The sequence below is a fragment of the Tepidibacter mesophilus genome, from assembly GCF_002724055.1.
Taxonomy (GTDB): domain Bacteria; phylum Bacillota; class Clostridia; order Peptostreptococcales; family Peptostreptococcaceae; genus Tepidibacter_A; species Tepidibacter_A mesophilus.
Map to the genome: position 1 here is coordinate 57,672 of NZ_BDQY01000007.1, position 57,671 is coordinate 115,342.

The window sequence follows — 57,671 nt, forward strand, 5'->3', positions numbered from 1 at the left end:
TTTTTAGATTTTTTATATAGTCCGCGCTTAAAGGAGACACCTGTATACTTTCTCCTTCTATTTCCTTAGCTATAGTATCAGCCTGTTTACTGTCAAACTCTTCTTGATAAAATACAAACTTAATATTATTTTTTTTAGAAAAGTCTATTATTTCTTGAAGTCTTCTAGCTGTAGTTTCCTTACCATCTTCTTCTATTGCAATCATATTCAAATCATAATCATCTGCAAAGTATCCAAAAGATGGATGATATATTATAAAAGATTGTTTTGTAAGATTGTTAAGAGTACTCTTAATATCCTTATCTACTTCATCTAATTTAGATATATAAACACTAGCATTTTTCTCGTATATTTTCTTATTATTAGGATCTAATTCTATTAATTCATTTTTAATCTCATCAATCATTACTTTAACCCTCTTTGGAGATAACCATATGTGAGGATCTCGTCCTTCATGAACATGTTCATCTGAATCATGTTCATGTCCATGTTCCTCATCAAAGACTCTATCTGGATATACTTTTCTCACTTTATCATCTAGGTTAACTACTTTTATATTTTCATTTAAACCTTCTATCATCGGAACTATATTGGACTCTTCGGTTGGAACTCCTATTGAAAAATAAATTTGCGATTCGCTAAGTTTAGACATTTGCTTAGGTGTAGGTTGATAATTAGCAGGACTATATCCTGGAGGTATCATAACCTGAACATTTACTAAATCTCCGCCTACCGCTTTTACAAATGTTTCTTCTGGTACGATACCCACAGAAACTTTTATATTATCAGTTTTTAAATCGCTACCTTCATTATAATATACTTCTTTATTTGAACATCCACCTATTAAAAATAACCCTAATACAATAATTATATAAATCAAAAATTTCTTCAAAATCAACCCTCCCTAATTAATAACAATTATCATTACCATTTACTATAATAACACATTGCTTATATTTGTCAATATGCTTTATGACAAAGAATTCTCCTATATTATAATACTTTAATATATAAAAAGGTATGGTTAAATAACCATACCTTTTTATTATTCTCCTATATTCTTATCTATAAACCTAATATTTCTATTTTTTATCAATATATGAAACTGCATTAAGTGCTGCAACCTGCCCTTCTCCTGCAGCTTTTATATATTGATATGGTTTTCCTATACAATCTCCAGCTGCAAAGCATCCTTTAATATTAGTTTTCATAGTTCTATCTACATTTATATGCCCATCTTCAACTTCAAGACCTGGAACTAAGTACTTAGGAGATATGCTATTTCTTATGAAGAATATTCCATCTACATCTAACTCTGAGTTTCTAAATACAAGTTTATTAGCCTTCATATCACCTTTTACCTCAATTGGTATATCATTTATAATTTCTATATTGTCACTTAGTTCATATTCCCCTTTATACATAGGTATATAATAAACATCAGATGCCATTTCCATTAAAAAATTAGCTTCTTCTTCGGCTTCACTATTATAACCTACTATAACTACCTTCTTTCCTCTATATAAGGCTGCATCGCAAGTAGCACAATAACCTACTCCTTTACCTAAATAGTTTTCTTCTCCTTTTATAGGCTTTGCATATTCTATTCCAGTAGCAAGTATTACAGTAGTAGCTTCATAAGTTTTTTCATTAACCATTAAAGCAAAATAGTCTCCCATAGCATATACATTATTAATTCTTTCTTCTGTAATCTCAATTCCCATTTTATCTATATGCGATTTGAACATATCCTTTAAATTTTCACCATTTATACCATGAATACCTAAGTAATTATCTACCTTAGGTGCTTTTACTATCTTATCGCTTAAATTGCTATTACCAAATACTATTATATTTTTATTTCTAATCTTAGCATTTATAGCCGCTGATAATCCAGCAGGTCCACTTCCTACTATAGCTACATCATATCTCATAAAACTTCACCATCTTATAAGTGTGTTTCTATTTGAGATTTTATCATATCTTTAGGTCTAAAACCTGTTATAGTATCCACTGGTTTTCCATTTTTGAACACTATCATAGTAGGAACACTTGTTATTTGAAATTTTTCAGCCAAATTTATATCTCTATCTATATCAACTTTCATAAATTTAACCTTGTCACCAATTTCTTCATCTAAATTTTCAAATACTGGAGCTAACATTTTGCATGGTCCACACCATTCTGCAAAAAAATCTACTACAACTACTCCATTATCACTTTCTACTTCTTTATTAAAATCATTAGTATTTATAACTTTTATCATAATCAAATTCCTCCCTATTTAAATTCATTTTATATTTATTATATCCATACTATACTATTTTATTATAAATATGTCAATATCGTAATATATAGATATTGAAATCCATTTATTTTTTACTTTTATTACTTTACCCAATAAAATATGAGTTAATCAATAATTTTATTATAATAAATTTTTTTATTTTTTATATTTATATAATCATATATACAAATAAGAGAGGCTTTTGTATTTTTTAGTAATTCTCTTAAGTTAATTTTCCAATTTAATATACAATCTCATTATTCTTTACTCAAACTTTAATATATTTAATTATATTTGCAAAGAGATGATCTTTTCCATAGTAATAAAAAGTTGAATGAGTGCCCATTATATTTTTTAAATTCATTAAGCAAGTATCTTGTATGGATTTAATATATTGAAACTTAACTATTAATTCATCTAATTCTTCGCTTAACTTTATAACCTCTTGATCTAATAAGTTTTCATTTTTTTGAACTATAATATTATTTAATCTACATCTAGTTAATTCAATCTCTTCTTCTAAGTTATAACAAGTTCTTTTTTTCGCAACATCATTATCCTCATTCACTACATCATCCCCTTTCTGTTAATTATTACATTTTAATCTACATTATATCATTTTTATAATATTTTAACATATAATATTATCTAAACTTAATATTATTTTCTTATTACCCAACCTACTTTAAAGATAACTCCCATAAGTATAAAGATGCTACAGAAGCATAAGGCGAATACCTACTTTTGTATTCATTAAATTCAGTTCTAGATATATCTTCCAATTTATATAAATTCATAATACCTCTTCTTATTCCTAAATCATCATAACTTATAACATCTAGTCTATTCAAAGAAAATATAAGTATCATCTGGGCAGTCCAAACCCCAACACCACGAAGACTAGATAATTTTTTTATTATTTCTTCATCACTCAGAATATTCAAATTATCAAAATCAACTGCCTTGCTTAAAGCTGCATTTGCAATTCCCTTTATATAATCTACCTTCCGATTGCTCATACCACATTTTTTTATACTTTCATTATCTATTTTTATAATATTTAGAGGAGTTATATCATCGATTAAATCACAAAATCTAAGCCATACAGTTTCAGCAGCATTTTTAGATACCTGCTGACTTACTATGCTAGATATTAAAGCTATAAATGGATTTTTTATGATTTCTCTATTTATAAATCCTATTTTATCAATATTCTTTCCTAGGATTTTGTCCTTCTCTTTTAAATAATCTATTTCTTTTTTACCGTACTTAAAATACTCTTTATTCATAATTCGATTCCTCCAAACCATTTATCCTAAAGCTAAAAATTCAGTTGAAATAAAAAATTTATCTGAATTAAGTTTAACTTTATTATAAGTCTATCATATTATGCAAAGCTTATATTATAAATTATTTTTTCCTACATTTTAATATTAAATAATTTATTTTATTGTATTTCCCGAGAAATTTCTGCACAAAAACAAAAAAGGTGCATGTGGAAATAGATTTAATAAAAATACTATTTTCACATGCACCTTTTTATATAACTCATTTAACCTTATATAACCTAGAATTGTTATCCTCAATTTCTATAATAAGTCCTTTATTAAGCATATTTTTTATTAAGTTTTTAATAAATAGCTTGGAATCTGTTACCGTCAGTTTGTTCTTAGTCCAAAACAAAGATACCTTTGTTCCTTTAATAAGACTTTCGATATCTTTTATGGTAAGTTTTTCTTTTTTATTAAACTCATTCATTATTTTATTCTCTATTTTTCTATATAATTTAGTTATTAATTCCTCATTCTTCCTTTGCTGCTTAATATATCCCCACGCTAGTAAAAAAGTAATTGTAATCGCAAATAGTATTATCTTAAATAAAAAATTTATCATACTAATCACCACTTACCTTTTCAAGTGTTATAAAATCATTATTTCTCAAAATATTTATATAAGTGCCTAATCTTTCATAAATAGGCTCGGCTTTTTTCCCAAATTTATCTTTAAGGCTACTTCCTATATTCTCAATACTGTTTTTGCCATCTATTAATTTCCAAACACAGCTTCCCTGTTCATCTAAATCTATTTTCATCTCTTTTGGAGTTTTAAAGAAGTATCTTACAACCTTATCTAATTTTCCTTGTCTTGGTATAATTATTTGAACAAAACCCTCCTCACTTACTTTCCATCTGTACTGTCCAACCTTTTTAGGAACTAATTCTAAAAAATTATCATCTTTTTGGATTTTATTACCCATTTCGTCACCTTCTTTATTATAGATTAAAATTCGCTTTATGCTATCGCATAGCTCATGTCGCCAACGAGTCCTACGGGCTTCGTTGCTTAAAATAGTTGCTACTTTCGTTCTATTACCAATATTATCTACAAGTATTAAATTGTATATTTACCTAGAGATTAAAAGAGGATATTAAATATCCTCTTTTTATTATAGTATTAATTTTTCTTTAATACAGAATGTCTCATTAATGAATATACTAGCAATCCAAAGAATGCAAGTGAACCAATTTGACCTAAGCTAAATCCAAGCTCCAATTCAACTTTAGCTACTGCAAATACTGCAAGAAGTATTCCAATTAAACCTTCTCCAGCAATTAATCCTGATGCATATAGAATTCCTGATTCAATCTTATCTTTAAATCCTCTAGCTTCTTTACTTTCGTTAACAGCTTCTTCTCCTCCTACTTTATTTAACTTTTTATCTAATATTCCTCTTATTAATCCACCTGCCATAATAGGTGTACTTAAATGAATTGGTAAATACAAACCAATTGCTATAGGTAAAACTGGAAGTCCTAATAGCTCAATAGCTACTCCTATACCCACTCCTGTAAATACTAAAGCCCATGGTAAACTTCCACCCATAACACCTTCTATAACAAGCTTCATAAGTGTTGCTTGAGGCGCTGGTAAATCAGCAGATCCAAATCCCCATGCTTTGTTTAATAATGTTAAAACAAAACCAATTGCAAGAGCTGCAGCTAATGACCCAATTATTTCTCCATACTGTTGCTTTTTAGGAGTCGCTCCTACCAAAAATCCAGTTTTTAAATCCTGAGATGTATCCCCTGCCATAGCAGCGATAATACATATTATAGCTCCTACTGTTAATGTAGCTATCATTCCTGACTGACCATCATTTCCAGTTGATTTAAATACAATAGCTGTGATAATTAATGTAGCAATAGTCATACCAGAAACTGGATTTGATGAACTTCCTACAAGACCAACTATTCTTGATGATACAGTTGCAAAGAAGAAACCAAATACAGCAATCATCAACGCACCCATAAATCCTACAGGTATTATTGGAAGCATCATCATAGATAATATAATAACTAATATTCCTATTAAAACAATCTTCATAGACATATCTTGCTCTGTTCTCTTTAATGAAGATACACCTGCTCCTCCAGCAGAGTAATCCTTCATAGCATCTTTAAATGTTTGAACTATTAACGGTAAAGATTTTATTAAGCTGAAAACACCACCAAAAGCAACTGCTCCAGCACCAACATATCTTATATAATTATCCCATATTCCCCAGTATCCTAATTCACTAATCGGAACAGATGCTGGATACATTATAATATCTCCCATACTTCCAATGTTTGCGATTAATGGTATTAATGCAAACCATCCAATAACAGCACCAGCTAACATATAACCGGCAATAGTAGGTCCTATAATAAATCCAACCCCTAAAAGTGCTGGTAAAACGTCTGCTCCAATGGCAGCGCCCTTGTATCCTTTAATACTTGTTTCTACTTCACTTGGAAATAATTTTAATCCATCAGCTATAAACTTGTATAGTGCTCCAATTCCAAGACCTGTAAAACACGCCTTAGCCTTGTCTCCTCCTTCTTCTCCAGCAAGAAGTACCTCAGCACAAGCTGTTCCTTCAGGATAAGGTAAAACACCATGTTCTTTAACTATTAAAGCTTTTCTCAAAGGAACCATGAATAATACTCCTAAAATTCCACCACATAAAGCTATAGTTGTTATAGTTAATAAACTTGGAGTTCCCATATTCCACTCTTCTAACCAAATATAAAGAGCTGGTAATGTAAATATAGCTCCTGCTGCCAATGACTCTCCCGCAGAACCAATAGTTTGGACCATATTATTTTCTAAAATAGATTCTTTCTTTAAAACACCTCTTATAAGTCCCATAGAAATAACTGCAGCAGGAATAGATGCACTTATTGTCATTCCCACTTTTAATCCTAGATATGCATTAGCAGCTCCAAATACAACGGCTAATAAAATACCTAATAATATTGATGTCATTGTAAATTCTGGTAAAATTTTGTCTGCAGATATAAAAGGTCTGAATTCTTCTTTTATACTCTTCTCTTTTGACATATCATATAACCCCCTTATAAATATTTTTAAAATACATAACTTCACATACTATTATATATTTTCAAAATATTTATTTTATTTTTATCACTTTTTTCTCTGAATAAAATTTCTGAATAATTAAAAAAGTGCCTATTCAGACACTTTTTCTTTTATAACTCTATATTTATTTTTAGGTCTTCCAATTTGACCATATACTGGTATAAGCTCTAATTTTTCATGTTCAATAAGATATTGAATATATCTATGTATAGTTTGATAAGCTAAGTTCATACCATTTGCAATTTCTTCTATAGTTACATCCTCCTCTTGACTTAAGAGAAAATCCCAAATTATATTTAAAGTAGCAGGACTAATCCCCTTATCTACAAATACATTAGCCCTATCCTCAATATTTTTTTTAGTAATTTCATGAATTTTTAAATTAACCTTTATTCTAGATATTAAGTCAGGTGCCTTAATGGGCTTAATTGCAAAATCTGTAGCACCAACTTCAATGAATTTATCTGAAATTTCTTGTCTCTCATCTACAGTCAAAACTAAAATAGATACAGCCTTATTAATAGACCTAATTTTCTTAACAGTATTTATTCCATCCCAATCAGGCATATGATAGTCTACAATAACAAGCTGTGGCTTATATTTTTCACAAAGTTCATACCCTTTTCTTCCGCTAGTTGCCGTTAATACATCATATCCTCCAAATATACATATCTCTTTTATAGTATATAAAATATCTTCTTCATCATCTATTACTACAACTCGTATTTTTTCTTTGTTATTCACCACAATCACCCCTTTTATTTTCAATGTCATTAGCTGATGGTAAATATACTGTTACAAGAGTTCCATTCTCTGATTCACTTTCAATTTTTATGCTACCATTATGATCTTTTATAATTTGTTTTGCAAAAGGTAGTCCAAGTCCAGAAGTTTTAGCACTAGAATATCCTATTTCCCATATATTTTCAAGTTCTGAAGGCTGTATTCCTATACCATTATCTGATATAGATATACTTATACCTCCCTCTACCTTTATTACCTTAATTAGTATATATTTAAATTCATGAATGCAAGGAACTACAATTGCATTTTCAACTATATTTATAAGCGCCCTAACAACTCTTACCTTATTTACATAAAGCAATGGTAGCTGACCTTCCAAATCAATATCAACATTTAAAGTCTCATCTTCAATAGGTATTTGAGCCTGAATATATTGAATCAAATCTTCAACCTTGAGTTTTTGACGAGAGCTTGCATATAAAAAGCTCGAAATCATCTCACTCATCTTATTAATAGCTCCTTCTATACGTTCACTATATTCTGTTAATTTATCTTCACTATTACATAGTGGAATCAATGAATTGAGCCCTCTAATTGTAACTAAGGGGGTCTTCAAATCATGGGCTAAAGAATTTATTTCTTGGTATATCCTATTTTCCATTTCCTTAGATTTGATTATCTGAATGTCTCTCTCCTTTTTATAATTTTCCTCAAGAATTACTATGTTATGAGCATAACTCATAAACAAAGATGCTGTAATAGATGCTGAAAATGTAAATGGCAAAAAGAAAGAAAAACCTATAAAATTTAGTACTGATTCCGATTTAAGATATTCTCCAACTATTTTTATGCTCATAGATATATCACTTTGACCTATATGTAAAAAAGAAAAAGCGGACATTATATTTAGCCATTGAAATGCAAAAAATACTTGAATGGCTATTATAGTAGTCTGTATAAATTGAAATGTTGAATATTTTTGTTCTTTTAATAAAATCATAGTTGCAAACAAACCAAGAATCATAGTTATAGGTTCCCAAGGTACAATAAATACAATAGCAACAATCTTATTCAAAATTAAAAATACAACAGCAACAAATGCATATAATTTAATCAATGGCATTTTGTATTTTTTATTTATTATGGATAATAAACTTATCGTCCCCAAAAAAAATAATGTACTTTGAATAGAAAAAAGAATACTACTGTAAGCTGAGGACAAAATAAGATGACCACTGTCTCCTGTGTATATAGACTCTCTAATTTTCACGATAACATTAAACCAAAGAGAGCTTGTAAAAAATGAGAATAAAAATCCTATAACAATAAAAGTAAATGCTCTTATATAAATTATATTTTCTCTATTTTTCATAAGTTTGACCTCCTACCTAAACGCTGATACAAACGGCTCTGACAAACCAGTTACATCCTCAACTATTGTAAGAGGAAATTTATACTTTTTAGCAAGTTCTAGCAAAGAGCTGTTGTTGTTATTATTTTGAGTGCCTATTACATAGTCAGCATACTTACACGTTATATTTAAAAATTCATCTGTTTCTTTATTCTTATTCTCTCTATCTGCAATGAATATAGTTATTATAGTTATATTTCTATTTGCAAGTTTTTGAATTAAATTTTCTATACGTTTTTTCTCTTCTGCATATGTTAAACCATGTAATTTCTCACCAATAGCGCTATATCCTACAACGAATACCACCGTATTAACTCCTTCAAGGTCTACATCTTTTGCCTGAGGCATAAAGAAATTATGAATCATAAGTTTATTTGCGATATCCTTTATAATATAAGTATCCGTACTTTGACCAGCAGATGTTATTAAAACCTTATCCTCTGCTATGGGTCTTGGGAGAGAAGGTAGAGCATATATATCATCATTTACTTGAATTTTAGATGTATTTGAAATAAAAGATAATATTATTAATATAAATATAAATATTGCAAATTTTAATATATTAGATTTCATAATTTCCTCCAAAGTATTAATCCGATATTAAATGAACATCTTCTAATGTTTCTTCACCTGTAAGATGAGGGGTATATCCTTTTACTTTTTTAGATACTCCCATTATTGGCATAGTATGAACAAGTGGTATAGCCGGAGTATCCTCGCTAATAATTTCTTGTAAGTTCCTGTAAATATTCTTTCTAAATTCTCTATCAGTAGCTTGACGGGCTTGCTTTAGTAGTTTATCAACCTCTTCATTTTTATAAAATGAATAATTACTAGTGAGCTCAGTTTTTCTGTTATCTGATGAAAAGAAGGTATACAAGAAATTGTCTGGATCAATGTGGTCTCCAGTCCATCCTATAAGAGCTAAACTATGTTCCCCTTCCTTGATTTTTTCAATATATTCATCCCATGAATACGTAATAATTTCAACTCTAATATTTGCTTTTAAAAGACTCTCTTTTATAAACTTTGCTATACCTATTGTGTCTGGAAAATATGCTCTTGGAGACTCCATAACCCAAAGCGTTGTATCGAATCCATCTTCATAACCAGCTTCTTTAAGCAATTTTTTCGCCTTATCTACATTGTAATCTAAAGATTTAACATCTTCATTATATGCCCAAATTATAGGAGGAACAAATGAGTTTGCCGGCCTTGCTAAATTATCAAATAATTCTTTAACCATTTTATCTTTATCTATTAAACACCCTACAGCCTTTCTTACATTTTTATCATCAAAAGGTTTTTTTTGATTATTCATAGCTAGATATCCTATATTAAAAAAACTTTTTAAATATAAATCTAAATTTGGATTTTTATTTATTCTATTAACTTCATCAGGTGTTAAATTGTCTGCAATATCTACCTTACCTTCTTCAAGAAATTTCAACCTCTTCTCACTTGACTCAACCACACTAAATACTACTTTATCTATTTTTATAGTATTCCCCCAATAATTATGGTTTTTCTTTAATACAATCTCTTTTCCTTTATTCCAATATTCAAATTCAAAAGGCCCTGTTCCTACAGGATGATCTTTAAAGCTTTCATTATACTTTATTATAGAATCGGGGCTTGCAATCCCAAATGCAGGCATAGTAAGAGTACTTAAAAAAGGAGAATATGGTTCATTTAAAACTATCTCAAGTGAATAATCAGAAAGTGCGGTTACGCTCCTTATTAATCTAGGAAACTGACCAAAATTATAACTCCAGTAACTAAAAGAACCTATATGATACGGATTATCCATATTCATCCATCTTTCAAAATTAAACTGAACAGCATGAGCATTAAAATCTGTTCCATCATGAAACTTAGTACCCTTTCTCAACTTAAATACCCATTTAAGTCCATCTTCACTGGTTTCCCAACTTTCAGCAAGAGATGGGATTATCTCATCACCATTTTTTTCATATTTAACTAATGTATCATATATATTTACACAAACCTTAAAAGATTCCATATCAGTTGTTATTGCAGGGTCTAGACTAATAGAATCATTAGCCCTCGCTATAATAATACTTTTATTTTTTTGAGAATTTAAAATTTCTTCTCCTGATAATTTATTTTTAAAATCAAAGCTTACGATTAAAGATATTATGAGTACTACTCCAATAAATACAATATGACCTTTATTCCCTATCATGCTTTCCTCCCTTGTCACTATGACATATACACTAGTTTATCATATTTTTGTATTTATATTATACATTCTTTTTAGTAGACATGCATCTATAGCTGTTTAGTTTATTGAATAGAATAAAGTCTTATAACTAAAGGAGCTGTATCAAAATGATTTGATACAGCTCCTTTTCCATTAAAACTTAAGTATTTAATTTATATATATCCTTAAATTTCAATATTTAGTTATAGATCTCAAATAATTAAAGTACGTTATGACTGAAAAATCTCCAAAAGTTGCTTCGTATAATGATGTCTACTTTTATTGAATATATCTTTTCTATTAAATCGATCTACAATTATACCATCCTGCATGACCATCATTCTATGGCACATAAAATTTACTGCACTCAAATCATGAGAAATGAAAAAATAAGAGAGTTTAAACTCATCTTGAAGATCCTTTAGCAAGTTTAATACTCTAGCTTGAATAGATACATCAAGACTTGCAGTAGGTTCATCTAGGACAATAAGTTTTGGTTCAACACTTATAGCTCGAGCAATTATAACTCTTTGCTTTTGTCCTCCACTTAGTTCATGAGGATATGAATCTAAATACCTTGATGGTATTTGAACCATATCAAGAAGTGCCTTCGCTGTCTTTCTTCTATTATTTTTTATACCCTTTAAAAAAGAAGGTTCTATCCCAGGCTGATAATCCAAAGGTTCCATTAGTGAATCCATTATTTTAAGCTTAGAATTCAAGGAGGAAGATGGATTTTGGAATACGACTTGCATACTTCTCTGTTTTTGTCTAAGCATAGATTTTTTCATGTCACGAAGGGATTCTCCATCAAACCATATTTCCCCTTTATCTATTTTTTCAAGCATGAGAATACATCTGGCAAGGGTACTCTTACCACTTCCACTTTCTCCTACAAGACCCATGCATTCACCTTTTTTTATTGAAAAGGAGACTTCTTTTACAGCTAAATGTCCATTTGAATATTTTTTTACAATTCCATCAGCTACCAGTAAGTCCTTATGCATTCCATCTTCTGCTATTTCATTATGATTCATATACTAATTCTCCTTTTTCAAAATTTATATGACTGAATATTCCTTCATAATATGCAATCGATTTGGTACATTATGCATAGGAGGAATGGATGCAAAGAGATTTTTTGTATAAATATGTTCAGGATTATTTATAATTTTATTTTTGCTACCTATCTCTACTATTTTGCCCTGATACATTATAGCTATCCTTGTTGCATAATTTTTTACACATCTCAAATCATGTGTTATAAACAGTAATGCACACTGTGTTTTTTCCTTTATCTCAAATAATAACTTCAATATATTTGAGGTGGTAAGCGCATCCAATGCAGTTGTAGGCTCATCTGCTATCAAAAGTTTTGGTTTGAGAATTACAGCTTGTGCAATGGCTGCCCGTTGTAATTGACCTCCACTTAATTGAAATGGATAACTTCCAAATACTCTTTTTTCTTCCAATCCTACCTCATGTAGCCCCTTAAGAATTACCTTCTTCCGTTCTTCTTTAGGCATCTTAATATGGCATTTTATCATTTCATCAATTTGTTTCCCGATTTTTATAAATGGAGTAAATGCATTTTGATAATCTTGAAATATATACCCAACCTCTTTTCCTCTTATTCTTTTCAACTCATTCTTACTAAGTTTTCTTATATCTATTCCATTAATTTTAATTTCTCCTGAAATAAGCTTTAAGTCTTCAGGTATCAAAAGTCCTACAGAGGATGATGTCACACTCTTTCCACTTCCACTTTCTCCTATAAGTGCAAACCATTCACCTTCTTTTATTGAAAAGCTTACATTATTTACTACAGGTCTTTCATCTTCATGGATTATTAAATTATTTATATGTAGAACACACATCATTACACCCCCCTTCTTAATCTCTAATCCTGTATCGTCTGCTTATAGAATCACCAATTATATTTGCTCCAAGGACTACAGTCATTATAGCTAAACCTGGTGCAAACATTAAATGTGGAGCATTTTGAAAAAAAGTTCTTCCTTCATTTAGCATAGAACCCCATTCTGGATTGGGAGGTTGAACTCCTAATCCAATGTAAGAAAGAGAAGCAATCATTAATAATATTTTTCCCATATCCATGGTTGCTACTGCCATAACATTTCCTACTACATGAGGCATAAGATGCTTAATAAGTATGGAAGTGAATCTTAATCCATTGATTTTCGCCATAGAAATATAATCTTTCATTTTTTCAGATTGAACTATACTTCTTGCTAGCCTTGCATAGCCAACCCATTTTACTACTACTATAGCAATTATAAGGTTAACGGTCCCTGCTCCTAGAATACCGCTCACTACTATTGCCACTATATAATCAGGGAATGCCAAAAACAAATCTATAACTCTCATAATTATCCAATCAACTTTTCCACCTATATATCCTGATATTAATCCTACAGGAACTCCTATAAATAGTGCAATAACCAACACTATCATACCTGTAGTTATAGTTGTCCAAGCTCCAGCAAGTATACGTGAGAATACATCTCTGCCAAGATTATCTGTTCCGAGTAAGTGTTCAGCGCTAAGAGGTTGAAGCCTACTTCCCATATCTACTAAGTTTGGGTCATATGGCATAAACATTTTTCCAATTATCATTGTCAATATAACAATACTAAAGAAAAGCACTGTAAAATTTATCTTAAATTTCAAAATTATCCCCCTCCTTAATAGATATAGAAGGATCTATAAACCGATATGAAATATCAACAATTACATTAATCACAAAAACAATTCCTCCTATAAAAAGTATAAACCCTTGTACCATAGCATAATCTCTTTTTACTATAGAATCAATTGCTAGCTTTCCCAATCCTGGGTAGGAGAATAAAACTTCAATAACTACAGTTCCACCCATAAGACTACCCATACTAAGACCAAAAACTGTAATAACAGGAATCAAACTATTTCTCAGAATATGAAGAAAAAATATTCTTTTATCTGATACTCCTCTTGCCCTTGCAGCTCTTATGAAATCCTGCTCCATACTATCAATTAAGCTGTTCTTTAAAAGTTTAATATAAGGAGGTGCCATAGATATTCCTAAAGTTATTGCAGGCAAAATTAGGTGTTTTACTCCTCCTATACCCATGGAAGGCAATAACTTAAGCTTTATAGCGAAAATATCAACCAATATAAATCCAAGCCAAAATCCCGGTACTGAAGATCCTATGAGATTAAAAAGCTCACTAATTTTATTTATAAAACCATTTCTATAAAAAGCTGATGCTATACCTAAAGGAACAGCTATAATCGACATAACTATAAGAGAAGTCATAGCTAATATTAAAGTTGAAGGAAATGCCTCTACTATTCCACTTACAACAGATTTACCTGTCATAACTGAATTTCCAAAATCAAGTTTAATAACTTGTTTTAACCAAATAATATACTGAATCATCAATGGTCTATTTAATCCCATTGTTTCACGCAGCTGCTCTATATCTTTTTTTGAAGTAGCTATATCATCTACACGTAGCATACTCATTACAGGATCACCAGGCGCAAGTTTTACAATAATAAAACTAAAAAAAGATAGTAATAAAAAGAATAGTAATACTTTAAATAATTGACGAGTGAAGTTTTTCATCACTTCACATCCAAATCTTTTGTTATCATATAATATTCACTTATTGAGGTAGTCCAACCACTTATACGTTTATTATTGTATGCTGACGTTATATTTGGATAGACTATGAATGAATTATAATTTTCTTTATTTATTAGTTCAACAGCTTCTTTAGCAAACTCATTTCTTTCTTTTTCATCTGTACATTTATTGAATTTGTCTATTATAGTTGTTAACTTTGTATCATTTATATGTCCATGATTTTGAACCCCTTCAGGTGCAAATGCAGCATTTAGAAAATAACTTGCATCTCCTCTTGGTGCTGTAAGTAATGAATATACAGAAATATCCCAATCATTATTTGTATTTAAGTATTCATCAATATTTTCAGCTATATATATATCCATTTCTATACCTATTTTTTTAGCATTAGATTGAATTATTTGTGCAATCTGTGGTAATTCCGGTCTCGACGCATATGTAACTATTTTCATTTTTAATGGCTTACCATTTATTGATACCTTACCATTGGATACAGTTAAACCAGCCTTTTTAAAATTAGAAAGCGCCTTATCTAGTCCAAATTCGCCTTTTTCATAGTCTACAGCAAAAGGAAATTTTTCTAGAAAAGGTCCATAAGCTGGACTTGCCTGACCTGCCATTATAGTATCAACAATTTCTTTTCTATTAATCAGTGCATTTAAACCCTTTCTAAACTCATTGATATCCATATTAGATTTTTTCATATTATATATAATTTCATGAGAACGCAGACTAGCTACACTGTCAACTGTTATATCAGAATTATTTTTAAGTATGTCTATGGATTCTGAAGCAGGTTTGAAAATAATATCTGCATATCCTGACTGTAAAGCTTGAAGCCTTGCATTTGCATCTTCATTAAATTCAAAATTTACCCTGTCTAGTTTTACTTCTCCATCCCAGTATTTGTTATTTTTCACCAACTGTATAGATGCATTTGGATGGAAACTTTCAACTTTGAAAGGTCCTGTTCCTATAGGTTTTGTATCCAAGTCTGGAGCATTTACATCTATAATAGCTGTATTAGGATGTACAAATTCTGATGGAAAAGACAGATTTGGCTCTTTTATAACAATGTTGAGAATCTGTCCGTTTGCTTCCACTGATTCTATATTGAGCACATTTTTTATTCCTGCATTTTTTTCTATAACTGATTCAATATTTGACTTTACCATGTTTGCATTTAATACAGTTCCATTATGAAAAGTAACACCATCTCTCACCTTAAATTGCCAATGCTTTGCATCTTCACTTTTCCAGCTTTCAAGTAGCCATGGCTTAAGGGTCAAATCTTCATCTATTTTTACAAGGGTCTCCACAATACCCGCTCTAAGAGGTATATACGATTTCTCTATATGTGGGTTTAGGGTATTTGCTGAAAATACAAATAAGTATGTTGCCTTTTTTTCCTCTATATTTTTATCAGTCCCATTATCTCCTATATTTTTTGAACTTACACAGCCTGAAATAGCCATTGTTATTAGAAACAGCATGAGTAAAATACTTGCTATTTTTTTTGTTTTCATTTAAAAATCCTCCAATACTAAAAAAAATTTAATAAGACTTTTTATCATATTATTATAACGGTTTCTCAAATAATAATTACTATACCCCCTTACTTCGTAAAATTTGTTCTTTATCAACGAGACCATCAAGAAATTATACTTATTCTTTTTTGTTAAATTTTTATGTATTTTTAACTATAAAAAAACACACCCCTAGAGAGTGTGTTTTTTATAGTATATCAAGATATACTATAAAATGCTAAACCTCCCTCCGAAGTTTTACGTAAATTAATTTAAGGCAGGTATCCTGGCTCACATTCATCCTACTATTCACCTTCCCGTCATATTTAAACAGTGGTATATGAATTTCGTCATGCTTACAGTAGCGGGGGCTGCAAAGGCTTTACACCTCTTTCCCTATTCTCTCCTTAGAGCACCTTAAATTTTTTCTTCATTCAATTATTATCTAATTATCTATGTATTCCTACTAAAGAGATTATCAATTATGTATTATTTTGTCAATATTTTGTTAATTTTCCATAAAATTTCTTTTATTCTAATATATTCTTTTCCATATGTACAGTTTCTTCTTCATTGCTCTCTTCTATTTTTATTAAAAACCCAGTTTTTTTCCAAAAATCAAATCCACCAGGAAGATGTTTATGAGTATGTAAATAAATTATTTCATATTCACTATTTTTACAAAATTTAACTATTTCATTAAAAAGAAGAGATCCAATTCCCTTTCTTCTTAAATTTTCTTTAATGTAACACCTTCCTAATTCTGCTGTTTTATATGCATCATAAATTCCCTTTATTGCTTCAATTCTCTCTTCATATTGACGGACAGCTATAGTTCCAATTAAGTTATTGTCTTTGTCAAATGCCCCTACAAGTGTATTTCTTGCTTCATTTATGTATACTCTTTCCATATTTATAATATCATTATGATATAGTGGATTTTCATCATATCCATACAATTTTTTTATCATTTCAAATAAGAAGTTTTGAGCCATTGCTATATCTTCTATCTCTATCTTTCTAACAAAAATACAATCTCTATTTATAATACGATCACCTTCCCTATGGTTTCTACTCTTTTATTGAACTTTCTTCTATCATCTAATACTATAATTAGAAAAAAAGAATATAATAATTTTTCCAAATAAGAATGACTTATCTTTTCTATATTTTCGCAAAATAAAAAACCACAAAAATTATACAACTTATTCACAAGCTACATAACCTTCATGGTTTATATATATAATTCATATTTTATTTTGTAAAGTTTAAACTTATTATAAAATATATGATATTATTTTGTTAACTTTTTTCTAATAAAATCCAGGATAAACTTATAAATATAGAAAACAACTGTAAATTTAAGGTATAATTAAGAATTATATACTATATTTATATATATTAGTTTTTTGATAAGTTATTTTAAAAAATATATTAAAGGGGTTAATTATGATAGAACTTAAAAATATAAGTAAGAAATATGGAGATTTTAATGCTGTTAAAAATATTGATTTAAAAATAAATAAAGGAGAAGTTTTTGGTTTTCTTGGTCCTAATGGTGCTGGAAAAACTACTACATTAAAAATGATTACAGGAGTTCTCAAATCAACTAGTGGAGATATTTTAATAAACAACATAGACATAAACAAAAATTTAATAGAAGCTAAAAAACAATTTGGATTCGTTCCAGATAGTCCTGACATATTTTTAAAGCTTACTGGAATAGAATACTTAAATTTCATTGCAGACATCTATAATGTAAACAAAGCAGACAGAGAAAAAAGAATAGAAGAATTAAGTGAAAAATTTGAAATAAAATCAGCTTTAAATGATAAAATACAAAGTTACTCTCATGGTATGAGACAAAAAATAGTTATTACTGGAGTATTGCTACATAAGCCTCCACTTTGGATATTAGATGAACCTATGACAGGACTAGATCCTAAATCAGCCCATATTCTTAAAATCATGATGAGAGAACATGTTAATGAAGGAAATACAGTTCTATTTTCTACCCATGTCCTAGAAGTAGCAGAAAAAATTTGTGATAGAGTAGCAATAATTAATAAAGGTGAGATATTGTTTTGCGGCAATTTAAATGAAATGAAAATGCAATTTCAAGAAGATAGTTCCTTAGAAAAAATGTTTTTGGAGATTACTGAAAATGAATAGCTTCTTAGGTCTATTAAAAGTATTATTTAAAACCAGTACAGGTTTCTTAAATGATAGAACTAAACGCAAAAACAATAAATATCTTATTTATGTTATTTATATTGTACTTGGATTCATAATAATGTCTCCTACTATAAAGATCATTTCTGCTATCTATGATTTGTTAAAAAAACAAGGTCTTGAAATTTATTTATTGCAATTTGGATTCTCTGCTACTAGTATGGTTATTATTCTTTATAGTGTATTTTACGTTATGGGATCATTCTATTTTTCCCAAGACATAGAAAACTATTTACATCTTCCTATTAAACCTTATAAACTATTGACTGGAAAATTTATAATAGTTTTAGTCAATCAATATATAATGGAATTCTTATTTTTAATACCTATGGTTATTTTATTTGGTATTAAAGGTGATTTTGGATTTATATATTATTTATATAGTATAATTATATTTTTACTGTTTCCTATTGTTCCTCTTTGTTTTGCATCCATTATATCAATGATTATAATGAGATTTTCTAGCTTCTCAAAAAGAAAAGATTTATTTAAGCTAATAAGTGGATTACTATCACTTTTATTTGCAATAGGAATCAATATGTTAGTTAGAGAAAGCTTCAAAGTAGAAGCTGGTGCAAATTTTATATTTAACGCTATCGACGAAAAAAACTTCTTTCTTAATATAATTCTCAATATATTTACACAAACAAAGTTGTATGCTTATACTCTAACAAACAGTTCAAGCATTAATGGATTATTAGGACTAAGTGGACTAATCATATCTAGCTTGATATCAATTGCTATATTTATGATATTAGGTGAACTTTTATATTTAAAAGGCATTGTAGGTTTAAATGAGATTAATAAAACTAAAAAAAGAAAAAATGGAAATATAAGTAGAAATATAGCTACAAAGTCCCCTATTAAATCATATGTTTTAATGGAGATTAAAACAATAATTAGAACTCCTCAAATCTTAATATATGGTGCTTTAACCAGCACAATATGGTCTCTTTATATTGTTATATATCCAATAATTTCAGATGGAAACCTTTTGACTATAAGCAATTGGGTTAATAATTCTAAAAACATAGGAATAAGTTTAGTTTTTTTTATGGGTATTACTATATTTTTCTTATGTACAAATCCAATATTCTATACTCCAATATCTAGAGATGGAAGAAGATTTTATTTGAATAAATTTATACCATTTTCATATAAAAATCAAATAAAAAGTAAAATAATAGTAAGTAGTATAATAGGTTTATTCAATATATTTATTTATACTATAGTGTTGATTATATTAAAACTATCTTTTAGCTTTATAGTTTCGTATGTTTTAACCTCTATACCAGTTGCAATATTTATATCTATGCATGGATTATCTGCTGATTTAGATGGACCAAAACTTGATTGGGATAGCGAAAATGAAATATTTAAAAATAACTTTAAGGGTTTAATAATGTCTATACTAAATTTAGTTTTAGTTCTTAGTATTTACATCATCTTAAAGATCACTTCTATTTTTATATCAGTTAATTTATTCATGGGGGTTGCAGTTATTTCAATAGCTTATATTGTTATTGGAAAGATTATGATTAATAAAATATTAAAAGATAAAATTAAATTGTATGAAGAGTTACATTAAAATAAAAATCTGAACTTACAAAATAAATGACATTAAAATATTAGCGAATGATTTAAATATTTTTGTATAAAACTTGAATTACAACGTTTGAATATCCGTTAAGAAAGTTCTTTGTTTGAACGTTAGAGAGTTTAGAACTTTTAGGATATTCAATAAGATGTAATTCTTAGTTTTATTAAAAATATTTACCCCATTAGCGGTATTTTAATGTCATTTATTTTGGGATTAAACCTATATTTACTTCTGTTCATATATAAAAGCTAGGTGAATATTTTTTATAAAATCTCCATCAGCTCAGCTATATTAGATATTTCATAATCGGCACTACTAAGTTCTTCCTTACTACCATAACCAAAATTACATGCAATCGTATTTATTTTATTTCTTATACCGCACTCAATGTCCTGAATACGATCTCCTATGATAACCATTTCAGATGGATAATTTTCTTTTATTTTTTTAACGATTTCATACTTAGGTATATACTCATACTCCTCAGAACATGCCATTTCTTCAAAGTAATTATCTAAATCAAATAGCTTTCTAGCCATATCTCTATAATATATTCCACAATTGCTTACAAATACGAGTTTATACTTTTTCTCTTTTAAGTACTGTAAAACTTCTATCGCTCCATCATATAGTTCAGCTTTATCGTCAGATAATTGATTGAGCATTTCTTCACCTATAATCTTACTTGCCCTATTTCTTATATCCTCATCCAAATCTGGCATAAATTCCTTCCACATATCTTTACTACTGAATCCTAGCCAATATGATATTTCATCATCTGTCCACTTTCTCTCTTGTGTAAATTCATTATCAACTAAATATCGATATGCTTTTCTAAACGCAGGAGCATAGATTTTTATACTGTTATGCAATGTTCCATCATAATCAAAGAAAATGGTTTTTATGTTTTTAAACATATCAATGCTACCCTTCTAAATCTGATAATAAATTTGCCATTTCAATTGCAGTTACAGCAGCTTCATATCCTTTATTACCTGCCTTTGTTCCAGCTCTTTCAATTGCTTGCTCAATATTATCTGTAGTAAGAACACCAAACACTACTGGAATTTCTGTATCTAGCGAAACACTTGCAATACCTTTAGTTACTTCACTTGAAACATAGTCAAAATGTGGAGTTGCTCCTCTAATAACTGCTCCTAAGCATATAACTCCATCATATTTCTTAGAACTAGCCATCTTTTTAGCAACAAGTGGTATTTCAAAAGCACCTGGAACCCAAGCTATTTCAATATTTGATTCATCAACCCCATGTCTTTTCAATCCATCTAAAGCACCCGACAATAACTTTCCTCCAATAAATTCATTGAACCTACCCACAATTATTCCAAACTTCTGCTCTTTTGCAACTAATTTTCCTTCATAAACTCTCATATTATTTACCCTCCTTAAAATTTAACATGTGTCCCATCTTATCCTTTTTTGTTTTTAGATAAAATTCGTTTTTCTCATTGTGATTCATCTGTATTGGAACTCTTTCTACTATTTCTATACCATACCCTGAAAGACTAGATATTTTCTTAGGATTATTCGTCATAAGCTTTACTTCTTTAATTCCTAAATCACACAATATTTGAGCTCCTATTCCATAATCTCTAAGATCATCAGGGAATCCCAATGATAAATTAGCTTCTACAGTATCCATTCCTTTATCTTGCAAAGCATAAGCCTTAATTTTATTGATTAGTCCAATACCACGTCCTTCTTGACGCATGTATAATAACACTCCTCTTTCTTCTTCTTCAATTTTTTTCATAGCTTCTGCATATTGATCGCCACAATCACATCTTAAAGATCCAAAAGCATCACCAGTAAGACATTCTGAATGAACTCTAACAAGTACTGGTTTTCCATCATCAACATTTCCCTTTACTAATGCAACATGGTGCTCTCCATTCAATTTGTTAATATATCCAACCATTTCAAAGTTTCCATATTTTGTAGGTAATTTAGCTTTAGTAACTCTTTCTACTAAAAGTTCGTTTTTTCTTCTATATGCTATTAAATCTGCTATTGTTATTAACTTTAAATCATGTTTTTTCGTGTATTCAACTAATTCAGGAACCCTTGCCATCGTTCCATCTTCATTCATAATTTCACAAATTACTCCTGCTGGATATAAACCTGCAAGTTTAGCTATATCTACTGCTGCTTCAGTATGACCAGCTCTTTTAAGTACTCCACCTTCTTTAGCTACTAATGGAAAGATATGTCCCGGTCTTGTGAAATCTTTTGAACTAGATTTATTATCTACCAGTTTTTGGATTGTCATTGCTCTCTCTTTAGCAGATATTCCCGTTGTCGTACTTGTTGCATCTACCGAAACTGTAAAAGCAGTTTCTTTTGGGTCAGTATTGTTATATACCATAGAATGAATATCTAGTTCATTTAATCTTTCTTTAGACATAGGAGCGCAAATAAGTCCTCTCCCGAACTTTGCCATAAAGTTTATGGCTTGTGGTGTAGCTTTCTCCGCTGCCATTAAAAGATCGCCTTCATTCTCACGATCCTCATCATCAACAACAACAATCATCTTTCCGTTTTGAATATCTTCTATTGCTTCTTCTATAGTATTAAATTTCATTAATCATTCACCCCTATTCTAAGTTAAGTTTCATCTTATATAAATCCATTTCTGGTTAAAAAATTCAAATCTATATTACTTTCATTTTTTTTATCTTCTTTAAATAATAATAACCTTTCAATATATTTACCTATCATGTCACACTCTAGATTAACTTCATCTCCAACTGTTTTACTTAATAAAGTAGTTTCATCTTTTGTCAGTGGTATTATTGAAACTTTAAAAATGTCTACTCCAGCATAAGCTACTGTTAAGCTCGTACCATCAATTGCTATAGAACCTTTTTCAATTACATATTTCAATATATTTGATGGAGCCTGAATAGACACCCATGTAGCATTATCTTCTTCTTCTATTTTCTTTATCTTACCAACACCATCTATATGACCAGAAACAATATGTCCACCTAATCTATCCTTAACTTTCAAAGCTCGTTCTAAATTCACTAAACTACCATGTTTTAAATCTTTTAAATTACTTCTTCTAATAGTCTCAGGCATAACATCCACAGTAAACGAATTTTTTGTGAACTCGGCAACAGTCAGACAAACACCATTTGTACTAATACTATCCCCCAATTTAACATCATTCATTATTTTACTTGCACTTATTGTAATCTGAGCTGACTTTAATCCTTTTTTAATAGTATGTACAGTTCCTATTTCCTCAATTAATCCAGTAAACATACATTATTCTTCCTTTCTTAAGTAGCCTTCAATCATAATATCTTGTTCAAACATTATCACTTTAATATTTTCTAATTCTATAGCGTTCTTAATATGCTCTATTCCTATACCACCTACTGGAGTTTTTGCATTCCCTCCACCTATAATCTTTGGTGCAATAAATGTAATTGCCTTGTCTACACAGCCTTCATTTAAGATACTATAATTTAAAGTAGAACCACCTTCTATTAGAATACTATCAATATCCATTTCTCCAAGTTTTTGAATAAGATACTTCAAATCTACTTTATTGTTTTTTAGTGGAGTAATAATTATTTGTGCTCCTTTTTCTTTAATTAGTTTAAGTTTATTTTTGTCAGCTTTCTTAGTTGTAGCAATAATTGTCTTTGCTTTTGAATTAAGACTTAAAACTTTTGATTCTAAAGGTATTCTTCCTATTGTATCTACTATAATTCTTATTGGGTCTACACCTTCTTTATCTTTTAATCTAGTAGTTAATGAAGGATTATCTTGCAAAACAGTGCCTATACCAACCATTATTCCCGAAACTTGATGCCTTATTTCATGAACATATTCTCGTGATTTTTTATTAGTAATCCACTTCGAATCTCCTATACTAGTTGCTATTTTCCCATCTAGTGTCATAGCAGTTTTTAAAATACAAAATGGTAATTTTGTTGTTATGTATTTAATAAATACTTCATTCATTTTTTTTACTTCTTGTTCCAAAACACCTACAGTAACTTCTATGCCATGATCTCTTAAAAGTTTTATACCATTTCCTGCTACTATTGGATTTGGATCCATCATTCCTATAATAACTTTCTTTATTTTCATATCTATAAGCAGTTGTGCACATGGAGGTGTTTTACCAAAGTGAGAACATGGCTCTAGTGTAACGTATATTGTCGCTCCTTTAACATTCTCAAAAGCACTATTAATAGCATTTACCTCTGCATGTGCTCCACCGTAGTATTGATGATATCCTTCTCCAATAATTCTACCGTCTTTTACAATAACAGCTCCTACTAAAGGGTTAGGATTAGTGTATCCTTTACCTTTAAGTGCTAATTCAATCGCTCTTTTCATATACTTACTGTCCATATAATCACCTCATATTATCCTTAGTATTAACAATCTGTTTCATTATATCTACCATAATTATCTAAATGTCTAAGATTTATACTTTCATAAACATAAAAAGCTCTGAAGATATTTATCTTCAGAGCTTACAATCTAATTAAAATTCACAACACATGGCTCATATCGCCAACGAGTCCTAACAGACTCCGTTGCTCAAAATAATTGCTAATTTAGTCTTATAATAACTAATAATAGAATTATTTTATTAATTTATCTTCTCCCATCCAGACTTTACTGTCGGTCTTGGAATTTCACCAAGTCAACCACATTGTGGTTCGTGGACTTTACCACCGGTCGGGAATTTCACCCTGCCCTGAAGATTTATTTAGTTTTTTTAAATCTAACACACAGAATTGTTTTTGTCAATGTTAAGTAAATATTTATATATTTTAGTCACAAAAAATTATATTAATTTTTAGCGTATTCCTAATATTGCTGAAACTACTACAGCATAAATCGAATTTTTTTATTCGTTTAATAAATTTTTAATCTATAAAATGGTTATAATTTAAATATGAAAAAGTTTTAATATATTAATTAAAATTTCATGTTAAAATTTAGGAGGAATATTATGTTTACTGATATAAAAGAAATGAGAAAAAAAAGAGAAGATGGAATGTACGATTTGACCCTAGAAATTCCAGAGAGAGAATATTTTAAAGTATATAATGAAGTAGATGATAAAATTGCAGATGATTTAATTCAGCAATATTTGATTGATGTACAGGACGATGGTAGATTCGAAAATGTTAAAATCAAACATAATAAAGACAGACATACAATAAGATTAACTAGTGAACTTCACTACTATGGAAATGATCATACTGATTACAACATAAACAAAAGATAAAATTCAATTCATGCTAACGTATGGTATTAAAAAGACTACTAGCTATATAGCTAATAGTCTTTTCTTAATGTTTTTGCATATACGATTATTTATTTTAATTACCCAAATTTAGTTCGGAATATTTTCACAATAAGTAATTCAGTTGTAAATAATAAAAAACCAATATATAATTAAAAATAATGCAATTATCAAATTAATAATAATTTTTATATTATATGTTTTAAAATAACAATCATTGGAGGTAATGACTATGGTGCTAAGATTTAAAGATTGGAAAATAAGAAGAAAATTATTTTCAGCATTTTTAGTAATGATAATTTTTTTCATATTTATAGGAGCAACATCATTAGTTTTTATAAGAAATATTAGTAATTCTAAAATTAATTTACTTTTAGATAATGACAACCTATATACTCTGGTACTAGAACTTAGAAGAAATGAAAAAGACTTTTTGTTAAGAGAAGTAACTAACCCACAGTTTTTTGAAACTGAGAAAAGCAAGTACATAGATACATTCGACTCAAATTTTACAGATTTAAAAGATAAAATAGCTAAAATAAAAAATTACAAAGAAATATATTCAAATAAGGATTATGTTAATAAAATAAATGATATGGAAAAATTGGTAGATTCATATCATAATACCTTTCTACAAGTAGTTAATAAGACTCATACAATAGGTTTTGAGGAATACGGATTAGTTGGAGAATTGAATAATATAGAAAGTAAAATAGAAAGTTTATCACCAAACAATGAAATAAAATTTTTATTATTGAAAGTTAATATTAACGAAGAATCATATTTTTCGACAACAGATGAAAAATATTTTGATAAATTATTATCAATATTATCTAAAATAAAGACTTCATCGAATGATTCATCTTTAATATCACTTATAAATAATTATGAAGATACACTTACTAAAATACACTCTATAAATAAAGAAATAGGGTTAACTAGCGGCGATGGCTTAAGAGGAGAATATCGAGATACAATTCATAAATTTGAGCCATTACTCGAAGAAGTTCACACTAATATTATGAAATCAACACAAAAAAGCGTGAAAAATATACAAGTGATGATTATTATAACTATTATTACTAGTGTTATCGTAGCTTTATTATTTGGTGTATATATTTCAATCTTAATAACAAATCCAATAATAAAAACTACTAATATGCTTAAGGATATCTCTGAAGGTGAAGGAGATTTAACTCAAAGACTTGAAGAAACAACTAAGGACGAAATAGGAGATCTTGCAAAGTACTTTAATTTATTTGTTGACAAGATACATGTATTGATCTCTCAAACAAAATCTAATGCTAATATATTAGGTGAATCATCTAATCAAGTATCACTTGCTATAGAAGAAGCAAACCAAGGTATAGAAAGTATTGCAAGTGAGATGAATAACATTTCCTATAGTATTCAAAATAATGCTAGTGTTGTTCAAGAGGCTACAGCAAGTATAGAAGAGTTGGCTACTAGCTCTCAAATCATTTATGATGAAACTGAAATTGCATCTGAAAGTAGTAAAAATATCTTAGAATCTGCAAAGCTTGGTGCAAATAGTATAAAAGAAGTTGTTGAAAGTATTAATAAAGCAAAAGATTCTACAAATGAAGTTTATACAATTATAGAAGATCTTAAAATTTCATCTAATCAAATAGACGAAATTATTTCTATAATAACATCAATTTCAGAACAAACAAATCTTTTAGCTTTAAATGCAGCTATTGAAGCAGCAAGAGCAGGTGAACAAGGTAGAGGGTTTTCTATAGTAGCTGATGAAGTTCGAAAGCTAGCTGAAGAAAGCAAAAAGTCTGCTGAAAACATAAGCCTATTAATACAAGAAGTTCAACAAAAAACAAGTAATGCAGATATTTCAATAAAAGCAGGACAAGAATTCGTAACAATCAGTGTTCAAAAAGCAACTGATACAAATAGTATATTTGAAAATATTTTGAATTCTATACAAAGTACAACCGATAAAATTTATATGATTTCTAATTTAGCAAAACAAGAATCTGAAATTTCTAATGATATGGCAAAAGCTATTGACGAAATAGCAAAAACAACTCAAGATAATGCCATTGCTTCTGAAGAAATTAATTCATTTATAGAAGGCCAAGTAAGTACTTTTGAAGAAATAGGTGCAAGTATTGAAGAATTAAATTCAATGTCTCAAGTCTTAAAAGAACAAACAGATAAATTTAAGGTCGAACAATAATAGAACCCCCTAATTTTTAGGGGGTTCTATTATATTATCCAATTTTACTTTTTAACCATTCTTTTATTTCAAAAATAATATTTTTTTCATCAGTTTTACAAATAATATTGTTTAGTTTTTTACTAATACAATCCATCTTAAATTGTGTTTTCAATAATGAATTTTCTATATCTTTAATTAAAGTGCTATTCATTGCATCAGAGTAAATAACTACAGAGTCAATATCTCCATTTTTTAAATTCAAATTCAAATCTATTTCTCCCCATTTAAATCTGTTAACAAAATTTATATCAAACTTAGGAGTTTCTCCATATTTCCACTCCCAAGAAGAATATTTTTCATATAAATCTTTTATATCATGTTCGTTTTTTATGTACTCTATATTTGATCCGCCTTTATAAATTTCCATAAAACTACTTATCAGATTATCTTTTAAATTTTCAATAGTTATATCTTCTTTAATAGTTTTTAAATTTACTACCCTAGAACGAACTGATTCAACCCCTTTAGAAGCAATCTTTTCTTTTGATACTTTTAGATATTTGCTTAATTTTTCCATATTTGCGTCAACAAGTATACTTCCATGATGATATGAAGAATTTGCCTTTTCATAAAATGCATTTCCTGAGAATTTTCTTTCTCCTACTAATATATCATTTCTTCCTGAAAATTCAGCATTAATACCTAAATTGTTAACAGCTTTAAGGATTACGCTTAACTGTTTTTCTAAATCATATAACTTTTTATCCATAATAAAAGTGAAGTTCAAATTACCCATATCATGAAAAACAGTTCCTCCACCAGATAATCTACGAGCTATTTTTCCACCGTCCTCTTCAAAATCTTTACACTTACATTCTTTCCATGGATTTTGATTTCTTCCTATTACGATTGTATTATCATTTTGCCATAGGTATAATATCATTTCGTTGTCTTTAACTATTTTTAGAAGGTATTCTTCAATAGCTAGATTATGCCATGGGTTATATGATTTTGAACATACTATTCTAGTTATCATATTATTATGCAAAGTGTATAGCACCACCTTCTACGTTTAATGCTGCTTCATGTATTGATTCTGCAGTTGTTGGATGTGCGAATATAGTTTCTGTTATTTGCTCTGTAGTAAGTCCATTATTTATGCACAATGCTACTGAAGCCAGTAAATCGGTTGCATGTGATCCTATTATCGTGCTACCTATTATTTTTCCTGTTGATTTTTCTTTTATTATTTTAACAAAACCTTTAGCCTTACCTAATGTCAATGCTTTACCATTTGCAGACATAGGGAATTTACCTATTTCTATTTCTATACCTTTTTCATTTGCGATTTTTTCAGTAATTCCCACAACAGCTATTTCAGGTTCAGTAAAAATAGCACTCGGAACTGTTGAGTAATCAATAGTTTTATTTTTACCTAATATATTATCAACAGCAATAATACCTTGGTGTGAAGCGACATGAGCTAATTGTATTATATTTGTAACATCGCCTATAGCATAAATATTTGATATATTTGTCTGCATTTTTTCATTAACCTTGATACCTTTTTTATTGTCATTCATTTCAATATCTAATTTTTCAATACCTAATCCTTCAAAATATGGTTGTCTTCCAACCGAAACTAATACTTTATCACATGAAATATATTTACTTTCACCATCTTTAATAAATGAAACTACACATTCTCCATTTTCAGTTTCATCAATTGATTCAACTTTTGATTTAGTATATAATTTGATTTTATTTTCTTTTGCGATTTTACTTATTTCATCACATACATCATTATCTAAAGAATCTAATATTTCATCTGCATATTCAACAACAAAAACTTCCACTCCAAAGCTTGCATAAATAAAAGCAAACTCCATTCCTATAACTCCTCCACCTATTATTACTAATTTATTTGGTAAATTCGTCATTTCTAAAGCTTCCTTACTTGTTAATACATTCTTAGAATCAATTCCTTTAATAGGAGCAATTGCAGGTTGTGATCCAGTAGCAATTATTATATTTTCAGTTTTTATAGTTGTTTCTGTTCTATTTGTTTTCACAAATACAGTATTCTCATCTATAATTTCACCAGTTCCATCAATTTTTTGTATATCATGTTTTTGTAATAAATATTCTATTCCGTTTTTAAGTTGGTTTTTGATATCATCTTTTCTTTTAATAACTTTTCCCATATTAACAGAAACATTCTCAGCAAAAAGACCAAAACTGTCAGCCTCTTTCATATTTTTGTAAACTTCTGATGAGCGTACAAGAGCTTTTGTAGGTATACATCCATGGTTTAAGCAAGTTCCTCCTACGTGTTCTTTTTCAATAATAATAACTTTTTCACCTTGCTTTGCTGCATAAATCGCTGCAACATATCCTCCCGGACCTGCTCCTACTATAGTTATATCTGCCTCTATTTCTTCTTTTTGAGGTTTCATTAGATTATTAAAATAATTAAAACCAACTATTGTCTCAGATTTTTCTTCAGTTTTTACTCCATCTATTTTAAATAAAACATCACCTATATTAATAGTCTGTCCTTCATCTATTACAATTTCTTCAATAATACCATTAGCATTAGATTTTACAGAGATATTTCCTTTTTGAGATTCAACTTGAAGCAGTACATCTCCCTCTTTTATTTCATCTCCTACTTTTACCTTTATTTTTCCTATTTTTCCACTCTTACTCTCTCCAGATAATTGTTCAAGTTTTATTTCAATCATTAGTACTACCTCCTTTAACATAAATACAAGGCAGTCGAAGTATCTTCTGCCTTGTATTCAATGCTTAAATATTATTTAAAATCTTTTTCAAATTCATCAATTGAATCTTTTAAAAGTGTTGCACTGTATGCCATGGCAGGTCCCCCACCAAAAGCTACTGATACCATTGCAGCCTCCATAATTTCTTCACGCGTAGCTCCAGCTTCTAAGGCTTTATATGCATGGAACACTATACAATATTCACAACGATTATAAACACCAATAGCTACACTTATTAACTCTTTAGCTTTTGTATCAAGTTTTCCTGGTTTATAAGCTGATCCTAATAATCCCATGAAAGCGTTTACTTGTTCTCCATTAGTTTGACCTATATCTTGTAGTCCTCCCATAAATGCATTCAATAGTTCTCTTGGATTTTTTTTCATTTTTATTCCCCCTATATTTCATTTTAGTTGTTATGCTAACTATTAGCTTAGCAACTTATTATTGTTTAAATTATAACACCACGTATTTAATAAAGCAACACTTTTATCCACAATTTTACAAACTATTGTATATTGAATAATATACTTATTCACTAATTTGTGCATTTTCAACTAATTTATTGAGTACTTTTTTAAATATTTCCATCTCCTCATCAGATATATCTCTGACAATCAAATTACTAAACTCTTCACCAAAAGGTAATAATTCTTCTCTTCTATTCTTTCCCAGTTCAGTTAAGCATATATATGTAATCCTTCTATCTTTTATATCTTTTTCACGCCTAACATACCCTTCTTTTTCCATTCTATCAATTAACCTTACCATAGTAGATTTTTTTATATCCATCTTTTCGGCTAATTCACTTTGATTAATATATTCATATTTACCTAAAAAATATAAAGCTATCCACTGACCTCTAGTAACTTCATAATAGCTTAGCTTTTCATTAAAAACATCCGAAATTTTTTTCGAAACTTTATTTGTTATAAATCCAACGCAATCATCAAGCTTAAACATTCTTTTCCTCCTAACAATATTTATTATTATATTTTATATATTTAACAAATGTATGACATTAAATTTTATTTTATCCGAAAACTAAAAGTTTTAAAACTCCACCTGAATTAAGTTTCACTTTATAATAACATATTTTTATTTTTAATACATTCCAAATCTCCTATAAAAAGTTTTTATTATAGTCTTCCCCCCTTACCTTCTCATCCATTTTTTTCTTAAATATATAAGCTTCCAATTTACTCTTAAAAGTGTTATTATAATTTATACAATGTAAATTAAGACAGTTCGTAACCATCCTGTCTATAAACAAAACTAGGACCAACTTACCGTTTAGGGTGGTTTTTTTGTTTATGGGGCAGTTATGCCCTTTTTTTGTGTCCTTTTTTAAATTATAAGGAGGCTTAACATAGTGAAAAAAATAGGTTTAACAACTACAGTTCCTGTAGAAGTACTCATAGCATCAGGATATACCCCAATAGATTTAAATAATCTCTTTATAACTTCTAAAGACTATTCAACTTATATTGATATAGCAGAAAGAGATGGTTTTCCTAAAAGTATGTGTGCCTGGATAAAAGGAATTTACGGAGCGTGTATAGATAATAATATAAACGAAATAATCGGAGTTATGGAAGGGGATTGTTCTAATACAAAAGCTCTTATAGAAGTATTAGAATTAAGAGGAATTAAAGTATACCCCTTTTCATTTCCACACAGCCACAAAAAAGAAGATGTAAAAAAAGAACTAGATAAGTTCATGGATATTTTTAATGTAAATCTACAAGAAGTTGAAAAAATAAGAACTAGATTAAATAAAATTAGAAACTTAGCTAAGGAAATTGATAAGTTAACATATATAGATAGTAAATCAAGTGGTTTCGAAAACCACTTATATCAAGTAAGTTTAAGTGATTTAAATGGAAATGTTGATACTTTCGAATCTGAACTTAAAGATGTTATTTTTAACATCAAAAAAAGACAACCTCTAAATAAAAAACTTAGATTAGGTTATCTTGGTGTTCCTCCTATGACTGATGATATATATGAATTTGTTCAAAACTTCAATGCATCTTTTGTATATAACGAGGTTCAAAGAGAATTTGCTTTTCCAAGAGCAGACAAAGCTGCAAATATATATGAGCAGTATTATGATTACACCTATCCATATGATACTGAGTTTAGAATCATAGAGTTGAAAAATGAGATTAGCGAAAGAAAGTTAGATGGAATAATACATTATACACAAGCTTTTTGCTATAGAGCAGTTGAAGATATCGTTTTAAAACAAAAACTAGATATTCCTATTCTTAATATTGAAGGAGATAAGTTAAATACTCTTGATGCTAGGACAAAACTTAGAATTGAAGCTTTTCTTGATATGCTGTTGGATTTGAAGGAGGAAAATTAAATGAGAATTTTAGGCATAGATCTTGGAAGCCGAGAAGTTAAAATTACTGTAATGGAAAACAATAAAATAATAAAAAAGCTAAAAGTTAGTACAATGTCTTTTTATAGAGACTATTGCAATTATGATGGTAAAGTTACAGTAGCTTTAAATAAATTAAATATAGATGATATTGATATAGCTGTATCTACAGGGTATGGTAGAAACAATACTGATTTAAATAAATTCACACCTATAAATGAGATAAAAGCGCATGTTTATGGTGGATTCTATCAAACAGGCTTAAAAGATTTTATACTTCTAGATATAGGTGGACAAGATGTTAAAGTTGTCAAAGTTGAAAAAGGAATTACAACAGATTTAGAGCTTAATGAAAAATGTGCTGCTTCATGTGGTAGATATTTAGAAAATATGGCAAATGTACTTGAAATATCTATTGATGATATGAGTAAAGAGTACCAAAATCCAGTAGAGCTAAATTCAACATGTGCCGTATTTTCCGAATCTGAATTAATAGGGAAAATAGCTGAGGGTGTTAGTATAGAAAGCTTATGCGCAGGAGTTAATCATTCATTATATAAAAGATTAAGTCCCCTCTTGACAAAATTTAAAGGAAGAAAATTAGTTTTAACTGGTGGAGTTGCTAACAACGCTGCTATAAAAGAATATTTGAAAAAAGATTATGACGAAGTCATCCAAGTTGAAGACCCTCAATTCAATGGAGCAATAGGGTGCTGCTATTATGGAAGTAAATTTAGGAGGAATTATTAATGTATATATTAAAAGCAGAACACAGTTTTGATAGTGCTCATTTTCTCGCAAATTATGAGGGAAAATGTAGCAATATCCATGGTCATAGATGGAGAGTAGAAATCGAAGTACAATCAGAGTCATTAATTAATGGTGGACAGTTAGATGGTATGGTAATAGATTTTGGAGATTTAAAAAAAGATGTTAAAGAAATAGTAGATTACTATGATCATGCCTTAATAATACAAGAAAATACTATGAGAAAAGAAACTTTACAATGTCTATCACAAGATGGATTTAGAATATTAGAAGTTAAATTTAGACCAACGGCAGAAAACTTCTCATTCTTTTTCTTTAACTATATGAAGGAAAAAGGATACAACGTAAAAAAAGCTACTGTTTATGAAACTCCTACTAATAGCTCTACGTACGAAGAATGTGAGGTGAAGTAGTATGGATTTTAAAGTAGTTGAAAAGTTTGTAAGTATTAATGGTGAAGGTCGTTTATCTGGTCAATTAGCTGTATTCATAAGATTTGCAGGATGCAATTTAGATTGCAGTTATTGTGATACAAAGTGGGCTAACGAAGAAAATGTTGAATACCAATTAATGAATGAGCAAGAAATATATGAATATATAAAATCTACTAAAGTTAATAACGTTACATTAACAGGTGGTGAACCTCTACTTCAAAATAATCTTATAGAATTATTAAATCTATTATCCAAAGATGATAATCTTCTAGTTGAAATAGAAACAAATGGCAGTGTATCTTTAAAAGAATTTATAGATATAAAAAATCCACCTAGATTTACAATGGATTATAAACTACCTTCAAGTAATATGGAAAATAAAATGTTAATTGATAATTTTAAATATTTAACTAAGAATGATACAGTTAAATTTGTAGCCGGTAGTATTGATGATTTAGAAAAATCCAAGTATATAATTGATCAATATAATTTAGTAAATAAAACAAATGTATATATAAGTCCAGTATTTAGCAACATTCATATGGCTGATATTGTTGAATTCATGAAAAAACACAATATGAATAAAGTTACTCTACAAGTACAACTTCACAAAATAATATGGAATCCTAATGAAAGAGGTGTATAAATCCAATGGATATCAATTTAAAAGAAATTGAAAAACACATACGAGGAATTTTAATAGCTTTAGGTGAAAATCCAGATAGAGAAGGTCTAAAAGATACTCCTAAACGTGTTGCCAAGATGTACGCAGAGGTATTCAAAGGGCAATCTTATACAAATCAAGACATTGCAGAAATGTTTGGTAAAACATTTGAAGATGATTTGAGTATACACGAGGATAATAATGATATGGTTTTTATGAAAAACATTGAAATTTTTAGTCATTGCGAACACCATTTAGCTTTAATGTACAATATGAAGGTGGCAGTTGCATATATTCCAAAAGATAAAGTAATTGGCCTTAGTAAGATTGCTAGAATTGCTGATCTTGTTGGACGTAGATTACAGCTACAAGAAAGAATAGGAACGGATATAGCAGAGATTATACAGATAATAACCGATTCTGACGATGTAGCAGTTATTATTGAAGGCGAACATGGATGTATGACAACTAGAGGTATAAAAAAGACTAATGCACAAACAATCACAACTACATTAAGAGGAAAATTTAAAACTGACGCACCTTTACAAAACAACCTAATGATGATGTATAAATAGTATATATGAAATGAAAGGTAAGGTATATTATATGAATATAGAAGTAAATAAAGATAAAGCTGTAGTAGTATTTAGCGGTGGTCAAGATAGTACTACTTGTTTATTCTGGGCAAAGAAAAAATTTAAAGAAGTTATTGCAGTATCATTTGATTATGGTCAAAAGCATAAATTAGAATTAGAATGTGCTAGAGATATATGTAAAAAATATAATATCGAACATCATTGCTTAGATTTGAATCTATTAAATCAACTAGCACCAAATTCTTTAACAAGAACAGATATAGAGGTAGATAAAGATTCTCCTACACAAGGAACTCCTAATTCATTTGTAGATGGAAGAAACTTATTATTTTTATCTTTTGTTGCAATATTTGCAAAGCAAAAAGAAGCAAATCATATTATAACAGGTGTATCTCAAAGTGACTTTAGTGGATACCCTGACTGTAGAGATGTATTCATAAAATCTTTAAATGTTACATTAAATCTATCTATGGATTTTCAATTTGTAATTCATACTCCATTAATGTGGATTGATAAAGCTAAAACTTGGAAAATAGCAGACGATTTAGGTGTACTTGATATAGTTAAAAATGAAACTTTAACTTGCTATAATGGAATTAAAGGCAATGGATGTGGTGATTGCCCTGCATGTAAGTTAAGAAAAAATGGATATTTAGAGTTTAAAAAATTATATAATTTCTACACTTAACAATAAATTCAAAAACAAAATAACACCTACATTTAATTATTTTTATTTCTATACTCTGTAGGTGTTATACCTTCTATTTTTTTGAAAACTTTAGTGAAGTAGCCACATTCATAGTATCCAAGTTCTGATGCTATATTTACTATAGCTATATCTGTATTTTTAAGCATTTTCTTAGCTTTTTCTATCTTATACTTAGTTACATAAGTTGTAAAATTCATTCCCATTTCTTTTTTAAATAGTTTGCTAAAGTAGTAAAGGCTTATATTTGAAATATTCGCTACCTCTTCTAGTAATATTTGTTCTCTGTAATTTTCTTCAATATATTTCAAAGCTGGTTCTATAATCTTATTTGAACATTTTAATCTTTCAATATCATTCTCCTTTGTTTCTGTATCACTTTCTAGTATTTCTTCAAATATTGATATTAACAAACTGCTTATATAAGTAGCAATAGTTTGTATACTTTCAAGAGATTTAAGTTCATAAAAATATTCTTCTTCATTTGACCATTCATTATGTTTAAATCTAAATTTAGAAGCTATTTTCATCATTTTTTCTACAATCAACAGAATTTTCTGCCTAAAATAATCTACATCTTCATTGCTAGCTATAATATAGCTTTCTATAATGCTATTTAGTAAAGCTTTAGCCTCATTTTTATCTTGTGATATAATTTTATCCATTAGCAATAACTCTTTCATTTTAATTCTATTAATATTGATTTTCAAATTATAAAGCTGTATACTTAAGGCCTTTAATAAATTATCGCACTTAACAGGTTTTAAAATATAATCTTTTACTCCCAAAGTTAACGCTTCATGGATTAAATCAAAATCATCATATGCAGTAAGTACAATAATCACAATATCTTCATTTTGATTTCTAATAATTTTTGAAGCTTTTATTCCATCAATACCAGGCATCTTTATATCCATAAATATTATATCCGGCTTTAATTTTGAATTAAGCTCTATTGCCTCTCTGCCATTCTTAGCTTCTCCAACAATTGTTACTTGATCTTTAAATTTTTTCAACATTATTTTTAGTGCTTCGATTTCTAAGATTTCATCATCTACTAACAATATTTTATACATCTCAGATCTCCTATCTATAACTATTGTGGTAAAATAATTTTAACTTCTGTACCCTTATTAATTCTGCTAGTTATATTAATAGAATACCTATCCCCATAATGATATGTCATTCTTTGTTTTATATTATTAATTCCTATTCCACTTGAAGTATTTCTTCTATAATCTTCTTCTTTTCCTAAATTTATTAATTCAAGCATGCTATTTTCAATTCCTATTCCATCATCTTCTATACATATCACTACAGATTTGCCTGCTTCATAAATATTTATTTTTATAATTCCACCATCTTCTTTTAACTCCAACCCATGTATTATAGCATTTTCTACAAAAGGTTGAACAATCATAAATGGAATTTTAACTTTTCTACATTCTGTTTCTATATCAATATAAAATTCTAATCTTGGTCCAAACCTCACTTTCTGAATCTGTAAATATGAAGTTACATAATTAATTACAGTTTCTAATGCTACCATCTTATCTACTTTCTTTAAAGTATATCTAAGAATTTCTGCTAAATTACAGATGACTTCCTGAGTTTTTGGTGCTTTCTCAATTAAAGCCAATGTAGAAATACTATTTAATACATTAAATAAAAAATGAGGATTAACCTGAGATTGTAAAGCCTTTAATTGTGAATATTCCAATTCTTTTTCCATTTGGATTTTAGCTTTTTCAACCTCCATAAACTTAATATTTTTTTCATTAAGTTCCTGCTGTACTATTTTTAAAAGACTCTCATTTACAATATAGTTACTAATATGAAACATCATCTTAGCAATGGACTGAATTTTCCTAAAAGGAATAATCGGTAGTTTTTTATACATTTCCATAAGTTCTTCACCCGTTTTTATATCTGTATCACTTTGAACAACACGTTCTAGCTCTAAAAACTTACTTTCTTCAGTTAAAACCTGTCCTGCCATTAATGCTCCTATATATTGACCCCTTACAATAATAGGTACTGCAAAATCTACTAACCTCATATGACATCTATATATATATGTTTCGCCTTTTCTTGCTGCCTCAAGACCACCTCTTGAATCGCATCTTTCGCATAATTCTCCTAGTCTACTATCACTACGTATAATACTACAAAAATCAGTACGCCCACTGTGATTAGTTATAGGTTTTCCTCTATAATCTACTGTAATAATCGCTAATTCTGTTGCACTTGCAATATCATCCTGTATTTTTTGAAACATTTCAATATCTATAATATTTTCTAACCCAATTAAATAACTCAATATTTTCTCCTTATAAGTAATTTTTTGATTAACATAAAGTACTAAGTTAATTATATTAATAACAAACATAAAAATCAATAAATAGCACTAATGGTATATAATTAATATTTCTGATTGCTTTAAAATAACTATTTTACTAATGAAAAAAGAATCTTCTTGTAATTTAATCAATGCTGAAAAATATATACAAGAAGATTCTCATTATATTACTTAATACATCTAGCTTTTAAAACTTATCCTAAATAATTACTGTGTACAACTAGCTTTAGAAGATTATATTGTAGCTTATTTATGCTATAAATCCTACAACTATAGGTCCTAACCCATCGACCATAGGTGTATTTCCTATTCCTAATATTCCAAAGACTAATATAAAAGTACCAATAACTTCCCCTATGAAATTTGAAGCCGTATCTTTAATCGCTGGTCCTGTACAAAATGCACCAAGCTTTGCACCTTGATCTTCAGTTGCTTCAAAGTGAGGTTTATAGAATATCCAAACTATTACTGCTCCTAAAAAAGCACCTATAAATTGAGCTAAGAGATAAGTTGGTACACTTGACCAAGAAATTGTTCCTATTGTAGCCAATCCTAGTGTTACCGCTGGATTAAAATGTGCTCCACTAATAGTTCCAAAAATAAATACTGGTATAACCACTCCTAAAGCTCATCCTGTTGATATAACAATCCATCCAGAATTTTGTCCCTTTGTCTTATTTAATACTACATTAGCAACTACTCCATCCCCTAAAATTATAAGAATCATCGTTCCTAACATTTCTGCTAAAAAATTTGTCATTATAATCTTCCTTCTATTTTTAACCAACAACTACTTAATTAATAATCTTTTAGTTAGATTTAAAATGCAGCTTTAAATATTGAAACTATGTCTTTTTCGTTCCCTTTTCTCGGATTGCTAAATGCATTTCCATCTTTTAATGCCATTTCAGCCATGTATTCAAAATCTTCTTCTTTAATTCCCATTTCTTTTAAGCTCGCTGGAATTCCAACATCTTGTGAAAGTCTGAACATAGCATCTATAGCTTTTTCAGCTGCTTCTACAACGGATAATCCATCTATGTTTTCTCCCATAAATTCAGCTATATCAGCAAATTTTTGTGGATTTGAGATTAAGTTATATCTTTCTACATGTGGAAGAAGCATAGCATTTGCTACTCCATGTGGCATATCATATAATCCACCTAATTGATGAGCCATAGCATGTACATATCCTAAGTTAGCATTATTGAATGCCATACCTGCTAATAATGAAGCATATGCCATATTTTCTCTAGCTACTAAATTCTCTCCTAAAGCAACAGCTTGTCTTAAATTTTTAGATATTAATTTTATGGATTGTATTGCCGCTGCATCTGTTACAGGGTTAGCATCCTTTGAAACATATGCTTCAACTGCATGAGTTAAAGCGTCCATTCCTGTAGCTGCAGTTAATCCAGCTGGCTTTTTAACCATTAACATTGGATCGTTGAAAGATACTAACGGTAAGTTTCTCCAACTTACTATAACAAATTTAACCTTTTTTTCTGTATTAGTTATAACACAGTGTCTTGTAACTTCACTTGCTGTTCCAGCTGTAGTATTTACTGCAACTATTGGAGGAAGTTGATTTGTTAAAGTTTCAATTCCTGCATAATCATAAAGATCTCCTTCGTGAGTTGCTGCGATACCAATACCTTTACCACAGTCATGAGCACTTCCTCCTCCAACTGTAACTATCATATCACAACCTTCATTATTAAACACCTCTAAACCAGACTTTACATTTGTATCCTTTGGATTTGGTTCTACTTCATCATAGTATGCAACTTCTATTCCTGCTTCACTTAAGTATTTAACAGTTAATTCAACTGCTCCACCTTCCATATTTTTTAAAAATTTATCTGTAACTATTAAGGCTTTTTTTCCTCCTAATATGGTACATCTTTCTCCAACTTTATTTATACATCCAGCTCCCATAAAGTTTACACTTGGTACTAAATAATCATACATTCTCATCTTACAATTCCTCCTAAGTTTTTCATATTTGTATAATTGCTTTCAAAAGATCATTATTTCATGTTAGATACTACTTGTTAAACATATCTAAAGCAGCTTGTGCTATAGCCATATCTTCTTCCACAGTTCCTCCACTTACTCCAACTGCTCCAACAACTTGTCCATCTGCTATTACTGGGAATCCCCCTCCAAATGGCACTATTCTACAATCGTTAGTTAACTGTAAACCATAAAGACTTTCTCCTGGTTGTATATTTGGAGTTACTTCATGTGTTCCTATTTTTAATGCTGCTGAAGTAAATGCTTTATTTACAGCTATATCTACACTTGTTATAAAAGCATCTTCCATTCTGTGCATAAGCATTAAGTTTGCACCTGAATCTACTGCCGCAAATACCACTGGTACATTCATACAAGTAGCTTTTTCTTCAACTGCCGCAGCCATTTCCTTTACTATCTCTAAGCTTAATTCTTTTAATTCATTTAACTTTTTCATAGTTTTTCTCCTCCTTATTTTTCTTCTTCAAATCTCCTCATAGTTCTATCTACATACATCACAAACGTCCTATTTTATCCATAAATAAACGGCTCCCTAAATTTACTTAAAGGATATACCTTTAACCAATCTGCCTGCATTAGCTCCTAAATTTCTAAGATTATTTTCTCCTGATGTTAAATTTGTAACAAATAAGATTTCTCCTCTTTTCAGCTTATTAAAAGTCATTGTTATTTTTCCAGTTTTATCAACGCCTATACCTACAGCTAATCTTGAGTCTTGTGCAGCATTATAACTTAATTCCAAAGAATTGGATTCTTTTTTTTCTTTAACTTCATAAGGTATACCTTCTTCCTCTATTCCAAACAATACATCATTAAAAATTGATATATCCTTCATTTCGAAGGAATAATATATATATATACTTGGTTTCTCATACTTGTAATATTTCATTAGTTCCCTTTCCTATTTTCATTAAAAGCTAATATAAGTCCTGTAGCTACTGCATTTCGAGGTCCCTCTACTCCTCTTATATTACCTCTTCCTGCTACTACACCATACTGAGATAGTGCATCTGTAACTAATTGAGGTACTTCAAAGTCTAGCGATGATCCACCTACTAATACTACAAATTCTATATCTCTAATATTTCCAGTTGGAGATACTATACTTAATGCTCTTAGACAATTAGTAACAAATACTTTCTCTTTCGCAAATCTTCTTATAGTCTTTATTTTTTCCAAGGAATTATTCCCATCTATTGGAACTAGCATTCCATCTTTTAATATAACTACTTTTGCAAATACAGATGGCTCCAATGGATTTTCAAAAAACTCTACAGTACCATCTTCATGTCTTATATGAAATAAACTTTCTACTTTCGCTAAAGGGTATTTCTTAATATCTTCTGCTAAATTAAAATCTTCTAATCCTAATTCCGACTTAATAAGCATAGTTACCATATTTCCAGCACCAGCTAAATGTATAGAAGATATTTGTTCTTGCTTATTTATTATAGATGCATCAGTAGATCCAGCACCCATATCAAGTATTGCAAGAGGTGTGCTACTTCCCGGGGTAGTTAAGGCTCCTCTTATAGCCATATCCGCTTCTACTCCCCCTACTTCTACATCTATATTTAATTTTTCCTTAAGTGTATCAGCAATCATTTGCATCTGAAGTTTGTCAGCCTTAACCATAGCTGCTATTCCTACTGCATTTTCCATAGAAAATTCTTCTGCTAGGCCTCCCTTTACTTTCTGAGGTATAAAGGTATCTACTGCCAGAAGATCTTGAATCTTTATATCAGTTATATTCTGATTAGTAAGTTTAGCCATTACTTGTCTTACATTTTCAAGCATTCCACCTGAATTAGTACCAGCTTCACCTTTTATATCCTGTACAGGAACGCAAAGCTTAATCGCTTCCATTATTTTTTCAGCTCCATATTCAACATCTACCACTTCTTTACGCTTTAGTCCATCTATGTGTATTTTACCTGCTGGAATTCTTTTTTCCTGGACATCTCCTTTAGGTGTTTTTATAACTACGGCAGATCTATTTCCTATAAGTGCTCTAGATATAGGAACTATAAGTTTTGTTTCTTCTGAAGTTAATCCAAATACTGTTGCAATACCATATGGATTACACAAAATTTCTACTACTCCACCTTGCTCTGCTACCTCTACTGCTGCTTTCATTCCTATTGGAACTTTTTCTAGAAGTATCACTTCATCAACAATAGGTATCTTTTTTTCTAATCTATTATTAATTAGAACTCCATCATCTCTTTGAACTATAGCTGCCGTTACATTTATTCCTCTTTTTACTGCTTCATTTATCCTTACAGCAGCCTCTAAGAAATTTATCTTACTCAATATTAAAACTATAAATCGATTGTCTTTATTTGAATTTTCTATATTTAACAAGTCTAGATTTTCTATATATATCGTCTTTCCTATTCCAAGTCCTATTCCACCTGGAGTAGTAGGATTATGTCCTATCATAGTAGATTCTGTTATTATAGTTTCAGTTATAGTTTCCATAGCTACGTCCCCTATAACTGGGGCAGCTTCATTTATTCTTACCAAATCAAGGTCTTTAAGTTCCATAGAAACTTTATATAAAGCTTGTTTTAATGAAGAAAAAACACCTTGTATATTTTCTTGTGTCCCTTTTATCCCTGTGGTCAAAACTATTCCACTAGAAAGGAACTCTACCTTACCATTATTATCTATTTTAGATAACGCAACTTCTGTTGTAGCATTTCCTATATCAACACCTGCAATAATCTTCATATATTTACTCCTTATTCAAAGCTCACTACTCTTTTGCTAATTTTTCTCTCTTCTCATAAACTTCAGCTGCTTCTCTTACAAAATCTGCATTTACTTTTGCACTATATTTGGTTTCAAGTTCTTTAGCTATAGCTAAAAGTTCTTCTTTTGTAGAACGATAAGGTCTCAGAGAGTTGTATATTTCTAATATTCTATCGTCTGGAACTGATATAAGTTCTGAAGCTCTTCTAAAATTTCTAGCAATAGCCTCTCTATTCATTCCCTCAGCTATTTGAGCTTGCATTTCTAATGTTTCCGGTGATATTCTAACGTCTTCGGGTTTAATTTCTCCGCTTAGTACCTTTTCTAAATTTATATCTTCTAACTTTTTTCCTGTTGGAGTTTTAATATATTCAGGTCTTTTAGTAGCCAAAGGATAATCTTGCGGATTCATTTTTATTTGTTCCATAAAGTTTTTCTCCCTTCTAAATTAAATTTCAACTTCTATTTCTACAGGTTTTGCTCCTACCTGTACATGCTTAGTTTCTTTTATATGAAGTAATGCTGCTTTTGCCATAAACTTTGGTCTTGCCATTTGATCGTTCTTAGTTGGAACAGGTGTTGGCGATTCCCCTTTAGCATATTTAGCTGCATTTTTTCCTATTAATCTAAAAATTTCAAGTGTTATCAGTGGAGCTTGTGGAAATAACTCTAAGTTATTCAAAGGAAGTAAGTCCTTTTGATGTATAACAGTTGTTCCTTTTGATTGAATTCCTATACCGATTCCAGAGCCACTTAATTTAGCTGCATCATTAGCTATAAATGAAACATCAGATGTTCTTATCACTCTAACTACACGAGCCTTTAATCCTTCTTCTTCTATACCTGCTATAAGTTCTATTAGAACATCATTATGAGGAAGATTAACTATCGTATTGTTTTGTGACTTATGAAAAGCTGGTGCAATTCCTATAACAACTTCATCTGCTTTTGTTCCAACTTTTGCTTCTCCTGTTTCTATAAGCTGAAGCTGCGGTGCAACATATTTATTTGTTATATTATCCATAATTTTTCACCTCTATCAATTATTGAATATCTTCTGGTTTTATTACATTTTGAATATTTTTAATTTCTTCCCATCTCTCTTCACTCATTCTGTAACCTGTTCCTGGTCCCTTGTAATCATTTATATCGTTAACTGCACTTATAACATCAAAATCTTTATCTAATATAGCAGATGTCTGTAAGTAATCTCCAGTTACCCTTTGCTTAAGCATGTTTAATACGTTATTTGCTACGTCATCAAAGCCATTCTTACTTAATGCTCTAACTATATCAAGACCAGTAATTTTCTTGTTAAGCATCTCTTCTGCAGATTTTAAATCTTCAACCACATTTCTTTCTGGCATATCTTTGCTTCCGTGAGCATAAGTTGCTGCTTCTACTTCTTCATCTGTTATAGCTGGGAACCCTAATTCTTCAAATACAGCTTGTATTGATCTTGCAGCCTTATTTCTTATTGCAATAGTCTCTTCTTCTGATACTGGTCTTAATCCACCATCTACCATTAAGTCTCTTTGAAGAATATTATAGTCATCAAAATCTTCTGCATCAAAATTTGAACCCGCAAACATATTATCATAGTTTGGAACTGCACTATATCCCGAGAATATAAAGTCTGTTCCTGGAAGCATTTGCATAAGTGTTCTTGCAGTTCTTCGTATGTCTGAATGTGAAAATGTTTGATCATTTCCTGATGCAACTTCTATATCTAGCATAGTTGTTATCAAATTCTCAGCAAGTACAGCTCTTATTCCTGAAGGAACTGAACCCGTCATACCAATACAACTAACTGCTCCATTTTGAAGTCCTTGTACTCCTGCTCCTTTTGTTATATAAATACATCTTGCTTCTAAGTAAAGCATTGATTTTCCTTCTGAATATCCCATTAATGCTTCTGAACCTGTACCTGATGTAAATCTCATTTTAAGTCCTCTTGAAGCATAGGCTGATGCTAAAAATGCTTTTGACCATGGAGTGTCATCTCCATCAGTAAATACTGCTTCAGTACCATATACGGAAACTGTTTCTGCATAACTTGTAAGTCCTCTCATACCAAGATCAAGCTCTGTAGCTTCCTCTACTGAACACTGAGTTAAAACTCCTCCACGTCCTACTTGAGAACCTATAAGTATCGCTAATGCATTAAATGGTGCATATCTTACTATTCCAACTGTAGTTTCTTGCTCTGAGAAACCTCTAATACTAGCTTCTGCTGCATCTGCTGCAATTTGTACTGGATTATCTCTTAAGTTTGTAACATGACATTGATTTGATGGAGTTTTTCTAGCTCTCATTTTTTGAAGTGCCATCATCATTTCAACCACATTCATGTGTGATACAACTTCTACTATCTTAGCTGGAGTTATGGATGTTGTTATATTTACAATTTCATCTCTACCAATATTTATATCTACAAGCATTTGTGCAATTTTTAACGAATCTAAACTCATAGATTTTTCAGCCTCTTTTATATTTATTGCATAGTCTGCTATAAATCTATCAATCGTATCAAAATCTTCTCTTTTTATTCCATCAAGTTCTACTACTATTCCATCTTCAATTTTTATAGATGGTTTAGGATCATTAGGACTTTCCATTGCTATTAAACCTTCTTCTGGCCATTCTCCTATAAGGCCATCTTGGTTTACAGGACGTTGTGCTAAAACTTGAAATCGTTTTGATCTCATTTATTATTCCTCCCTTATATTACCTTTAGTTGCTGTCTATTATTTCATTTAAATTGTTACTTTTTTATCTATAATTCAATGATATAACAAAACAATGGAAATACTATCAATTTTTTTTGTCATGTTTTTGTATATTTTTGCTTAATTTTCATTTTACACTTTTTGTTGTATATTTTTGTTGTATATTTTTGTTATTTTTGTACTGTAAAGAGTAAATAAAAAAGATTCACAGATGTATCTGTGAATCTTTTTTATTTACATATATAATTTTGTTCCAATTATTCAATCATATTCTGTCTAATTATTAGGTTCTATAATATTGTTTACAGAAAAAGGCCCATCAATTTTATAATCTTAATCTTTTGATTTTCTAACAATTGTAAGGCCTTTTTTTATTTCTTTTTTTCATTGTACATTTTCTGGTCAGCTGAGTTTATAATGCTGTCAATATATTCATTATGATGGAATTTGCATTCTTCTATGCCATGGCTCACACTTACAACATACAATCTATTTTCTTCATCATTTATTTTCTTGTATTCACCATTTATTTTCTCTCATACATTTTCAGCTTGCTCAATGTCAAGGTTTGCGAAAATTACAAGAAACTCGTCTCCACCCATTCTTATAACAAAATCAGACTTTTTCGTATGTTTCTTAATACCCTTAACAACTGTCATAATAAGCTCATTCCCAGCTTCGTGACCTAATGCATCATTGACACTTTTAAGACCATTAATATCAATAAAACATATACTAATGCCGCCTCCATTGCTAACAATGTCTGTGTATTGTTTATTAAGACTATGCAATCCTGCTCGTCTATTTAAAACCCCAGTCATTTCATCGTATTCAGAAAAACACTTAATTTTCTCTTTGGATATCTTATTCATTGTCATTAGAATCGAGAAAACCATGGATGCTATTGATATAATCAAGAACACTAGTTTTTGATTTTTGAGTATATTTAAAATCAATTCAGAATAGTTATTGTCAAACAAAATCCCATATTTACTATTTTTAGAAATAGCTAAGACTGCTATCCAATTTCCTTCTCCAAATACAATATCTATGTTTTCTAATTTTTTATTTCTAGATGAATCTTTATCTATCTGCATAATACTTGAAAATGTATAAAAACCATTTTCAGTATTTAATGTGCCTTCTTGATTGGCTAATATATAACTCCATTCCTTAGGATATTCATTTTTAAAACTAATGTCTTTTTTCTCATCATACATGAATGCCCATTCTTTATCTTTATTCGTGTTGTAAATCCAATATCCATTAGAATCCACTAAGTAAGCTCACCTATACTATTTTCTGATATGGCTTCAAAATCATCCAATAAATATTTAGCATAATAATTAACAATAACTATGCCTTTAATTTTCCCTTAAGTATCAAATACTGGTGTAGATAATCTCATCATTGGTTTTAAAGGTTGTTCAATTTTATTATTTTCAACATTTAAATCCAATTTTGATATATATATTTGTTTTCTTTTCAAATTTATACTATCTTCAAAATAGTATCTGTCTTTTTTATTTTGAAGTTCTGACTTGTCTACTATATAAGATCCCTTATCAGAATAATTAATCCTTATACTTTCATTACCTGAAATATCAATATAACGTATTTGATCATAAATTTTTTTTCTATCACAGAAAATTTTCCATTGTTTAGCAAGATCTTGATATGCTGTTTCATCTGAAATATATAAACGGAATGAGTCTGATAAAAACAATATATCAGAAATAACACTATCAATCTCTTGTGTGAGTATATTTTTTTTCAATGCTATAACTCTGTTTTCATTTTTTTCTATTTCTTCTTTCTTTAAGTTCATAATATTATATTGAAAAATAGAATATATCAATATAAACACAGAACTCAATATAATAAATAAAATAATACTGTATTTCAACATATACTTCTTTTTAGCTATAAAGCTATTTATATTCATTAGCAACAACTCCTCGAAGTATTACAATAACCCTTTTTTACAGTTTACGGTACACTCACTAATAAATCAAACCATAAGAAATATTATATATATAATATTTCTTATGTCTAAATCAACCGAACGCTATAGTTAATTATTACTAAATGATCATCCGATATTTATATTAATTTTCCTGTATATAAAAAAATTCACAGATATATCTGTGAATTCTTTATATACAAAGAAACTATATAATTTACATATATAATTTTGTTCCAATTCTTCTATCATATTCTGACCAATTACTAGGTTCTGTAATGTCTCTAACTTGCTGTATTTTATTTAGCATTGCGTCAACATAATCTGCGTAATGAACTATAAATGCTTCTTCTGTTTTTGGCACTTTAGGAGAACCATATTCCAGTTTACCATGATGCTGAATTATACAGCTCTTAATTCGCATTTTAAAATCTTCACTGTAAATATCTCCTCCACAGCGAAAAGCCTCTTCTAACATAGTAACCCCCATAACTATATGCCCTTCCATATCCCCACGCATAGTTACAGAAAAAGGACCCTCAATTTTATATTCTTCTATTTTCCCAATATCATGTAACTTAGCTCCAAGAATTGCTATTTCTTTATATCTACAACCATATCTATCAGCCATAATTTTTGCCAAATACATAGAATTTAATGTATGTTCTGCAAGACCGCCTAAATAATTATGATGCTGGCTGAGTCCTCCAATACCTTTTTTGAATTTTTCTAGAAAGTTATTATCATTGAAAAAATATTCATCTAAAGTTCTGCACTCATCACTCTTAAACTCCCCTTCAGATATTCTATTTATTTCATCCATAATATCTGCAATTGGTCTTTCAACACTAGGAAGAAAATCTTCTATATTAAATATCTTTTCCTTCTTAAATTCCTGTACATTAAGAGCACCATCTTTGCTAGCTTTAACTAAAATTACATCCCCTACTTCTAAAACATCTTTACTATCTGGAATATAAGCTTTTACATCCCCTGTTTTATCTCCAATAAAAGCAATAAGATTACCATCTTTTCTAGCAAGTTTTTTTATTATCATAAAACTCGACTTAAAGCTTTCATTATCTTTTATATCTTTAATAAAAATGGTTTTCATATTTTCTTCCTTTCTGCAATAAACTAAAATTTATATGATATTATCTTTTCACTATATATATTTTTTATCCTAAAAATACTTACGTAATTATATTAAGTAAAATATGAAATTTATATTAAAATAATAAAGCTAAATATGATAGAATAAATTTTATAGAACTAAGTAATACAAGTTGAAAAATAAATTGGAGGTGTATTATGTTTAATTCCATTAAGACAAAATTAATATCAGTTTTAGTACTTTTTTCAATATTACCACTTTTCTTATTACAGATTAGCTTAAAAATCGGTATAATCAATAATATTAATAATACTATTTTCATAGTAATGAGTATATGGATTATAATAGGGACTATATTTTCAAGTATAGTCTATAATTATTTTATAAAAAGAGTACATAGTATTGGAGAATTAATGAGGAAATCTGAAAATGGAGATTTAACAGTCAGATCTAATATTCAAACTAAAGATGTAATTGGTTTTTTGTCAAATAGCTTTGATAGTATGATTACAAAAATATCAAATATTATAAGTGATGTAGATAAAATGTCTGTAAACGTATCAGAATCTGTAGAGTTTATAAAAAATTCATCAAATACTACTATAGATATAGCAACAGAAGTTTCTCAAGCTATAGAAGATATAGCAAGTGGAGCTACTTCTCAAGCTATATACGCATCAAATACAATCAATTTAAGCAACGATATGAATATAATGATGAATGAGGTTAATAGTGTAATCGATGAGAGTAGAGATTATTCTAAAATAGCTTTAGAAAACAGTAAAAAAGGTATAATGGTTGTAGACAAATTAGAAAAAAAATCAAATGAAACTGAAGATGCTTCAAGAGAAGTGTCTAATTTAGCATATAAATTAAACGAAAAAATGGGTCTTATTTCTAATATATCTGACTCTATAAAAAAAATAGCAGATCAGACAAATTTACTTTCACTAAATGCAAATATTGAAGCTTCTCGTGCTGGAGAAGCCGGACGAGGGTTTGCCGTAGTTGCTGATGAAATAAGAAAATTAGCTCTAGAGGTAGGAAAATCTTCTGAGGAAATACACAATTTAATTAATCAAATTCAAGAAGAAACAACTGCTACAACTTCTAAAGTAGATGAAATAAGTAATATAGTAAATCAACAAAACACTGCAGTAAAAGGTGCTAGGAATGTATTTAATAGAATAATAGATTCTGTTGAAAATTCAAATGAAAAAATAGAGAATTTATATAAAGTAAATCATAATTTAGAAAATAAGATAAATGAAGTTGTAGATTCAATAAATCAAATTGCATTAGTTGCCCAGCAGTCTGCTGCTTCATCAGAAGAAGTCAGTGCATCAAGTCAAACGCAACTTAACTCTATAGAGGAACTTATTTCTCAAATAGAGATACTAGATACTCTTGCTAACAAAGTTAAATTATCTATACATTCATTCAAATTATAATTTGAATGAATGTATAGTTTTTACCAATATATGTATGATATAATCAAATAGTATTAGATTAGTTATGAGAAAAGAGTGATTTAATGTCTTTAGATAAACTTATATTTGAATTTCCTTATATAATATTATTGATTTTTTCTATATATGGATTATTTAATTTTGAAAAAACTGTCAAATTAGCTTATAAATTTTATCAATCTATAAATATATATAATAAATCTTTTTTATTTACAGACTCTTATTTAAGAATCACTTTAAGAATTTTTTTAATTGTTGGTTTTTTCATGGGAGTAATTGTTACTATAGATTTTATATGTAACTTATTAGGAAGCAATCTTCAAGAAATAATATATTTATTCAGATAATAAATATTACTATTGCTATTACTTTTGATAAATAAAACAATACCATATTTATCATTTTCTACTACCTTAGATAGGGTAATAGACTTATGAAAATATGGTATTGTTTTTTTATATCCAATTTATTAGTTTGCTAAATTTTCAGTTGTACAAAATTTACGTAATAGATTTTTTTAGAAAAAACTTCTAACAGTAAATAAATTTATTGATTTAGAAAATGAAACCCCTGATGAAGTTCCTCCACCAATACCTGGTCCCACTTTAAGTTGAACAGTAACATTATCTCCATCTCCAGCTACACTAATATCACCAATAGGAGTGTTTGCTGAACCAGATTTAGTCCATCCACTTAATGCTTTTTCATTTCCATTTACAAATCCAATAGTAACTCCCGCATCCATATCTGTTCCTGCTACACTTGAACCAGATACACTGTTAACCATTGATAAAGTCCATGTTTTTTTAGACTTATTATAACTTAAAGCAAACGAACCAGAAGTCCCTCCACCAATTCCAGCACCTAAATCTATATCTAATCCTATATAAACAGTGAAACCACTCTTTGACTCATTTTTAATTTTTGCAGTTAAATCATAGTCTCTTGATTTTACAATAAATTGTTTATAAATTGCAGGATCAAAACATTTTTTATTAGCTCCTATTTTATAGTATAGTGCTTCTCCTGGTAAACGTTTATACTTTTCACTTAAATCTTCTATTCTCCCAGTTGATGGTTTGAAATACACTCCTGTATCAGGATCATAACATGTTTCTTCCCCAGGTAATCTCGTCATTCTACTTCTTAATCCACTTGCAGTTGCAGTTTGCATAATACATCTCTCCTTTTTATTTATAATATTTTTGAAGACTACTTTAACTAGTTGTTTTGTCTTACACTTAATAAAGACGTTTTTATTTCAAAAATGTAAACCTCAAATTATAATATTTCAAAATTTATTAAAAATAAAAAGTCATCTCCGTTTTTGAAAATGACTAAAACATTCCTAATATGCGATTTGAGTAAATTGAATGTTTATTGAGATTAATTGGGTATTCAACCCCTTTTTTTTGATATTTATAATAGCCCTTTTGCATCATATCTTCCCAAATAAGTTGAAATTATAGAAAATATAAGTATAATTTAATATAAATGAAAAATATGTATTATTTTGTATAAAAATTTAATTTATATAAATTTAATTTGTAGTTTTTAAGATATTTCTGAACTCGATTTTTTATAGGAGGTTTTATAATGATATACACAGTTATGATAGATGGTTTTGAAGAACAAAAAATTCAAGTGAAGGTAGGAGGCATAAAAAGTCCTCGTTTATTAATCAATGGTGAAGTTGTACCAAAAGGTAAAAAAAGAAAGATGGCACTTCGCAAAGATGATGGAAGTGAAGTTGTTGCTACTTTCAAGAATAGTTTTTGGGGTTTAGGTGTGCCTAACTTAGTCATAGATGGTGAAGAAATCCAAGTAACAAAGCCTTTGAAATGGTATATTCAAGTATGGTGTTATATAACAGCACCTCTTATTATAATAGGAGGTGCGTTAGGTGCATCACTTGCAGTAATTGCATGTAGTACCAATATGGTTATTTTTAGATCCTCCATGAATATCATTGTAAAATATATTCTATCATTGATAGTATCTTTAATAGCTATTGGGATGTATTTATTTATGGCCTATATGGCAACACAAGCATTAAGATAGAATTATAAAATAAAAAAAGTAAGCTACATACCATATGTTGTGAATTAAACCCAAATACTAGCCACTCAAAAAGTGGCTAGTATTTGGGTTTTTTATTTTATATAAAGAATATAGAAAAGACCATGATGCTGTAATCTGCACATGGTCTTTTTTTATTAAAAATTAAAAAAATCAAAATTTTCTATTATAATGTCTTTTTTCATTTCAAAAAAACATATATAAATATGACATGAACAAAGAAAATAGTGGAATAAAATGCACTAAAATACAAATAATGAATTTCAATGTTTACATATTCCCTAAATACAACGTCTTTGATAGATAAATTTAAATATTTGACTTAGGGGGATAACTATATGAATGAATCTATTAGAGAATTAGTTGAAAAAGCAAAGGGCAAGGATAAAGAAGCTTTAAATCAGATAATAAGTAGATTTAAAGGAACTATTAAAAAATTTAGCAACCAGCTAGGATATGAGGAGGCAGAAACAGACTTAATTATAGGTTTAATAGAGACAATTTGCAAAATAAAATCAAGTAATTTAGAGTTAAAAAATGACGGTGCAATTACAAATTATATATATAATTCTATAAAAAATAAAAAAACAGAATTATATAGAAAATATGTAAAGGGAATTAATGAGAGTTTAGAAATAAACCTAGAAATTATAGAAGATACATCAAATTATCAAGTTGAAGATAAACTCTTTATTGATGATTTATTAGATTTATTGACTGAAATTCAAAAAATTATTTTAGTAGAAAAATTTATTAAAGGATATTCAGATGCAGAAATAGCTAGTAAGCTTCATATTTCGAGACAAGCTGTAAATACATCTAAAAATAAAGCATTAAAAAAACTCAAAAGATATTTAGATAAAGAAAAATATATATTAGCTTAAATTTGATTAAAAAAAGGGGGAAAACATGGAGAATAAAATAATAGAACTAGCTTCAACTCAAGGAATATGGGCAGCTTTAAGTGTTGCTCTTATTTTCTATATTCTAAAAACTCAAGAAAAAAGAGATCTTAGGCAAGAAGAAAGAGAACAAAATTATCAAGGAATTATATCTAAACTTACTGATAAGCTCAATATTGTTGAAGATGTGAAAAAGGATGTAGAAGAGATTAAAAATTATGTATTTAAAAAATAGCTTTATATATAATTTACTCTATTTCGACTACAAGTAAAAGATTTAAAAAAAAGTTTAAGTAGAGGTTTACAATTTTAGTATACATTTCATCTTTATATAGTGAGAAGTAAATAACCGGTTAAAAATTCTCAAGATGAAAATTATAAAAGCAAATATTAAAAATTATATGAATAAAAAGGAGATGTTTATTATGGCAGGTTATGTAGCAACAAAGTATTTAGATATCGAGGCTATGCCAGGGGCTAATAGTTACCCAGGAACAGTTGATTTAAATGATCCTAATAGTCACTTAAATGTTAGAGAGGAACCTTCAACAAGTGCATCTATTATTGGAAAATTAAACGATGGAGATAAAGTAACTGTTTACTTTGATCGTAAGGTTCCTAAAGGCTGGTCAAAAATTTCTTTCTAATTAGATTATGTAAAATTCCTATTATGTAAAATTAAGGATATATAATTTCCTTAAAGTCAAAAAAGCTTAATAAAGACATATGTCTTTATTAAGCTTTTTAATATCTACAATTATATGATATATACCTACTATAGTTTAAACTTAGAGATACTAATCTGCATTTCTTCTGCTAATTTGGATAAATCTTCACTAGCATTCTTAATTTGTTCCATAGAGGCACTTTGCTGCTCAACTGATGCAGAAGCTTCCTCTGTTCCCGCTGCATTTTCTTCTGAAATAGATGAAAGACTTTCTATAATATCAATAATTTGATCTTTTTTAGTTTCCATTTCATAACCCGATTGATTTATAACTTTTATTGCTTGCTTCATTTTTTCAATAGAATCTGCAATTCCTGTGAATTTTCTATTAGTTTTTTCCACACTATCTGTTTGTGATTTTACAATTTTTCCTACTTCCTGCATTGTATTAACTGCATGTACGGTTTTGTTAATAAGATCTTGAATAACAATTGATATTTCATCTGTAAAAGCATTAGATTGCTCTGCTAACTTTCTTATTTCATCAGCTACAACCGCAAATCCTCGCCCTGATTCCCCTGCTCTTGATGCTTCTATAGCTGCATTAAGTGCTAATAAATTGGTTTGATCAGCTATACTTTTAATCATTTGACTTGCTTTTTCAATTTTTTCTACACTTTCATTTGTATTTATTATGCTATCATGCACCTCTTTAGATGCTTTATTGTTAAGATTAGTTTTTTCTACTAGATCCTTTAATACTTCTAGTCCTTCATCCTTCAATATACTAACCTCATCGGCCGAAGTATTTAAGTCTATTAGATATTTTTGATCTTTTTCTATTAAATTTCCTAGTTCATTAATATGGATTACACCATCTTCTGTATTTTTAGCTTGTTCATTTGCTCCATATGCTATCTCTTCTATAGTTCGTGCTACTTCATCTGCAGCTATTGATGATTGCTGACTAGTAGAAGTCAGTTCTTCTGATGAGTATGCTACCTGTTCAGATTTATCTAATATATTCTTGATTAAATCTATAAAATTCATTTGCATTTTTGATAAAGAATTCGCAATTAATCCTATTTCATCTTTACGACTTAAATATTTAACAACCTTTGATTTTTCATCAATTGTTAAATCATATTTGGATAATTTATCTATTATTTGAGATAGTATTTTAATAGGTTCCGTAATCATTCCACTTATAAAATAAGTAATAATCATTCCTATAAAAATAATAATACATGTTATAATCAATAAACTATGTTTCAATTCATTAACACCTGATAAAACTTCATTTTTTTCTATCTCTACGCCGATTACCCAAGGGCTATTTTTTACTGGTGCGAACCCTACCATCTTTACTTTCCCTTTATACAAATATTGATCTACTCCTGATTCTCCCTTTATCATATGTTCTTCTAATGTTCTAGCAAATTCTACTGAGTCAGAATTATTTTTTGCATCTTCAATAGGATTGAATCTTTTAATAACTAACTCTGTATCTTCATGTCCTGTAATTATTCCTTGTCTATTAATTGCATAAGCATAGCCTTTTTCGCCACAATTTATGTCTTTTGTAATTTTGCTTAAAGCTAAACCATCTTTCCATCCATAAAATACTCCTATAATTCTATCATTTTCTTTCACAGGTGTAGAAAAGATAAGTATTGCCCCATCACCTAATTTGCTAATTATTATATCTGAAAAAGATGTTTTTCCATTCAATGCATCTTTATAATATTGTCTGTCTTTAATATCTATTATTGTCTTATCATAATCAAACAGTTTAGACTGTCCGTTAGTATCTGCTATTGCAAATCCCGTATATCCACTTCTTTGAGCTTCTTTTTGCAAAAAATCTACCTTTTCTTCCCAAGAAATATTTTCGTCAATTATAATAGGATTTTGTGCGATTGTTTCAATATATAATTTTTGTGTATTAATACGAGCCTCAACATATTTGGTTGCCTCAATAGTAGTATTTAATAATGTCTCTTCAGTTTTTGATAAAAGTGCTTTTGAAGCATTTTTTATAGATAAAAATCCTAATAACCCCGATGAAATAAACAGTATCATTGTTAAAATAATAACTAATCTAATTTTAATGGATTTCATATTTATTTCCTCCTATTTAGTATGTCGATAATTTTAATAAATCTACAGTTTTTCCATCATCAGTTCTTATGATTGGACGATGAGGTGCTTCAATAAAATCTGTAAATCCTATAATCTTGCCTTTCAAGTTTTTATTAATCATTATTTTTTCTCCTATTTTGTAAAAAGTACTTCTACTTATAAATATATTTAAAATATCAGAATCGAATTGTTTTCCTTTGTTCTGCCAAAGTTTCCTTATAGCTTCATTAGGTAGCATCCCATCATTATATAAATAACCTCCAACCATAACATCATAAGATTGGCATATAGAAAGAATTCTTCCAAATAAACTTATTTCTTTGCCTTTTTTCCTTTTAGGTCTACCATTTCCATTATAATATTCATGTCTATCTAAAACACCATAAATAATCGAATTTTTTCTAAGTAGTGGTGTCTGTAGAGAAACCCTCATAAAAATTTCTATTTGTTTAATCAGTACTTCCATGCCATCCTCTCGATTTCTTAAGTAATTTTCAAAGGATTCTTTGCTTATTTCAGTATAGCCTATATCTGAAAATAAAGCAGCAAGTCCCAAATCAATAAGATCATTATCGCTTAATTCAAGAGTTAATCCAATCATCAATGCCATAGAAGCTGTGTTTATACTATGTAAAAATAATATATCTTTATATTCTTTTAGTCTCTTTATTAATTTTTTTAGACTATTATCATTTAATATTGTATTTATTAACTTTAGTTTTACTAACTTAGCTCTTTTCTGTGATTTAATAGATTCTAACTTAGTTTCAAATGAAGCGAAAAATGACTGATTATAGAAAATATCTATGTTATTATTTGATATTTTAATGCCATCCTCATTTTTGTTTTCGTTATATTCTTTTGCTTTTTCTTCAGGGAATAATAGATTCGGATTTATTGGAAAGATAAGATTTTTATTATATTGAGATATTATATCTTTTAAATTTTCTTTAAATTCTATTTCTTTAAATTCTTTATTATCAATAAAACTTCTAAACTGTTCTAATGAAACTGAAACTAAAACTGAAATATCATTAGAACTATGTCTTTTAATTTTTCTAATTAAATCTAAGGATAATATTTTGTATTTATCTATTAACATCAACCCATCCACTCTATAAATTGGATGTAAAACAATATCTCCTGAAACAAGATCTTTTATCTGTTTTTTTATATAATTATTCACCAAATCCCCTCCTCTTTTTACAAAGCATAAATCTAAACTTAATTCATATGAAGTTTTTAGTTACATAAGTTAATTTTTAACTTTCGAATAAAATATTCTTTATATTTTATAATTTCGACATATTTACTAATTTTCCTTCAAAGTTTATGTAGATATTTAAGGTATAAGGTAAGTTTTAACAGTTCGACGAAATTCCTTTTTATGCAAATGTTGCGAAAATAATACAATATATTGAACTAATTACTATAATAGTGCAGTTTTATTTGAAATTTTTTACAGTTATATAACCAAAGGGATTCCTATGCAATTTTCAGAGTATCAAAAATTTTATTGATAGGTTCA

60 protein-coding genes and 2 riboswitches (1 of these 62 only partly in view) are annotated in these 57,671 nt (G+C 28.9%); of the genes, 16 read left to right on the forward strand and 44 right to left on the reverse strand.

Annotation, left to right across the window (positions count from 1 at the left end):
* The 18 genes from Tmeso_RS06550 to Tmeso_RS06635 form a co-directional block, all read right to left on the reverse strand.
* Positions 1 to 892, reverse strand: the 5' portion of a protein-coding gene (locus tag Tmeso_RS06550) for a metal ABC transporter solute-binding protein, Zn/Mn family (protein ID WP_099189438.1). It extends 35 nt beyond the left edge of the window; 892 of the gene's 927 nt are visible here — the first part of the coding sequence; its start codon is at positions 890 to 892; its stop codon lies off the left edge, out of view.
* Between the two features lie 190 nt (positions 893 to 1,082).
* Positions 1,083 to 1,934: an NAD(P)/FAD-dependent oxidoreductase gene (locus tag Tmeso_RS06555; RefSeq protein WP_099189439.1), complete on the reverse strand. Its 852-nt coding sequence runs from the start codon at positions 1,932 to 1,934 to the stop codon at positions 1,083 to 1,085.
* Positions 1,935 to 1,948: 14 nt separating this feature from the next.
* A complete protein-coding gene (gene trxA / locus Tmeso_RS06560; RefSeq protein ID WP_099189440.1) occupies positions 1,949 to 2,266 on the reverse strand; it encodes a thioredoxin in 318 nt (105 codons plus the stop codon).
* A 289-nt stretch (positions 2,267 to 2,555) separates the two neighbouring features.
* Complete coding sequence (locus Tmeso_RS06565; protein WP_099189442.1) at positions 2,556 to 2,855, reverse strand: aspartyl-phosphate phosphatase Spo0E family protein; 300 nt, start codon at positions 2,853 to 2,855, stop codon at positions 2,556 to 2,558.
* A 112-nt stretch (positions 2,856 to 2,967) separates the two neighbouring features.
* Positions 2,968 to 3,576, reverse strand: a complete 609-nt coding sequence (locus Tmeso_RS06570) for a DNA-3-methyladenine glycosylase family protein (RefSeq protein WP_099189444.1) — start codon at positions 3,574 to 3,576, stop codon at positions 2,968 to 2,970.
* Between the two features lie 259 nt (positions 3,577 to 3,835).
* On the reverse strand, positions 3,836 to 4,180 hold the full coding sequence (locus Tmeso_RS06575; protein WP_099189446.1) for a hypothetical protein: 345 nt from the start codon (positions 4,178 to 4,180) through the stop codon (positions 3,836 to 3,838).
* Between the two features lies 1 nt (position 4,181).
* Complete coding sequence (locus tag Tmeso_RS06580) at positions 4,182 to 4,544, reverse strand: PqqD family protein (RefSeq protein WP_099189448.1); 363 nt, start codon at positions 4,542 to 4,544, stop codon at positions 4,182 to 4,184.
* Positions 4,545 to 4,741: 197 nt separating this feature from the next.
* Entirely contained in the window at positions 4,742 to 6,670 is a 1,929-nt protein-coding gene (locus Tmeso_RS06585; protein WP_099189450.1) for an OPT family oligopeptide transporter, read from the reverse strand.
* Between the two features lie 129 nt (positions 6,671 to 6,799).
* Positions 6,800 to 7,453, reverse strand: coding sequence for a response regulator (locus Tmeso_RS06590; protein WP_242967886.1), 654 nt, complete (start codon positions 7,451 to 7,453; stop codon positions 6,800 to 6,802).
* Entirely contained in the window at positions 7,446 to 8,825 is a 1,380-nt protein-coding gene (locus Tmeso_RS06595; RefSeq protein WP_099189452.1) for a HAMP domain-containing sensor histidine kinase, read from the reverse strand. The genes Tmeso_RS06590 and Tmeso_RS06595 overlap by 8 nt, the downstream gene beginning before the upstream one ends.
* 12 nt (positions 8,826 to 8,837) lie before the next feature.
* Positions 8,838 to 9,437 (reverse strand): DUF6305 family protein, encoded by a 600-nt coding sequence (locus tag Tmeso_RS06600; protein ID WP_099189454.1) that lies wholly within the window; start codon positions 9,435 to 9,437, stop codon positions 8,838 to 8,840.
* A 16-nt stretch (positions 9,438 to 9,453) separates the two neighbouring features.
* Entirely contained in the window at positions 9,454 to 11,070 is a 1,617-nt protein-coding gene (locus Tmeso_RS06605) for an ABC transporter substrate-binding protein (protein WP_099189456.1), read from the reverse strand.
* Between the two features lie 248 nt (positions 11,071 to 11,318).
* Positions 11,319 to 12,125: an ABC transporter ATP-binding protein gene (locus Tmeso_RS06610; protein ID WP_099189458.1), complete on the reverse strand. Its 807-nt coding sequence runs from the start codon at positions 12,123 to 12,125 to the stop codon at positions 11,319 to 11,321.
* Positions 12,126 to 12,149: 24 nt separating this feature from the next.
* Positions 12,150 to 12,965, reverse strand: coding sequence for an ABC transporter ATP-binding protein (locus Tmeso_RS06615; RefSeq protein WP_099189460.1), 816 nt, complete (start codon positions 12,963 to 12,965; stop codon positions 12,150 to 12,152).
* 16 nt (positions 12,966 to 12,981) lie between these two features.
* Positions 12,982 to 13,779 carry a nickel transporter permease gene (gene nikC / locus Tmeso_RS06620; RefSeq protein ID WP_207653832.1) on the reverse strand — a complete coding sequence of 266 codons (798 nt, stop codon included), beginning with the start codon at positions 13,777 to 13,779 and terminating at the stop codon, positions 12,982 to 12,984.
* Positions 13,769 to 14,716, reverse strand: coding sequence for a nickel ABC transporter permease (nikB, locus tag Tmeso_RS06625; protein WP_099189462.1), 948 nt, complete (start codon positions 14,714 to 14,716; stop codon positions 13,769 to 13,771). The genes nikC and nikB overlap by 11 nt, the downstream gene beginning before the upstream one ends.
* On the reverse strand, positions 14,716 to 16,263 hold the full coding sequence (nikA, locus tag Tmeso_RS06630; protein WP_099189463.1) for a nickel ABC transporter substrate-binding protein: 1,548 nt from the start codon (positions 16,261 to 16,263) through the stop codon (positions 14,716 to 14,718). The genes nikB and nikA overlap by 1 nt, the downstream gene beginning before the upstream one ends.
* 259 nt (positions 16,264 to 16,522) lie before the next feature.
* Positions 16,523 to 16,698: riboswitch (cobalamin riboswitch) on the reverse strand.
* 95 nt (positions 16,699 to 16,793) lie between these two features.
* The gene (locus Tmeso_RS06635; RefSeq protein ID WP_187296259.1) at positions 16,794 to 17,234 is read right to left on the reverse strand and encodes a GNAT family N-acetyltransferase; all 441 of its coding nucleotides are present in this window, start codon (positions 17,232 to 17,234) and stop codon (positions 16,794 to 16,796) included.
* Positions 17,235 to 17,712: 478 nt separating this feature from the next.
* Here Tmeso_RS06635 and Tmeso_RS06640 point away from each other — a divergent pair, with 478 nt between their 5' ends.
* Both Tmeso_RS06640 and Tmeso_RS06645 read left to right on the forward strand, forming a co-directional pair.
* Positions 17,713 to 18,435, forward strand: a complete 723-nt coding sequence (locus Tmeso_RS06640) for an ABC transporter ATP-binding protein (protein ID WP_099189467.1) — start codon at positions 17,713 to 17,715, stop codon at positions 18,433 to 18,435.
* Positions 18,428 to 20,083 carry an ABC transporter permease gene (locus tag Tmeso_RS06645; protein WP_099189469.1) on the forward strand — a complete coding sequence of 552 codons (1,656 nt, stop codon included), beginning with the start codon at positions 18,428 to 18,430 and terminating at the stop codon, positions 20,081 to 20,083. The genes Tmeso_RS06640 and Tmeso_RS06645 overlap by 8 nt, the downstream gene beginning before the upstream one ends.
* A gap of 275 nt (positions 20,084 to 20,358) precedes the next feature.
* On the opposite strand, the gene Tmeso_RS06650 is transcribed toward Tmeso_RS06645, so the two are convergent.
* From Tmeso_RS06650 to ribD, 5 genes are read right to left on the reverse strand one after another with little or no spacing between them, the layout of a single operon-like run.
* Positions 20,359 to 21,012 (reverse strand): HAD family hydrolase, encoded by a 654-nt coding sequence (locus Tmeso_RS06650; RefSeq protein ID WP_099189471.1) that lies wholly within the window; start codon positions 21,010 to 21,012, stop codon positions 20,359 to 20,361.
* A gap of 7 nt (positions 21,013 to 21,019) precedes the next feature.
* On the reverse strand, positions 21,020 to 21,487 hold the full coding sequence (gene ribH / locus Tmeso_RS06655; RefSeq protein WP_099189473.1) for a 6,7-dimethyl-8-ribityllumazine synthase: 468 nt from the start codon (positions 21,485 to 21,487) through the stop codon (positions 21,020 to 21,022).
* Position 21,488: 1 nt separating this feature from the next.
* On the reverse strand, positions 21,489 to 22,697 hold the full coding sequence (locus tag Tmeso_RS06660; RefSeq protein WP_099189475.1) for a bifunctional 3,4-dihydroxy-2-butanone-4-phosphate synthase/GTP cyclohydrolase II: 1,209 nt from the start codon (positions 22,695 to 22,697) through the stop codon (positions 21,489 to 21,491).
* Between the two features lie 35 nt (positions 22,698 to 22,732).
* A complete protein-coding gene (locus Tmeso_RS06665; RefSeq protein ID WP_099189477.1) occupies positions 22,733 to 23,383 on the reverse strand; it encodes a riboflavin synthase in 651 nt (216 codons plus the stop codon).
* Between the two features lie 3 nt (positions 23,384 to 23,386).
* A complete protein-coding gene (ribD, locus tag Tmeso_RS06670) occupies positions 23,387 to 24,487 on the reverse strand; it encodes a bifunctional diaminohydroxyphosphoribosylaminopyrimidine deaminase/5-amino-6-(5-phosphoribosylamino)uracil reductase RibD (protein ID WP_099189479.1) in 1,101 nt (366 codons plus the stop codon).
* Between the two features lie 247 nt (positions 24,488 to 24,734).
* Positions 24,735 to 24,851: riboswitch (FMN riboswitch) on the reverse strand.
* 246 nt (positions 24,852 to 25,097) lie between these two features.
* On the opposite strand from ribD, the gene Tmeso_RS06675 reads away from it, so the two are divergent.
* The gene (locus tag Tmeso_RS06675; RefSeq protein WP_099189481.1) at positions 25,098 to 25,376 is read left to right on the forward strand and encodes a hypothetical protein; all 279 of its coding nucleotides are present in this window, start codon (positions 25,098 to 25,100) and stop codon (positions 25,374 to 25,376) included.
* Between the two features lie 250 nt (positions 25,377 to 25,626).
* The gene (locus Tmeso_RS06680; RefSeq protein ID WP_187296260.1) at positions 25,627 to 27,606 is read left to right on the forward strand and encodes a methyl-accepting chemotaxis protein; all 1,980 of its coding nucleotides are present in this window, start codon (positions 25,627 to 25,629) and stop codon (positions 27,604 to 27,606) included.
* A gap of 34 nt (positions 27,607 to 27,640) precedes the next feature.
* On the opposite strand, the gene Tmeso_RS06685 is transcribed toward Tmeso_RS06680, so the two are convergent.
* The 4 genes from Tmeso_RS06685 to Tmeso_RS06700 all read right to left on the reverse strand — a co-directional run bounded on the left by Tmeso_RS06685 (position 27,641) and on the right by Tmeso_RS06700 (position 31,334).
* Positions 27,641 to 28,636, reverse strand: coding sequence for a lipoate--protein ligase (locus Tmeso_RS06685; protein ID WP_099189484.1), 996 nt, complete (start codon positions 28,634 to 28,636; stop codon positions 27,641 to 27,643).
* Positions 28,629 to 30,332 carry a dihydrolipoyl dehydrogenase gene (gene lpdA / locus Tmeso_RS06690; protein WP_187296261.1) on the reverse strand — a complete coding sequence of 568 codons (1,704 nt, stop codon included), beginning with the start codon at positions 30,330 to 30,332 and terminating at the stop codon, positions 28,629 to 28,631. The genes Tmeso_RS06685 and lpdA overlap by 8 nt, the downstream gene beginning before the upstream one ends.
* A 71-nt stretch (positions 30,333 to 30,403) precedes the next feature.
* Entirely contained in the window at positions 30,404 to 30,757 is a 354-nt protein-coding gene (locus tag Tmeso_RS06695) for a carboxymuconolactone decarboxylase family protein (RefSeq protein WP_099189486.1), read from the reverse strand.
* Positions 30,758 to 30,902: 145 nt separating this feature from the next.
* Positions 30,903 to 31,334 (reverse strand): MarR family winged helix-turn-helix transcriptional regulator, encoded by a 432-nt coding sequence (locus Tmeso_RS06700; RefSeq protein WP_099189488.1) that lies wholly within the window; start codon positions 31,332 to 31,334, stop codon positions 30,903 to 30,905.
* A gap of 409 nt (positions 31,335 to 31,743) precedes the next feature.
* Between Tmeso_RS06700 and Tmeso_RS06705 the strand changes: the two genes are divergently transcribed.
* From Tmeso_RS06705 to queC, 6 genes are read left to right on the forward strand one after another with little or no spacing between them, the layout of a single operon-like run.
* Positions 31,744 to 32,742: a 2-hydroxyacyl-CoA dehydratase family protein gene (locus tag Tmeso_RS06705; protein WP_099189490.1), complete on the forward strand. Its 999-nt coding sequence runs from the start codon at positions 31,744 to 31,746 to the stop codon at positions 32,740 to 32,742.
* Positions 32,743 to 33,510 (forward strand): acyl-CoA dehydratase activase, encoded by a 768-nt coding sequence (locus Tmeso_RS06710; protein WP_099189492.1) that lies wholly within the window; start codon positions 32,743 to 32,745, stop codon positions 33,508 to 33,510.
* Positions 33,510 to 33,941, forward strand: a complete 432-nt coding sequence (gene queD, locus Tmeso_RS06715) for a 6-carboxytetrahydropterin synthase QueD (RefSeq protein ID WP_099189495.1) — start codon at positions 33,510 to 33,512, stop codon at positions 33,939 to 33,941. Before Tmeso_RS06710 ends, queD begins: the two co-directional genes overlap by 1 nt.
* A 1-nt stretch (position 33,942) precedes the next feature.
* Positions 33,943 to 34,608, forward strand: a complete 666-nt coding sequence (queE, locus tag Tmeso_RS06720) for a putative 7-carboxy-7-deazaguanine synthase QueE (RefSeq protein WP_099189497.1) — start codon at positions 33,943 to 33,945, stop codon at positions 34,606 to 34,608.
* A 5-nt stretch (positions 34,609 to 34,613) separates the two neighbouring features.
* A complete protein-coding gene (gene folE, locus Tmeso_RS06725; protein WP_099189498.1) occupies positions 34,614 to 35,201 on the forward strand; it encodes a GTP cyclohydrolase I FolE in 588 nt (195 codons plus the stop codon).
* Positions 35,202 to 35,211: 10 nt separating this feature from the next.
* Entirely contained in the window at positions 35,212 to 35,910 is a 699-nt protein-coding gene (gene queC, locus Tmeso_RS06730) for a 7-cyano-7-deazaguanine synthase QueC (RefSeq protein WP_330400314.1), read from the forward strand.
* Positions 35,911 to 35,942: 32 nt separating this feature from the next.
* Here queC and Tmeso_RS16810 read toward each other — a convergent pair whose 3' ends face one another.
* From Tmeso_RS16810 to Tmeso_RS06795, 14 genes are all read right to left on the reverse strand, one after another.
* On the reverse strand, positions 35,943 to 37,004 hold the full coding sequence (locus Tmeso_RS16810) for a response regulator transcription factor (RefSeq protein ID WP_242967887.1): 1,062 nt from the start codon (positions 37,002 to 37,004) through the stop codon (positions 35,943 to 35,945).
* A 20-nt stretch (positions 37,005 to 37,024) separates the two neighbouring features.
* Positions 37,025 to 38,248: a sensor histidine kinase gene (locus tag Tmeso_RS06740; RefSeq protein WP_099189502.1), complete on the reverse strand. Its 1,224-nt coding sequence runs from the start codon at positions 38,246 to 38,248 to the stop codon at positions 37,025 to 37,027.
* A gap of 289 nt (positions 38,249 to 38,537) precedes the next feature.
* Positions 38,538 to 38,906, reverse strand: coding sequence for an MIP/aquaporin family protein (locus Tmeso_RS06745; RefSeq protein ID WP_330400315.1), 369 nt, complete (start codon positions 38,904 to 38,906; stop codon positions 38,538 to 38,540).
* Between the two features lie 9 nt (positions 38,907 to 38,915).
* Entirely contained in the window at positions 38,916 to 39,047 is a 132-nt protein-coding gene (locus Tmeso_RS17060; protein ID WP_330400316.1) for a hypothetical protein, read from the reverse strand.
* 59 nt (positions 39,048 to 39,106) lie between these two features.
* Positions 39,107 to 40,264, reverse strand: coding sequence for an iron-containing alcohol dehydrogenase (locus Tmeso_RS06750; RefSeq protein ID WP_099189505.1), 1,158 nt, complete (start codon positions 40,262 to 40,264; stop codon positions 39,107 to 39,109).
* A 70-nt stretch (positions 40,265 to 40,334) separates the two neighbouring features.
* Entirely contained in the window at positions 40,335 to 40,760 is a 426-nt protein-coding gene (locus Tmeso_RS06755) for a GlcG/HbpS family heme-binding protein (RefSeq protein WP_099189507.1), read from the reverse strand.
* 102 nt (positions 40,761 to 40,862) lie between these two features.
* Entirely contained in the window at positions 40,863 to 41,213 is a 351-nt protein-coding gene (locus tag Tmeso_RS06760; RefSeq protein WP_099189509.1) for a glycerol dehydratase reactivase beta/small subunit family protein, read from the reverse strand.
* Positions 41,213 to 43,057 carry a diol dehydratase reactivase subunit alpha gene (locus Tmeso_RS06765; protein WP_099189511.1) on the reverse strand — a complete coding sequence of 615 codons (1,845 nt, stop codon included), beginning with the start codon at positions 43,055 to 43,057 and terminating at the stop codon, positions 41,213 to 41,215. Before Tmeso_RS06765 ends, Tmeso_RS06760 begins: the two co-directional genes overlap by 1 nt.
* Before the next feature lie 25 nt (positions 43,058 to 43,082).
* Positions 43,083 to 43,505: a diol dehydratase small subunit gene (locus Tmeso_RS06770; protein ID WP_099189513.1), complete on the reverse strand. Its 423-nt coding sequence runs from the start codon at positions 43,503 to 43,505 to the stop codon at positions 43,083 to 43,085.
* Positions 43,506 to 43,526: 21 nt separating this feature from the next.
* Positions 43,527 to 44,102, reverse strand: a complete 576-nt coding sequence (locus Tmeso_RS06775; RefSeq protein ID WP_099189515.1) for a propanediol/glycerol family dehydratase medium subunit — start codon at positions 44,100 to 44,102, stop codon at positions 43,527 to 43,529.
* Positions 44,103 to 44,121: 19 nt separating this feature from the next.
* Entirely contained in the window at positions 44,122 to 45,786 is a 1,665-nt protein-coding gene (locus Tmeso_RS06780; protein WP_099189517.1) for a propanediol/glycerol family dehydratase large subunit, read from the reverse strand.
* Between the two features lie 557 nt (positions 45,787 to 46,343).
* On the reverse strand, positions 46,344 to 47,084 hold the full coding sequence (locus Tmeso_RS06785; protein ID WP_099189519.1) for a GGDEF domain-containing protein: 741 nt from the start codon (positions 47,082 to 47,084) through the stop codon (positions 46,344 to 46,346).
* 98 nt (positions 47,085 to 47,182) lie between these two features.
* Positions 47,183 to 47,752: a hypothetical protein gene (locus Tmeso_RS06790; RefSeq protein WP_099189521.1), complete on the reverse strand. Its 570-nt coding sequence runs from the start codon at positions 47,750 to 47,752 to the stop codon at positions 47,183 to 47,185.
* 235 nt (positions 47,753 to 47,987) lie between these two features.
* Positions 47,988 to 48,884 (reverse strand): HD domain-containing protein, encoded by an 897-nt coding sequence (locus Tmeso_RS06795; protein WP_099189523.1) that lies wholly within the window; start codon positions 48,882 to 48,884, stop codon positions 47,988 to 47,990.
* A 197-nt stretch (positions 48,885 to 49,081) separates the two neighbouring features.
* Between Tmeso_RS06795 and Tmeso_RS06800 the strand changes: the two genes are divergently transcribed.
* Positions 49,082 to 50,335: a methyl-accepting chemotaxis protein gene (locus Tmeso_RS06800; protein ID WP_099189525.1), complete on the forward strand. Its 1,254-nt coding sequence runs from the start codon at positions 49,082 to 49,084 to the stop codon at positions 50,333 to 50,335.
* Positions 50,336 to 50,418: 83 nt separating this feature from the next.
* Positions 50,419 to 50,700: a hypothetical protein gene (locus tag Tmeso_RS06805; protein ID WP_099189527.1), complete on the forward strand. Its 282-nt coding sequence runs from the start codon at positions 50,419 to 50,421 to the stop codon at positions 50,698 to 50,700.
* A gap of 170 nt (positions 50,701 to 50,870) precedes the next feature.
* Here the strand turns inward: Tmeso_RS06805 and Tmeso_RS06810 are convergent, their stop codons facing one another.
* A complete protein-coding gene (locus Tmeso_RS06810; protein ID WP_099189529.1) occupies positions 50,871 to 51,527 on the reverse strand; it encodes a hypothetical protein in 657 nt (218 codons plus the stop codon).
* A gap of 422 nt (positions 51,528 to 51,949) precedes the next feature.
* Between Tmeso_RS06810 and Tmeso_RS06815 the strand changes: the two genes are divergently transcribed.
* The 4 genes from Tmeso_RS06815 (at position 51,950) to Tmeso_RS06830 (ending at position 53,981) form a co-directional block, all read left to right on the forward strand.
* Positions 51,950 to 52,414 carry a hypothetical protein gene (locus Tmeso_RS06815; protein ID WP_099189531.1) on the forward strand — a complete coding sequence of 155 codons (465 nt, stop codon included), beginning with the start codon at positions 51,950 to 51,952 and terminating at the stop codon, positions 52,412 to 52,414.
* 356 nt (positions 52,415 to 52,770) lie between these two features.
* Positions 52,771 to 53,316, forward strand: a complete 546-nt coding sequence (locus tag Tmeso_RS06820) for an RNA polymerase sigma factor (protein ID WP_099189532.1) — start codon at positions 52,771 to 52,773, stop codon at positions 53,314 to 53,316.
* Between the two features lie 25 nt (positions 53,317 to 53,341).
* Positions 53,342 to 53,569, forward strand: coding sequence for a BhlA/UviB family holin-like peptide (locus Tmeso_RS06825; protein ID WP_099189534.1), 228 nt, complete (start codon positions 53,342 to 53,344; stop codon positions 53,567 to 53,569).
* A gap of 190 nt (positions 53,570 to 53,759) precedes the next feature.
* Positions 53,760 to 53,981, forward strand: coding sequence for an SH3 domain-containing protein (locus Tmeso_RS06830; RefSeq protein ID WP_187296262.1), 222 nt, complete (start codon positions 53,760 to 53,762; stop codon positions 53,979 to 53,981).
* A 128-nt stretch (positions 53,982 to 54,109) separates the two neighbouring features.
* Here Tmeso_RS06830 and Tmeso_RS06835 read toward each other — a convergent pair whose 3' ends face one another.
* The gene (locus tag Tmeso_RS06835; RefSeq protein ID WP_099189538.1) at positions 54,110 to 56,122 is read right to left on the reverse strand and encodes a methyl-accepting chemotaxis protein; all 2,013 of its coding nucleotides are present in this window, start codon (positions 56,120 to 56,122) and stop codon (positions 54,110 to 54,112) included.
* 16 nt (positions 56,123 to 56,138) lie between these two features.
* On the reverse strand, positions 56,139 to 57,329 hold the full coding sequence (locus tag Tmeso_RS06840; RefSeq protein WP_099189540.1) for an HD-GYP domain-containing protein: 1,191 nt from the start codon (positions 57,327 to 57,329) through the stop codon (positions 56,139 to 56,141).
* Positions 57,330 to 57,671 lie beyond the last annotated feature (342 nt).

What these genes read in the sequence shown, in the direction of transcription:
- queE (WP_099189497.1), top strand. Translation starts at nt 33,943, where the DNA reads ATGGATTTTAAAGTAGTTGAAAAGTTTGTAAGTATTAATGGTGAAGGT.
- Tmeso_RS06760 (WP_099189509.1), bottom strand. Translation starts at nt 41,213, where the DNA reads ATGAAATATTACAAGTATGAGAAACCAAGTATATATATATATTATTCC.
- Tmeso_RS06770 (WP_099189513.1), bottom strand. Translation starts at nt 43,505, where the DNA reads ATGGAACAAATAAAAATGAATCCGCAAGATTATCCTTTGGCTACTAAA.
- Tmeso_RS06675 (WP_099189481.1), top strand. Translation starts at nt 25,098, where the DNA reads ATGTTTACTGATATAAAAGAAATGAGAAAAAAAAGAGAAGATGGAATG.
- trxA (WP_099189440.1), bottom strand. Translation starts at nt 2,266, where the DNA reads ATGATAAAAGTTATAAATACTAATGATTTTAATAAAGAAGTAGAAAGT.
- Tmeso_RS06600 (WP_099189454.1), bottom strand. Translation starts at nt 9,437, where the DNA reads ATGAAATCTAATATATTAAAATTTGCAATATTTATATTTATATTAATA.
- Tmeso_RS06635 (WP_187296259.1), bottom strand. Translation starts at nt 17,234, where the DNA reads ATGATAAAAAAATTGTATGGATATGATGAAAATCCACTATATCATAAT.
- Tmeso_RS17060 (WP_330400316.1), bottom strand. Translation starts at nt 39,047, where the DNA reads ATGACAAATTTTTTAGCAGAAATGTTAGGAACGATGATTCTTATAATT.
- Tmeso_RS06585 (WP_099189450.1), bottom strand. Translation starts at nt 6,670, where the DNA reads ATGTCAAAAGAGAAGAGTATAAAAGAAGAATTCAGACCTTTTATATCT.
- Tmeso_RS06835 (WP_099189538.1), bottom strand. Translation starts at nt 56,122, where the DNA reads ATGAAATCCATTAAAATTAGATTAGTTATTATTTTAACAATGATACTG.
- Tmeso_RS16810 (WP_242967887.1), bottom strand. Translation starts at nt 37,004, where the DNA reads ATGTATAAAATATTGTTAGTAGATGATGAAATCTTAGAAATCGAAGCA.
- Tmeso_RS06610 (WP_099189458.1), bottom strand. Translation starts at nt 12,125, where the DNA reads ATGAATCATAATGAAATAGCAGAAGATGGAATGCATAAGGACTTACTG.
- Tmeso_RS06780 (WP_099189517.1), bottom strand. Translation starts at nt 45,786, where the DNA reads ATGAGATCAAAACGATTTCAAGTTTTAGCACAACGTCCTGTAAACCAA.
- lpdA (WP_187296261.1), bottom strand. Translation starts at nt 30,332, where the DNA reads ATGATTGAAATAAAACTTGAACAATTATCTGGAGAGAGTAAGAGTGGA.
- Tmeso_RS06795 (WP_099189523.1), bottom strand. Translation starts at nt 48,884, where the DNA reads ATGAAAACCATTTTTATTAAAGATATAAAAGATAATGAAAGCTTTAAG.
- Tmeso_RS06830 (WP_187296262.1), top strand. Translation starts at nt 53,760, where the DNA reads ATGGCAGGTTATGTAGCAACAAAGTATTTAGATATCGAGGCTATGCCA.
- Tmeso_RS06825 (WP_099189534.1), top strand. Translation starts at nt 53,342, where the DNA reads ATGGAGAATAAAATAATAGAACTAGCTTCAACTCAAGGAATATGGGCA.
- Tmeso_RS06555 (WP_099189439.1), bottom strand. Translation starts at nt 1,934, where the DNA reads ATGAGATATGATGTAGCTATAGTAGGAAGTGGACCTGCTGGATTATCA.
- queD (WP_099189495.1), top strand. Translation starts at nt 33,510, where the DNA reads ATGTATATATTAAAAGCAGAACACAGTTTTGATAGTGCTCATTTTCTC.
- Tmeso_RS06660 (WP_099189475.1), bottom strand. Translation starts at nt 22,697, where the DNA reads ATGAAATTTAATACTATAGAAGAAGCAATAGAAGATATTCAAAACGGA.
- Tmeso_RS06615 (WP_099189460.1), bottom strand. Translation starts at nt 12,965, where the DNA reads ATGTGTGTTCTACATATAAATAATTTAATAATCCATGAAGATGAAAGA.
- Tmeso_RS06595 (WP_099189452.1), bottom strand. Translation starts at nt 8,825, where the DNA reads ATGAAAAATAGAGAAAATATAATTTATATAAGAGCATTTACTTTTATT.
- Tmeso_RS06765 (WP_099189511.1), bottom strand. Translation starts at nt 43,057, where the DNA reads ATGAAGATTATTGCAGGTGTTGATATAGGAAATGCTACAACAGAAGTT.
- nikB (WP_099189462.1), bottom strand. Translation starts at nt 14,716, where the DNA reads ATGAAAAACTTCACTCGTCAATTATTTAAAGTATTACTATTCTTTTTA.
- queC (WP_330400314.1), top strand. Translation starts at nt 35,212, where the DNA reads ATGAAAGGTAAGGTATATTATATGAATATAGAAGTAAATAAAGATAAA.
- Tmeso_RS06755 (WP_099189507.1), bottom strand. Translation starts at nt 40,760, where the DNA reads ATGAAAAAGTTAAATGAATTAAAAGAATTAAGCTTAGAGATAGTAAAG.
- Tmeso_RS06605 (WP_099189456.1), bottom strand. Translation starts at nt 11,070, where the DNA reads ATGATAGGGAATAAAGGTCATATTGTATTTATTGGAGTAGTACTCATA.
- Tmeso_RS06570 (WP_099189444.1), bottom strand. Translation starts at nt 3,576, where the DNA reads ATGAATAAAGAGTATTTTAAGTACGGTAAAAAAGAAATAGATTATTTA.
- Tmeso_RS06680 (WP_187296260.1), top strand. Translation starts at nt 25,627, where the DNA reads ATGGTGCTAAGATTTAAAGATTGGAAAATAAGAAGAAAATTATTTTCA.
- folE (WP_099189498.1), top strand. Translation starts at nt 34,614, where the DNA reads ATGGATATCAATTTAAAAGAAATTGAAAAACACATACGAGGAATTTTA.
- Tmeso_RS06645 (WP_099189469.1), top strand. Translation starts at nt 18,428, where the DNA reads ATGAATAGCTTCTTAGGTCTATTAAAAGTATTATTTAAAACCAGTACA.
- Tmeso_RS06810 (WP_099189529.1), bottom strand. Translation starts at nt 51,527, where the DNA reads ATGCAAACTGCAACTGCAAGTGGATTAAGAAGTAGAATGACGAGATTA.
- Tmeso_RS06775 (WP_099189515.1), bottom strand. Translation starts at nt 44,102, where the DNA reads ATGGATAATATAACAAATAAATATGTTGCACCGCAGCTTCAGCTTATA.
- ribH (WP_099189473.1), bottom strand. Translation starts at nt 21,487, where the DNA reads ATGAGAGTTTATGAAGGAAAATTAGTTGCAAAAGAGCAGAAGTTTGGA.
- Tmeso_RS06815 (WP_099189531.1), top strand. Translation starts at nt 51,950, where the DNA reads ATGATATACACAGTTATGATAGATGGTTTTGAAGAACAAAAAATTCAA.
- Tmeso_RS06695 (WP_099189486.1), bottom strand. Translation starts at nt 30,757, where the DNA reads ATGAAAAAAAATCCAAGAGAACTATTGAATGCATTTATGGGAGGACTA.
- Tmeso_RS06575 (WP_099189446.1), bottom strand. Translation starts at nt 4,180, where the DNA reads ATGATAAATTTTTTATTTAAGATAATACTATTTGCGATTACAATTACT.
- Tmeso_RS06710 (WP_099189492.1), top strand. Translation starts at nt 32,743, where the DNA reads ATGAGAATTTTAGGCATAGATCTTGGAAGCCGAGAAGTTAAAATTACT.
- Tmeso_RS06580 (WP_099189448.1), bottom strand. Translation starts at nt 4,544, where the DNA reads ATGGGTAATAAAATCCAAAAAGATGATAATTTTTTAGAATTAGTTCCT.
- Tmeso_RS06790 (WP_099189521.1), bottom strand. Translation starts at nt 47,752, where the DNA reads ATGAATATAAATAGCTTTATAGCTAAAAAGAAGTATATGTTGAAATAC.
- Tmeso_RS06820 (WP_099189532.1), top strand. Translation starts at nt 52,771, where the DNA reads ATGAATGAATCTATTAGAGAATTAGTTGAAAAAGCAAAGGGCAAGGAT.
- Tmeso_RS06805 (WP_099189527.1), top strand. Translation starts at nt 50,419, where the DNA reads ATGTCTTTAGATAAACTTATATTTGAATTTCCTTATATAATATTATTG.
- Tmeso_RS06700 (WP_099189488.1), bottom strand. Translation starts at nt 31,334, where the DNA reads ATGTTTAAGCTTGATGATTGCGTTGGATTTATAACAAATAAAGTTTCG.
- nikA (WP_099189463.1), bottom strand. Translation starts at nt 16,263, where the DNA reads ATGAAAACAAAAAAAATAGCAAGTATTTTACTCATGCTGTTTCTAATA.
- Tmeso_RS06640 (WP_099189467.1), top strand. Translation starts at nt 17,713, where the DNA reads ATGATAGAACTTAAAAATATAAGTAAGAAATATGGAGATTTTAATGCT.
- Tmeso_RS06750 (WP_099189505.1), bottom strand. Translation starts at nt 40,264, where the DNA reads ATGAGAATGTATGATTATTTAGTACCAAGTGTAAACTTTATGGGAGCT.
- Tmeso_RS06800 (WP_099189525.1), top strand. Translation starts at nt 49,082, where the DNA reads ATGTTTAATTCCATTAAGACAAAATTAATATCAGTTTTAGTACTTTTT.
- Tmeso_RS06650 (WP_099189471.1), bottom strand. Translation starts at nt 21,012, where the DNA reads ATGTTTAAAAACATAAAAACCATTTTCTTTGATTATGATGGAACATTG.
- Tmeso_RS06665 (WP_099189477.1), bottom strand. Translation starts at nt 23,383, where the DNA reads ATGTTTACTGGATTAATTGAGGAAATAGGAACTGTACATACTATTAAA.
- ribD (WP_099189479.1), bottom strand. Translation starts at nt 24,487, where the DNA reads ATGGACAGTAAGTATATGAAAAGAGCGATTGAATTAGCACTTAAAGGT.